Origin of the sequence: Bradyrhizobium ivorense, from assembly GCF_900696085.1 — a bacterium.
Classification (GTDB): domain Bacteria; phylum Pseudomonadota; class Alphaproteobacteria; order Rhizobiales; family Xanthobacteraceae; genus Bradyrhizobium; species Bradyrhizobium ivorense.
This window is the reverse complement of the sequence record NZ_CAADFC020000004.1, coordinates 1-57166: the sequence shown is the minus strand read 5'-3', so window position 1 is coordinate 57166 and position 57166 is coordinate 1. Positions and strand designations below refer to the sequence as shown.

The 57166-nt window shown below is 65.4% G+C and carries 51 protein-coding genes (1 of these 51 cut by a window edge); 16 read left to right on the top strand and 35 right to left on the bottom strand.

The genetic code is table 11. The features are described 5' to 3' along the window. Positions 1-803: the 3' portion of a LysR family transcriptional regulator gene (locus tag CI41S_RS01120; protein ID WP_139857056.1), read on the top strand. It extends 175 nt beyond the left edge of the window; the window shows 803 of its 978 coding nt (coding positions 176-978); the start codon falls outside the window, past its left edge; it ends in the stop codon at positions 801-803. A 5-nt stretch (positions 804-808) separates the two neighbouring features. Here CI41S_RS01120 and CI41S_RS01115 read toward each other — a convergent pair whose 3' ends face one another. After that, positions 809-1993, bottom strand: a complete 1185-nt coding sequence (locus CI41S_RS01115) for an ABC transporter substrate-binding protein (RefSeq protein WP_139857055.1) — start codon at positions 1991-1993, stop codon at positions 809-811. Positions 1994-2211: 218 nt separating this feature from the next. Between CI41S_RS01115 and CI41S_RS01110 the strand changes: the two genes are divergently transcribed. After that, positions 2212-2802 carry a MarR family winged helix-turn-helix transcriptional regulator gene (locus tag CI41S_RS01110; RefSeq protein ID WP_139857054.1) on the top strand — a complete coding sequence of 197 codons (591 nt, stop codon included), beginning with the start codon at positions 2212-2214 and terminating at the stop codon, positions 2800-2802. 8 nt (positions 2803-2810) lie between these two features. Here CI41S_RS01110 and CI41S_RS01105 read toward each other — a convergent pair whose 3' ends face one another. The 3 genes from CI41S_RS01105 to CI41S_RS01095 form a co-directional block, all read right to left on the bottom strand. Then, entirely contained in the window at positions 2811-4046 is a 1236-nt protein-coding gene (locus CI41S_RS01105; protein WP_139857053.1) for an NAD(P)/FAD-dependent oxidoreductase, read from the bottom strand. After that, complete coding sequence (locus CI41S_RS01100; protein WP_139857052.1) at positions 4043-4399, bottom strand: non-heme iron oxygenase ferredoxin subunit; 357 nt, start codon at positions 4397-4399, stop codon at positions 4043-4045. Before CI41S_RS01100 ends, CI41S_RS01105 begins: the two co-directional genes overlap by 4 nt. A 68-nt stretch (positions 4400-4467) precedes the next feature. Then, positions 4468-5691 carry a Rieske 2Fe-2S domain-containing protein gene (locus tag CI41S_RS01095; protein WP_139857051.1) on the bottom strand — a complete coding sequence of 408 codons (1224 nt, stop codon included), beginning with the start codon at positions 5689-5691 and terminating at the stop codon, positions 4468-4470. Positions 5692-5795: 104 nt separating this feature from the next. Between CI41S_RS01095 and CI41S_RS01090 the strand changes: the two genes are divergently transcribed. Then, positions 5796-6671 carry an SDR family NAD(P)-dependent oxidoreductase gene (locus CI41S_RS01090; RefSeq protein WP_139857050.1) on the top strand — a complete coding sequence of 292 codons (876 nt, stop codon included), beginning with the start codon at positions 5796-5798 and terminating at the stop codon, positions 6669-6671. Positions 6672-6698: 27 nt separating this feature from the next. Here CI41S_RS01090 and hutU read toward each other — a convergent pair whose 3' ends face one another. From hutU to hutI, 3 genes are read right to left on the bottom strand one after another with little or no spacing between them, the layout of a single operon-like run. After that, entirely contained in the window at positions 6699-8366 is a 1668-nt protein-coding gene (hutU, locus tag CI41S_RS01085) for a urocanate hydratase (RefSeq protein WP_139857049.1), read from the bottom strand. 18 nt (positions 8367-8384) lie between these two features. After that, positions 8385-9944 carry a histidine ammonia-lyase gene (hutH, locus tag CI41S_RS01080; protein WP_139857048.1) on the bottom strand — a complete coding sequence of 520 codons (1560 nt, stop codon included), beginning with the start codon at positions 9942-9944 and terminating at the stop codon, positions 8385-8387. Continuing rightward, complete coding sequence (hutI, locus tag CI41S_RS01075) at positions 9941-11155, bottom strand: imidazolonepropionase (RefSeq protein ID WP_139857047.1); 1215 nt, start codon at positions 11153-11155, stop codon at positions 9941-9943. Before hutI ends, hutH begins: the two co-directional genes overlap by 4 nt. 84 nt (positions 11156-11239) lie before the next feature. On the opposite strand from hutI, the gene CI41S_RS01070 reads away from it, so the two are divergent. The 5 genes from CI41S_RS01070 to CI41S_RS01050 all read left to right on the top strand — a co-directional run bounded on the left by CI41S_RS01070 (position 11240) and on the right by CI41S_RS01050 (position 16056). Further along, positions 11240-12598 (top strand): formimidoylglutamate deiminase, encoded by a 1359-nt coding sequence (locus CI41S_RS01070; protein WP_139857046.1) that lies wholly within the window; start codon positions 11240-11242, stop codon positions 12596-12598. Continuing rightward, positions 12595-13338: a histidine utilization transcriptional repressor HutC gene (gene hutC, locus CI41S_RS01065; RefSeq protein ID WP_139857045.1), complete on the top strand. Its 744-nt coding sequence runs from the start codon at positions 12595-12597 to the stop codon at positions 13336-13338. The genes CI41S_RS01070 and hutC overlap by 4 nt, the downstream gene beginning before the upstream one ends. Positions 13339-13477: 139 nt before the next feature. Then, positions 13478-14422 carry an ABC transporter substrate-binding protein gene (locus CI41S_RS01060; RefSeq protein ID WP_139857044.1) on the top strand — a complete coding sequence of 315 codons (945 nt, stop codon included), beginning with the start codon at positions 13478-13480 and terminating at the stop codon, positions 14420-14422. Positions 14423-14500: 78 nt separating this feature from the next. Then, entirely contained in the window at positions 14501-15274 is a 774-nt protein-coding gene (locus CI41S_RS01055; protein ID WP_139482562.1) for an ABC transporter permease, read from the top strand. Further along, positions 15271-16056 (top strand): ABC transporter ATP-binding protein, encoded by a 786-nt coding sequence (locus tag CI41S_RS01050; protein ID WP_172626856.1) that lies wholly within the window; start codon positions 15271-15273, stop codon positions 16054-16056. Before CI41S_RS01055 ends, CI41S_RS01050 begins: the two co-directional genes overlap by 4 nt. Before the next feature lie 20 nt (positions 16057-16076). Here the strand turns inward: CI41S_RS01050 and CI41S_RS01045 are convergent, their stop codons facing one another. The 22 genes from CI41S_RS01045 to CI41S_RS00940 form a co-directional block, all read right to left on the bottom strand. Continuing rightward, positions 16077-18377 (bottom strand): nitric oxide reductase activation protein NorD, encoded by a 2301-nt coding sequence (locus CI41S_RS01045; protein WP_139857043.1) that lies wholly within the window; start codon positions 18375-18377, stop codon positions 16077-16079. A gap of 16 nt (positions 18378-18393) precedes the next feature. After that, positions 18394-19206 (bottom strand): CbbQ/NirQ/NorQ/GpvN family protein, encoded by an 813-nt coding sequence (locus CI41S_RS01040; RefSeq protein ID WP_139857042.1) that lies wholly within the window; start codon positions 19204-19206, stop codon positions 18394-18396. 50 nt (positions 19207-19256) lie between these two features. Beyond that, positions 19257-20276 carry an alpha/beta fold hydrolase gene (locus CI41S_RS01035; RefSeq protein WP_139857041.1) on the bottom strand — a complete coding sequence of 340 codons (1020 nt, stop codon included), beginning with the start codon at positions 20274-20276 and terminating at the stop codon, positions 19257-19259. A 34-nt stretch (positions 20277-20310) separates the two neighbouring features. Beyond that, positions 20311-21645, bottom strand: a complete 1335-nt coding sequence (locus tag CI41S_RS01030) for a purine-cytosine permease family protein (RefSeq protein ID WP_139857040.1) — start codon at positions 21643-21645, stop codon at positions 20311-20313. A 91-nt stretch (positions 21646-21736) separates the two neighbouring features. After that, positions 21737-22774 (bottom strand): aliphatic amidase, encoded by a 1038-nt coding sequence (locus CI41S_RS01025; protein ID WP_139857039.1) that lies wholly within the window; start codon positions 22772-22774, stop codon positions 21737-21739. Positions 22775-22807: 33 nt separating this feature from the next. Next, positions 22808-23500, bottom strand: a complete 693-nt coding sequence (gene urtE / locus CI41S_RS01020; RefSeq protein ID WP_139482555.1) for an urea ABC transporter ATP-binding subunit UrtE — start codon at positions 23498-23500, stop codon at positions 22808-22810. Next, on the bottom strand, positions 23493-24245 hold the full coding sequence (gene urtD / locus CI41S_RS01015; protein WP_139857038.1) for an urea ABC transporter ATP-binding protein UrtD: 753 nt from the start codon (positions 24243-24245) through the stop codon (positions 23493-23495). The genes urtE and urtD overlap by 8 nt, the downstream gene beginning before the upstream one ends. Further along, a complete protein-coding gene (gene urtC, locus CI41S_RS01010) occupies positions 24242-25381 on the bottom strand; it encodes an urea ABC transporter permease subunit UrtC (protein WP_139857037.1) in 1140 nt (379 codons plus the stop codon). The genes urtD and urtC overlap by 4 nt, the downstream gene beginning before the upstream one ends. A gap of 12 nt (positions 25382-25393) precedes the next feature. After that, on the bottom strand, positions 25394-26263 hold the full coding sequence (gene urtB / locus CI41S_RS01005; protein WP_139482552.1) for an urea ABC transporter permease subunit UrtB: 870 nt from the start codon (positions 26261-26263) through the stop codon (positions 25394-25396). 130 nt (positions 26264-26393) lie between these two features. Next, positions 26394-27644 (bottom strand): transporter substrate-binding domain-containing protein, encoded by a 1251-nt coding sequence (locus tag CI41S_RS01000; RefSeq protein WP_139857036.1) that lies wholly within the window; start codon positions 27642-27644, stop codon positions 26394-26396. A gap of 127 nt (positions 27645-27771) precedes the next feature. After that, a complete protein-coding gene (locus tag CI41S_RS00995) occupies positions 27772-28413 on the bottom strand; it encodes an ANTAR domain-containing response regulator (RefSeq protein WP_139857035.1) in 642 nt (213 codons plus the stop codon). Next, positions 28410-29564 carry a transporter substrate-binding domain-containing protein gene (locus CI41S_RS00990; protein ID WP_210242619.1) on the bottom strand — a complete coding sequence of 385 codons (1155 nt, stop codon included), beginning with the start codon at positions 29562-29564 and terminating at the stop codon, positions 28410-28412. The genes CI41S_RS00995 and CI41S_RS00990 overlap by 4 nt, the downstream gene beginning before the upstream one ends. Before the next feature lie 312 nt (positions 29565-29876). Then, a complete protein-coding gene (locus CI41S_RS00985; protein ID WP_139857034.1) occupies positions 29877-31385 on the bottom strand; it encodes a glycerol-3-phosphate dehydrogenase in 1509 nt (502 codons plus the stop codon). Further along, positions 31382-32110, bottom strand: a complete 729-nt coding sequence (locus tag CI41S_RS00980) for a class II aldolase/adducin family protein (RefSeq protein ID WP_172627870.1) — start codon at positions 32108-32110, stop codon at positions 31382-31384. Before CI41S_RS00980 ends, CI41S_RS00985 begins: the two co-directional genes overlap by 4 nt. 18 nt (positions 32111-32128) lie before the next feature. Then, positions 32129-33169: a 2-hydroxyacid dehydrogenase gene (locus CI41S_RS00975; RefSeq protein ID WP_139857033.1), complete on the bottom strand. Its 1041-nt coding sequence runs from the start codon at positions 33167-33169 to the stop codon at positions 32129-32131. Continuing rightward, a complete protein-coding gene (locus CI41S_RS00970) occupies positions 33162-34736 on the bottom strand; it encodes an FGGY-family carbohydrate kinase (protein ID WP_139857032.1) in 1575 nt (524 codons plus the stop codon). Before CI41S_RS00970 ends, CI41S_RS00975 begins: the two co-directional genes overlap by 8 nt. 2 nt (positions 34737-34738) lie before the next feature. Next, entirely contained in the window at positions 34739-35854 is a 1116-nt protein-coding gene (locus CI41S_RS00965; RefSeq protein WP_430649984.1) for an ABC transporter ATP-binding protein, read from the bottom strand. 12 nt (positions 35855-35866) lie between these two features. Beyond that, a complete protein-coding gene (locus CI41S_RS00960; protein ID WP_139857031.1) occupies positions 35867-36964 on the bottom strand; it encodes an ABC transporter ATP-binding protein in 1098 nt (365 codons plus the stop codon). A gap of 4 nt (positions 36965-36968) precedes the next feature. Further along, on the bottom strand, positions 36969-37826 hold the full coding sequence (locus tag CI41S_RS00955) for a carbohydrate ABC transporter permease (RefSeq protein WP_139857030.1): 858 nt from the start codon (positions 37824-37826) through the stop codon (positions 36969-36971). Between the two features lie 14 nt (positions 37827-37840). Then, positions 37841-38770, bottom strand: a complete 930-nt coding sequence (locus tag CI41S_RS00950; RefSeq protein ID WP_172627953.1) for a carbohydrate ABC transporter permease — start codon at positions 38768-38770, stop codon at positions 37841-37843. Between the two features lie 128 nt (positions 38771-38898). Continuing rightward, positions 38899-40338, bottom strand: coding sequence for an extracellular solute-binding protein (locus tag CI41S_RS00945; RefSeq protein WP_139857028.1), 1440 nt, complete (start codon positions 40336-40338; stop codon positions 38899-38901). A 26-nt stretch (positions 40339-40364) separates the two neighbouring features. Further along, positions 40365-41381, bottom strand: coding sequence for a sugar-binding transcriptional regulator (locus tag CI41S_RS00940; protein WP_139857027.1), 1017 nt, complete (start codon positions 41379-41381; stop codon positions 40365-40367). A gap of 138 nt (positions 41382-41519) precedes the next feature. Between CI41S_RS00940 and CI41S_RS00935 the strand changes: the two genes are divergently transcribed. The 3 genes from CI41S_RS00935 to CI41S_RS00925 are packed head-to-tail and all read left to right on the top strand — an operon-like array spanning position 41520 to position 44701. Continuing rightward, on the top strand, positions 41520-42800 hold the full coding sequence (locus tag CI41S_RS00935; protein ID WP_139857026.1) for an FGGY-family carbohydrate kinase: 1281 nt from the start codon (positions 41520-41522) through the stop codon (positions 42798-42800). After that, positions 42797-43666 (top strand): TIGR01459 family HAD-type hydrolase, encoded by an 870-nt coding sequence (locus CI41S_RS00930; RefSeq protein WP_139857025.1) that lies wholly within the window; start codon positions 42797-42799, stop codon positions 43664-43666. Before CI41S_RS00935 ends, CI41S_RS00930 begins: the two co-directional genes overlap by 4 nt. 6 nt (positions 43667-43672) lie before the next feature. Continuing rightward, on the top strand, positions 43673-44701 hold the full coding sequence (locus CI41S_RS00925) for a class II aldolase/adducin family protein (protein WP_139857024.1): 1029 nt from the start codon (positions 43673-43675) through the stop codon (positions 44699-44701). A 21-nt stretch (positions 44702-44722) separates the two neighbouring features. Here CI41S_RS00925 and CI41S_RS00920 read toward each other — a convergent pair whose 3' ends face one another. The 4 genes from CI41S_RS00920 to CI41S_RS00905 all read right to left on the bottom strand — a co-directional run bounded on the left by CI41S_RS00920 (position 44723) and on the right by CI41S_RS00905 (position 49979). Next, positions 44723-45409 (bottom strand): LolA-like protein, encoded by a 687-nt coding sequence (locus CI41S_RS00920; protein ID WP_244626371.1) that lies wholly within the window; start codon positions 45407-45409, stop codon positions 44723-44725. Positions 45410-45512: 103 nt separating this feature from the next. Further along, the gene (locus CI41S_RS00915; RefSeq protein ID WP_139857023.1) at positions 45513-47567 is read right to left on the bottom strand and encodes a phospholipase C; all 2055 of its coding nucleotides are present in this window, start codon (positions 47565-47567) and stop codon (positions 45513-45515) included. A gap of 238 nt (positions 47568-47805) precedes the next feature. Further along, positions 47806-49182 carry a cytochrome c peroxidase gene (locus tag CI41S_RS00910; RefSeq protein ID WP_139857022.1) on the bottom strand — a complete coding sequence of 459 codons (1377 nt, stop codon included), beginning with the start codon at positions 49180-49182 and terminating at the stop codon, positions 47806-47808. Continuing rightward, complete coding sequence (locus CI41S_RS00905) at positions 49179-49979, bottom strand: EfeM/EfeO family lipoprotein (protein ID WP_244626370.1); 801 nt, start codon at positions 49977-49979, stop codon at positions 49179-49181. The genes CI41S_RS00910 and CI41S_RS00905 overlap by 4 nt, the downstream gene beginning before the upstream one ends. A gap of 228 nt (positions 49980-50207) precedes the next feature. Here CI41S_RS00905 and CI41S_RS00900 point away from each other — a divergent pair, with 228 nt between their 5' ends. Then, entirely contained in the window at positions 50208-50699 is a 492-nt protein-coding gene (locus CI41S_RS00900) for a prepilin peptidase (protein ID WP_139857021.1), read from the top strand. 389 nt (positions 50700-51088) lie between these two features. Next, positions 51089-51253: a hypothetical protein gene (locus CI41S_RS00895; protein WP_244622255.1), complete on the top strand. Its 165-nt coding sequence runs from the start codon at positions 51089-51091 to the stop codon at positions 51251-51253. Between the two features lie 218 nt (positions 51254-51471). Here CI41S_RS00895 and CI41S_RS00890 read toward each other — a convergent pair whose 3' ends face one another. Beyond that, positions 51472-52434 carry an AraC family transcriptional regulator gene (locus CI41S_RS00890; RefSeq protein ID WP_172627869.1) on the bottom strand — a complete coding sequence of 321 codons (963 nt, stop codon included), beginning with the start codon at positions 52432-52434 and terminating at the stop codon, positions 51472-51474. A gap of 215 nt (positions 52435-52649) precedes the next feature. On the opposite strand from CI41S_RS00890, the gene CI41S_RS00885 reads away from it, so the two are divergent. Further along, positions 52650-53432, top strand: a complete 783-nt coding sequence (locus CI41S_RS00885) for an alpha/beta hydrolase (RefSeq protein ID WP_139858514.1) — start codon at positions 52650-52652, stop codon at positions 53430-53432. Positions 53433-53538: 106 nt separating this feature from the next. Continuing rightward, the gene (locus CI41S_RS00880; protein WP_139857019.1) at positions 53539-54066 is read left to right on the top strand and encodes a hypothetical protein; all 528 of its coding nucleotides are present in this window, start codon (positions 53539-53541) and stop codon (positions 54064-54066) included. Between the two features lie 270 nt (positions 54067-54336). Here CI41S_RS00880 and CI41S_RS00875 read toward each other — a convergent pair whose 3' ends face one another. After that, positions 54337-56130 carry an adenylate/guanylate cyclase domain-containing protein gene (locus CI41S_RS00875; RefSeq protein ID WP_139857018.1) on the bottom strand — a complete coding sequence of 598 codons (1794 nt, stop codon included), beginning with the start codon at positions 56128-56130 and terminating at the stop codon, positions 54337-54339. A 357-nt stretch (positions 56131-56487) separates the two neighbouring features. On the opposite strand from CI41S_RS00875, the gene CI41S_RS00870 reads away from it, so the two are divergent. After that, positions 56488-57166: helix-turn-helix domain-containing protein (locus CI41S_RS00870; protein WP_172627868.1), on the top strand; the 679-nt coding region annotated here is incomplete at its 3' end.

The following is a 57166-nucleotide window of genomic DNA, read 5'->3' as shown; positions in this document are numbered from 1 at the left end:
CCACCGGCATGCAGCCGACCGCGCGCGCATTGACCATGGCCCCGCAGGTGCGAGCGGCGCTGCGCGCGCTCGAGGCGGCGGTCGAATTGCCGACCTTCTCTCCGGCGGCCTCCACCAAGCCGTTCACGCTGGCGGCCAACGATTTTACGACGATGGTGCTGGCGCCGCCGCTGCTGAAGATCCTGAGCCGGGAGGCGCCGGCGATCGACCTGACCATCAAGCCGGTGACGCGGATCGATCTTGCCGAGCAGATCGACCTCGGCCGCATCGATGTCGCGATCGGCGTGTTCTCGACGCCGCCGAGCCGCTTCCGCACCGCGCTGCTGTTCGAATATGACGACGTGCTGATCGTCGGCCGCAAGCGCAAGCTTGGCCGACTCGATAAGGCGAAGCTCGCCACCCTGCCGCTGGTCGTCGTCTCGTTCGGCGGCGAACAGGAGGGCGCGATCGGGGGCTTCATCTCCGAGCGTGGACTCGCCCGGCGCTCGGAGATGTATGATCGCGCGGCGCTGGAGCGGGCGCTGTCCGAGAGCGAGCGGCCACCGCGGATCGCGGTCTCGCTGCCGCATTTCCTGGCCCTGCCCGCGCTGCTGGTGGAGTCCGAGCTGGCGGCGATCGTCCCGCGGCCGCTGGCGCGCGCGCTGGAGCAGACGCATGCGATCACGACCTGCGAGCTGCCCTACACCACGACACCCGTCGAGGTCCGGCTGCTGTGGCACGAACGGGTCGCGGGCGAGCCGTCGCATGAATGGCTGCACGAGGTGCTGCGGCGCGCCACCGAAGAGCTCAGGCGCGGAGGCTGAGCCCTTTATCTCGCGGCCATCGTCCCCGATATCGGCACCCAGCGCTCGCCATCGAAGCGCTGCGGTCGGAGCGAGGTGATCAGGCGGTAATCGTCCGGGCTGGTGTTGACCGTGATGCCGGGAATCAAGCCGGGCAGCGCAACGTTCTTCAGCGCCGTGGCGTGCTTCATGATGTTCTGCCGCGAAACATCGTCGCCGCAGGCCTCGATCACCTTGGTCATCAGCACGGCGATGTTCCAGCCGGTGAAGTTGAGCTGATCCTCGATGTCGCCTTCCGGATAGTACTTCTTCATGAACGCCAGCCACTCCAGATACGCGGGATCGTTGGCCCATTCGGGGTCGCCCACCGTCTTGGTCGGCGTCGCCGAGATCGCGCCCCTGGCGTTCTCGAGCCCGGCCGGCTTCAGGATCGTCGGCACAAAATTGCTGCCGATCGGCAGCAGCTGCTGCGCACGCCAGCCGAGCTCGCCGGCCTTGCGGATCGCCTGCGAGGTGAACTTGCCCGTCGAGGCGTTGAGAAAGACGTTGGCGTTGCTGCTCGCCAGCGAGACCACCTGTGAATCGACGGTCGGCGACGTCACCTCGTAGGGCGCGGTGGCGACGATCTCGGCCTTGGGGTCGCGCCGCGCCAGTTCGGCCTTGAAGCTGCGGAGATATTCGCGGCCGTAATCGTCGTTCTGGTACAGCACGGCGACGCGTGATCCGGGCGTATGCTCGGCAACCAGCCGCGCGTAGATTTCGGCCTCGGTGCTGAACAGCGTCATTCCCGCGATGGTGTACGGGCTGGTCTTCGGATCGGCAAAACGATCGCTGGCCGCGAAGACGAACAGTTGCGGGATCTTCTTGCTGTTGAGATATTTCTGCACCGCCGCGTTCTGGGCCGTCCCCATGCTGCCGAAGATCGCCACCGCCTCGTCATTCTCGATCAGCCGGCGGGTCTGCTCCACTGCCTTCGGCGGACTATAGCCATCGTCGAGCGAGATCAGCCTGATCTTGCGGCCGTTGATGCCGCCGCGATCGTTGATCATCTGGAAATAGCGGGTCTGCACCTTGCCGACGGCACTGAGCGCTGACGCCGGGCCGCTATAGGGCATGGTCTGGCCGAGGATCAGTTCCGGCTCGGCCGCCATGGCCGAACCGGACGCAGCCAGTAAAGCTGCCAACAAAGCTACCGCGCGAAACCCTCGCATGCGTCCCTCTCCCGTGTTCTCTTACCTGGATTATTCTTCCTAGGAAGATAATTGTCAACCCCGAACGCTGGGCGACAAATGGCCGCTTGGTCGGCGCCTGCCACGGCAACTGGAGAGATACCAGAAACTTGCGGGGCGACACCTGAAATCGGCAGTGTTAGATTGCCCCGACGCATCATGCCGGCGCCGTTGGCACCGGGCGAAGGGGACGGGACGGAATGAAGAAGAGCAGCGCATCACGCCGCGCAGAACCTGCGATCAAGCAGCCGGCAGCGCCCGACAGTACGCTTTACGACGACATCGAGGCCGCCTGGCTGGAGCAGCGTCCCGATCTCGATCTCGCCGCCGCCTGCACCCTGCTGCGGCTGGAGCGCGTCAATCAGCTTCACGAGATGCGCCTGCAGGAGATCTCGAAGGCGGTCGGCCTGCAGACCGGCGAGCTCTATGTGCTGCTGGCGCTGCGGCGCTCGGGAAAGCCATACGAGCTGCGGCCGACCGACCTGTTCCGCGCCCTGCTCGTCACGTCGGGCGCCATGACCAAGCGGGTGGCGCGGCTGCAGGAAGGTGGCTTCGTGCTTCGCGTCTCAGCCAGCGATGACGGCCGCTCCGAGCTGGTCCGCCTCACGGCAAAAGGTCTTGCAACCGCCGATCGCGGCATTGCCGAGGTCGCGCGGGTCGTTGAAGGCGTCACCGAGGCGAGCGGCCTCACCAAGGCCGAGATCGCGATGCTCGATCGCTGCCTGCGCAAGCTGCTCGCCGTCAGAACCGTAAAGGCGAAGAGGTCGGGCCGGCTCGCGGCGGCAGATTAACGGCGACGTTACGCCACCGCCTTGGCCGATTTCAGCAGCGACCTGAGATCGAACGAGCTGTCTTCCACCTGCCCCGGCGTCGGCGAAATGCCCGCGGCGATCAGGCGCCGCGACACCATCTGATCGGCCGAATTATTGATGCTGTCGACCGCGACCAGCCTTTCTTGCCGGTAGCTGAACACGGAAAACCTGCCCGCTTCGATCGAGCCACGGATCACCGTTCGGCCACGGCGCCCGGCGTGCCCGACGATCTGCAGCTTGACGTCATGCTGGTCCGACCAGAACCGCCGCACGCTGTCGTAAGGCTCATGGCGATCCGCGATCGCAAGGCCTGCGGCCCTGCCTTGGTCCTCGGCATGCTGAACCGACTCCAGCCTGATCCAGCCCTCGGCAAACCGGCTGTAGTGATTGGCGCAGTCGCCGGCGGCATAGATGTCCGCGCGTGCAGTTCGACCGTGCTCGTCCACCACGATTCCATTGGTGCAAGTGAGCCCGGCAGCGCTCGCGAGTTCATCGTTTGCAATTCCGCCAATGCCGACGACGACAAGATCGGCGTCGAGGCGGATGCCGCTGTTCAGTTCGACTGCCGCAACGCGTCCACGGTCACCGATTATAGCGGAAATGGCTGCGCCAAGCCGAACTGTGACGCCCGCGCGGGCGTGCACATCGAGCAGGAAGCGCGAGATCCCCGGGGACACCGCCCGCTCCAGCAACCGGGGCGCGGCCTCGATCACCGTCACCTGCTTGCCGAGCTTCACCGCCGATGAAGCCACCTCGAGCCCGATGAAGCCACCGCCGATGATCACGATCTCGTTCGCTCGCCCGAGCCGCGCCTTGAGCTCGACGGCATCTGCGATCGATCGGAGATAGCAGACGCCGTCGAGCTCTGCCCCGCTGACACATATCCGCCGCGCCCGCGAGCCGGTGGCGATGACCAGCCTATCGAAGTCCAGCACCGAGCCGTCAGCTAGCGCCAGCCGTCCTGCATGGCGATCGATTGCGACGACGCGGTGCCCCAGCAGCAGCTCGATCCGCTTGCTCGCAAAGAAGGCCTCATCGCGCAGCACCAGGTTTTCTGCGCTGGCCTGATCAAGCAGAAATTCCTTCGACAGCGGCGGCCGCTGATATGGCAGCGACGTCTCATCAGCGACCACGGTCACCGGCTCGGCATAACCGGCATCGCGCGCCGCGAGCGCCGCCTGGATGCCGGCGTAGGATGCACCGATGACGACAAGGCCGCTCATGGCTTGAGATCTACCGCGCTGCCGCCGGCTGCTTCGAGCGCGGGGCCGCCGTCGAGCCGCACATAGACCTCGCCATCGCGGATCTCGACCGGAAATGTGGTGATGTCCTTATAGGTGCTTGACCGGCATTTGCCGCTGCGAACGTCGAACATCGCTCCATGCAGCGGGCACTCGATGACGTGGCCTTCGAGAAACCCCGACGACAGCAGGGCGAACGCGTGCGAGCAGACGTCGTCGGTTGCAAAGACCTCGTCGCCGACCTTGTAGAGCGCGACGCGCTGCTCGCCCAGCTTGAAGCCCAACGGCTCCCCCTCCTCCAGCTTCGCGGCGGCGCACAGATGCTTCCAGGTCATGGGCAATTCTCCTTGAGCCGAGGACATAGGCGCGGACACAACGTCCGCGCCCGGCGCTTGCGATCCGATCAGCGTGGAATCTGCCGCCAATCCTCGCTCGCTGAGGCCAGCCGCCCGCCGACCGCACGGATGTCCTTGTAGGACATGCTCTCACTCTGTCCGCTCCTCGGCGCCTTGCCGTTGATGAAACCGCGGACTTCGTCGAGCAGCTGGCGGCGCACCCTGACGATCGCCTGGTCCGCCGAACAGAGATATTCCTGCGAACGGTCGACGATCGGACCCATGCTGACCATCACCACGAAATCCTCGATGACGATTTCGTGGAAGCCGGTGCTGTTGCCGGCATCCATGATCTGCCGGTTCTGTCCCCAATTGTTGGCTGCATCGCCCGGCAGGCCGCCGGCCATCGGCCACTGGTTGGCGCGCTGCACCTTGCGCCAGGAGTCCACCGGTTTCTCGGGATTGTAGAAGATGTACCACTGGATCAGGTTTTCGTCGTCGATCGGCACCGCAATGATCGCGGTGCGATCCTGCTGCGGCCCGGAATAGATCGGCGCGATCAGCCCGTAATAGGGCATCACGAACTCTGTCACGCGCGCGAGGCACGATCCGTCCGGCGCGGTGCGCAGCGCCGCGGCGCGGAAGCCATAGGGCTTCTTCTCGAACTCATAGCCGACCTCGGTGTTGACGCGCGTCGCGCCGAAATCGGTCGCCGAGGTCGCGGTCGAGCTCTGGTGCAGCAGAGCGACGTGCGAGGAATCGATGGTGGCTTCGACGCCCTGCAGCCAGTTCGCGTTGAGCTCGATGCCGGCCGCGTAAACCTGCTCCGGCGGCAGATCCATCCATTCGAAATCGGGCGCCGGCGGCGCCGCGCCCTCGCCGAGCCAGACCCAGATCAGGCCTGCGCCTTCCCGCGTCGGATAGGCTTTCGCCTTCACGGTCTTGGCGAATTCCTTCGGGTTGTTCGGCTCGTTGGGGACATCGAGCACCGCGCCGTCGGTGCGGATCTTCCAGCCGTGGAACAGGCAGGTCAGCGAGCAGTCGTCGACCCGCGCCAGCGCCAGCGAGGCCCCGCGGTGCGGGCAGGCTTCGTCGAGGAATCCCACCGTGCCATCCCGGCCCCGGAACGCCACGAAATTGCGGCCGAACAGCTTGACCCGGACCGGCGCCTCACCCTTGCGCACGCGCACCGACAGCACCGCCGGCAACCAATAATGCTGCCGCAGCATCTTTCCCATCGGCGCATCGCCCGTGACGCGGCACAGCAACTCGTTCTCTTCCCTGGTGACCATCGCGAAACCTCCCTGATTGACGCCTCTGCCGTTCTGGACCTATTATCTTCCTAGGAAGATTATTGTCAAGTTATCTTCCATGGAAGCCAAATGGGAGATCGCACATGATTGGGGAACGCCTGAAGGACTGCATCGCGCTGGTGACGGGAGGCAGCCGCGGCGTCGGCAAGGGCGTGGCGATCGGCCTCGCCGAGGCCGGCGCGACCGTGATCGTCACCGCGCGCACACGCAGCAGCGGCGGATCGGAATGGCCCGGCTCGCTCGACGAGACCATCGCTGCGATCGACGCGGCCGGCGGCAAGGGCGTCGGCCTGCTGTGCGATCACGCCGACGATGCTTCAGTGCAAGAGGTCTTCGACCGCATCCGGCGCGACCATGGCCGCCTCGACGTTCTCGTCAACAACGTGTTTGCGGCGCCCAACGTGATGCCGGTCAACGTCCCGTTCTGGCAGGTCCCAACCTCGCTGTGGGACACCATGCATCGCGTCGGCCTGCGCTCGCATTTCGTCGCCGGCCAGTTCGCCGTCCCGCTGATGCTGCCGCAAAAGCGCGGCCTGATCGTCAACACGTCGTCCGGCGGCGGCGTCAGGTATACGTTCAACGTTCCGTTCGGCGTGCAGAAGTCGGGCGTCGACCGGATGGCGCGCGACATGGCGCACGAATTGAAGCCGTTCGGCATCGCCGCGGTTTCGATCTGGCCCGGCTATATCAAGAGCGAGAAGCTTGCGGCGCAGCCGGGTCGCGTGCCGCCCGCACTCGCAAAACTGATCGCCGAGCGCGGCGAGACGCCGGTGTTCGCCGGCCGCGCGGTGGCCGCGCTGGCGGCGGATCCGGACATGCTCGCCAAGACCGGCCAGATCCTGCTCGCCTCGGAGCTCGCGACCGAATACGGCTTCACCGATATCGACGGACGCGTGCCGCCGCCGCCGAGCCGCGATCCGGCGCCGCTCTCGGTGTTCGCGCCGGCCACCGCCCCTTGACCAAACAAGCGGCGCTGGTGCGCTCCGCTACTTAAGGCTCGGCAGGTCGAGGCCGTTGCTCCGCGCGCAGTCGATCGCGATCTCGTAGCCCGCATCGGCGTGACGCATCACGCCGGTGGCCGGGTCGTTCCACAGCACGCGCTCGAGCCGGCGCGCCGCCTCCGGCGTGCCGTCGGCGACGATCACCATGCCGGCGTGCTGCGAGTAGCCGATGCCGACGCCGCCGCCATGGTGCAGCGAGACCCAGGTGGCGCCGCTTGCGCAGTTGAGCAGGGCGTTGAGCAGCGGCCAGTCCGACACCGCATCCGAGCCGTCGCGCATCGCCTCGGTCTCGCGGTTCGGGCTTGCCACCGAGCCGCTGTCGAGATGATCGCGGCCGATCACGATCGGCGCCTTGAGCTCGCCGCGCGCCACCATCTCGTTGAAGGCAAGTCCGAGTCGATGGCGGTCGCCGAGACCGACCCAGCAGATCCGCGCCGGCAGGCCCTGAAACTTGATCCGCGCCTTGGCCATGTCGAGCCAGTTGTGCAAATGGCTGTCGTTGGGCATCAGCTCCTTGACCTTGGCGTCGGTCTTGAAGATGTCCTCGGGATCGCCCGACAGCGCCGCCCAGCGGAACGGCCCGACACCGCGGCAAAACAATGGCCGGATATAGGCCGGAACAAAGCCGGGAAAATCGAACGCCTGCTTCAGCCCCATGTCCTGCGCCATCTGGCGGATGTTGTTGCCGTAGTCGAGCGTCGGGATGCCCCGGGCATGAAAATCCAGCATCGCGCGGACGTGATCGACCATCGAGGTCTTGGCCGCGCGCTCGACCGCCTTCGGATCGGCCGCGCGCTTGGCTTCCCACTCGCCGAGCGTCCAGCCCTTCGGCAGATAGCCGTTGACCGGATCGTGCGCGCTGGTCTGGTCGGTGACGATGTCCGGCCGTACGCCGCGCCGCACCAGTTCGGGAAAGATCTCGGCCGCATTGCCGAGCAAGCCGATCGAGACAGGCTTCTTTGTCCCGGTCGCCTCGGCGATGATCGCGAGCGCTTCGTCGAGCGTTGAGGCCTGACGGTCGAGATATCCGGTGCGCAGCCGCATCTCGATCCGGCTCGGCTGGCATTCGACGGCGAGCATCGAGGCGCCGGCCATGGTCGCGGCGAGCGGCTGGGCGCCGCCCATGCCGCCGAGGCCCGCGGTAAGAATCCATTTGCCGGCCAGGCTGCCGCCATAGTGGCGGCGTCCGACCTCGACAAAGGTCTCGTAAGTGCCCTGCACGATGCCCTGGCTACCGATGTAGATCCAGGAGCCCGCCGTCATCTGGCCGAACATCATCAGGCCCCGGCGGTCGAGCTCGTTGAAATGATCGAGCGTCGCCCAATGCGGCACCAGGTTCGAGTTCGCGATCAGCACCCGCGGCGCGTCGGCATGGGTGCGAAAGATGCCGACGGGCTTGCCGGATTGCACCAGCAGCGTCTGGTCGCCCTCGAGCTTGCGCAAGGACGCCGCGATCCGGTCAAAGCTCTCCCAGTCGCGCGCCGCACGGCCGATGCCGCCATAGACCACGAGCTCGCTCGGACGCTCGGCGACGTCGGGATCCAGATTGTTCATCAGCATGCGCAGCGGCGCCTCGGTCAGCCAGCTCTTGGCGCTGATCTCGCTGCCGCGCGGGGCGCGAATGATGCGTTCGTTGTCCAATCGGCGATTCATGATGGATGCCCCTGTCGGCTAAGCTAGCTTTGGAAACGGATCGGTCGGCAGCGCCGCGAGCGCAGCGGCGGGCAGCGCGTCGGCCTCCACCAGCGCGGCCGCGCTGGCGAGATCGTCGGCCATGTAACGGTCCGCGGCGAGCGGCGGCACCTGCTCGCGCAATGCGGCGATCACCGCGGCGAGCGGCATGCTGGTCGTGTGCGGCGCGCGCAGCGAGATGCCCTGCGCGGCAACCAGGAGCTCGATGCCGAGGATGGCGGCGAGGTTGCCCGCCATGTCGGACAGCCGGCGCGCAGCATGCGCGGCCATCGAGACGTGATCCTCCTGGTTGGCGCTGGTCGGCGTGGAATCGATCGAGCACGGCAGCGCGCGCTGCTTGTTCTCGGCAAACAACGCGGCCGCCGTCACCTCGGCGATCATGAAGCCGGAATTGATGCCGGGATCGGGCGTCAGGAACGGCGGCAAGCCGAAATTCAGCGCGGGGTCGACCAGCGTCGCGATCCGCCGCTCGCTGATCGCGCCAAGCTCTGACAGCGCGAGCGCGATCTGGTCGGCGGCAAACGCCACCGGCTCGGCGTGGAAATTGCCGCCCGAGACGATCTCGCCGGTCTCGACCAGCACCAGCGGGTTGTCGGTCACCGCATTGGCCTCAACGGTCAGCGTCCGCGCGGCTTGCGCGAGCAGATCGAGCGCGGCGCCTGTGACTTGCGGTTGGCAGCGCAGGCAGTAAGGATCCTGCACGCGCTCATCGCCTTCGAGATGCGATTGCCTGATGTCGCTGCCGTCGAGCAGCGCGGTCAAGGTTGCCGCGGCCGCGATCTGCCCGCCATGCCCGCGCAGCGACTGGATCTCGGGGCGAAATGGCGCGGTCGAAGCCATCGCCGCATCGACCGACAGCGCGCCGGTCACCAGCGCGGCGCGCGCCAAACGCTGCGCGCGCAACAGGCCGTCGATCGCGTACGCCGTCGAGAATTGCGTGCCGTTGATCAGTGCGAGCCCTTCCTTGGGCCCGAGCGTCAGCGGTGTGAGCCCGGCGGCGGTAAGCGCATCGCGGCCCGGCACAATGGTGCCGTCACGCACCGCCTGCCCCTCGCCGATCATGACGGCCGTCATATGCGCCAGCGGCGCTAGATCGCCGGAGGCGCCGACCGAGCCCTGCTGCGGCACCAGCGGATATACGCCATTCGCCAGCATGTCCTGTAGTTGCGCGATGACCTCGGGGCGCACGCCGGACGCTCCGCGCCCGAGCGAGATGATCTTCAAGGCCATCATCAGCCGCACGATCGGCTCAGGCGTTGCCGGCCCCACCCCGCAGCAATGCGACAGGATCAGGTTGCGCTGGAGCAGCGCGGTCTGATCGGGCGCGATCCGCGTCGATGCCAGCTTGCCGAAGCCGGTGTTGATGCCGTAGACGGGCGCGGCGGCGTGCGCGGCCTTTGCCACGATCTGTGCCGCCGCTTCGACGCGCGGCCAGAACGACGGATCGAGCACGATGGCAGCGCCCGCCAGCACACGCGCGAGATCGTCGAGACCGACTGCGCCGGGCGTCACGACAATCGGCGGGGCCGGATCGTTCATTGGCCCCTCCAGACCCGGCGCTGCAGCGGATTGAAGCCGATCCGGTAGACCAGCTCGGCCGGCCGCTCGATGTCCCAGATCGCGAGGTCGCACCATTTGCCGGCCTCTAACGTGCCGGTTTCGGCAAGCAGGCCGAGCGCGCGGGCGCCCTCGCGCGTCACCCCGGTGAGGCATTCGGCGACCGTCATCCGGAACAGCGTCGCGCCCATGTTCATGGCGAGCAGCAGCGAGGTCAGCGGCGAGCTGCCGGGATTGCAGTCGGTCGCCAGCGCCATGCGCACGCCGTGCTTGCGGAACAGCTCGACCGGCGGCTTCTGCGTCTCGCGGATAAAATAGAACGCACCGGGCAGCAGCACCGCGACGGTCCCGGCTTTGGCCATCGCCACAGCGCCGGCTTCGTCGGTGTGCTCGAGATGATCGGCCGACAGCGCCGAGAATTTTGCTGCAAGCGCCGCGCCGCCGAGATTCGATAGCTGATCCGCATGCAGCTTGACGGGGACCCCCAGCGCGGTTGCCGCCTGGAACACGCGCGCGGTCTGCTCCGCGGAAAACGCGATGCCTTCCATGAAGGCGTCGACAGCATCGGCAAGCCCGGCCTTGGCCACCGCGGGCAGCATCTGCTTGCAGACGAGATCGATATAGCGATCCTTGTCGCCGCCGGCTTCAGGCGGCAGCGCGTGCGCGCCGAGAAACGAGGTGCGGATTGCCACCGGCCGCTGGCCGCCCAGGCTGCGCGCGGCCGCAAGCTGCCGCATCTCGGTCTCAGTGTCGAGGCCGTAGCCGGATTTGATCTCGATCGTGGTGACGCCCTCGCCGATCAGCGCATCGAACCGCGGCAGCGCGCCGGCCACGAGCTCGGCCTCGCTCGCCTTGCGGGTTGCGGCAACCGTCGAGACGATGCCGCCGCCGGCACGCGCGATCTCCTCATAGCTTGCGCCCTTCAGCCGCAGCTCGAACTCATGCGCGCGGTTGCCGCCATAAACCAGATGGGTGTGACAGTCGACCAGCCCCGGCGTGATCCAGCGGCCTGCGCAGTCGATCCGCTCGACGGCGTCGGCATCGGCGGAAAAATCCGACTGCGCGCCGGCATAAACGATGCGGCCGCCGCGCGCCGCGATCAGGCCATCCTCGATCTCGCCGAGGTCGGGGCGGTCGGCCCGCATCGTGGCGAGCCGGGCGTTATGCCAGATACGGTCGAAGCGTTCCGCCATGCGATCGTCCCCTCGGCTGGGATGCTTGACTTATATGTCTAGACATATAATCGTGGCGCGGTTCTGTCCAGCCGGCATGGAAAAATGACACGACTGCATTTCGCATCGGCGCTGCTGCCTTCGGGCTGGGCCAATGACGTGCAGCTTGTCCTCAGCGGCGATACGATTGTTTCAGTCGCCGCGGGCGTGGCTCCGGCTGCCGGCGACGAACGCCACCAGCTCGCGGTTCCGGGACTGGCAAGCCTGCACAGCCACGCCTTTCAGCGCGGCATGGCCGGGCTTGCCGAACTGCGCGGCAACACCACCGATACGTTCTGGACCTGGCGCGAGACGATGTATCGCTTTGCGCTGAACATGACGCCGGACGATGTCGCCGCCGTTGCTACGCTGCTCTATGTCGAGATGCTCGAGCAGGGCTTTACCCGCGTCGGCGAGTTTCATTATCTGCACCACGATCGCGACGGCTCGCTCTATGGCAACCCGGCCGAGATGGCCACGCGGATCGCCGAGGCTGCCACGGCATCCGGCATTGCCCTCACCCTGCTGCCGAGCTTCTATGCACACGGCACCTTCGGCGGCGCAGCGCCGCATGCCGGGCAACGTCGCTTCGTCTGCTCGGTCGATCAATTTGCTGCGCTGATGGCGGCCTCGCGCGACGCTATCCGAACCTTGCCGGGCGCAAACATCGGCATCGCGCCGCACAGCCTGCGCGCAGTGGCGCCGGACGAGCTCGCGGCGATCATCCCGCTCGCCGGGGGAGCGCCGATCCACGTCCACGCCGCGGAGCAGGTGCGCGAGGTGGAGGATTGCCTCGCCTGGTCCGGGCAGCGGCCGGTTGAATGGCTGCTCGCACATGCCCCCGTCGACCAGCGCTGGTGCCTGATTCACGCGACCCACATGACGGAGAGCGAGGTCGCGTCGCTCGCCGGCAGTGGCGCAGTCGCGGGCCTTTGCCCGGTGACCGAAGCAAGCCTCGGCGACGGCATCTTTGCCGCCCGCGAGTTCCTCGCCGCCGGCGGCCGGTTCGGCGTCGGCACGGACTCCAATGTCTTGATCGGCGTCGCCGACGAGCTGCGTCAGCTCGAATATGGCCAGCGCCTCAAGCATCGCGAGCGCAACGTGCTCTCGGGCCGACCCGGCGCATCCACCGGCCGCGCGCTGTTCGACCACGCGCTCGCAGGCGGCGCGCAGGCGCTGGCGCAGGCGACGGTTGGACTGCTGCCCGGCGCGCGCGCCGACATCGTCACGCTCGACACGACGCATCCGTCGTTGGCCGGGCGTCGCGGCGATGCTGTTATCGACGGCTGGATCTTTGCGGCCGGCGGCAGCGCGATCGACTGCGTCTGGGCCGGCGGCGACAAGGTGGTCGTGGGCGGGCAGCACAGGCTCCGCGCCAAGGCCCGCGAGCAGTTCAATGCAAGCGTCCGGAGGCTGGTGGCATGAGCCTCACCTCCGAACGGGGCAAAGCTGATGCTGCCGGCAAGCCAACGCTCTACAAGCGAATCCGGCTCGACATCGAGACCCGGATTCTGACCGGCGAATGGCCGCCGGGCCACCGCATTCCGTTCGAACATCAATTGATGACGCGCTATCGCTGCTCGCGCATGACGGTGAACAAGGCGCTGTCGGAGTTGGCGCAAGCCGACCTGATCGAACGGCGGCGGCGCGCCGGCTCATTCGTGCGACGCCCGCAGCATCTGTCGGCGGTGCTGAAAATATCGGACATTCGCGCCGAGATCACCGCGCTCGGCCGCAGCTACGGCTATCAGCTGCTGCATTGCCGGCGGCGCACCGCCACCGCCGCCGACCGCGCCCGGCTCGGGGTGACCAAGGCCGGCAAGGTGGTCGCGATCGCCTGCCGGCACAGCGCCGACAACGTGCCGTTCGCCGTCGAGGACCGGCTGATCGATCTCTCGACTGTGCCGGAAGCGGCTACAGCGGATTTCGCTAAGGAACCGCCGGGATCATGGCTGCTGCATCACGTCCCCTGGACGGAGGCGGAACACACGATCAGCGCCGTCGTTGCCGATGATGATACGGCGAAGGCGCTCGACATCGCCGTCGGCGCGCCCTGCCTCGTGATCGACCGCTACACCTGGCGCAGCGCGCGCACGCTGACCGCGGTGCGGCTGCATTATCCGGGCGACACCCACCGCCTGGTGGCGCGCTTCACCGGAGGCTGACAAGATGTCCCGTGCGGCACAATTCATGCAATGCAGCGTGGACCATCGTCCGCGAAACATGTTCTCATGCGGCAATCCGCCGCGACTGACGTGACGAGATCAACAGGGTTCAATCCAACTTTTGGCAGAGGGTTCGACAATGCGTTCATTCAAGCTATTTCCGGTCATCGCCGCATTGCTGGCGTCCAGCGCCGCGTTCGCCGATGACGTCAAGGTCGGCGTCGGCATCTCGGGCTGGACCGGCTTCGCGCCGCTGACGCTCGCCAAGGAAGCCGGCATCTTCAAGAAGAACGGCCTCGACGTGACGCTGAAGAAGATCCCGCAAAAGGATCGCCATCTCGCGATCGCCTCGGGCGACATCCAGTGCGCCGCCACGACGGTCGAGACCTGGATCTCCTGGAACGCCAACGGCGTTGCGACCAAGCAGATCTTCCAGCTCGACAAGAGTTTTGGCGCCGACGGCATGGCGGTGCGCAACGACGTCGCCGCGATCAAGGATTTGAAGGGCAAGACGGTGGCGGCGTCGGCGCCGGGCACCTCGCCCTACTTCGCGCTGGCTTGGATGCTGAAGAAGAACGGCCTTTCGGTGAAGGACGTCACCGTCGTGAACCTGGAGCCGGCCGCCGCCGCGCAGGCGTTCGTCTCCGGCCAGAACGATGCCGCGATGACTTACGAGCCTTATCTGTCGACGGTGCGCAATGCGCCCGACAAGGGCAAGATCATCGCCACCACGCTCGACTATCCGATGGTGATGGATACGTTCGGCTGCACGCCAAAATTCCTGACCGACAATCCGAAGGCGGCCCAGGCGCTGGCCAATAGCTATTTCGAGGCGCTCGACATGATCGCCAAGGACCACGCCAAGGCCTACGAGATCATGGGCGCCGACGTAAAACAGTCCGGCGAGCAGTTCGGCAACTCGGCAAAGTATCTGCGCTGGCAGGACAAGGCCGCGAACCAGAAATTCTTCGCCAGCGAGTTCCTCACCTTCAACAAGGAGGCCGCGGAGCTGCTGCTCGAGGTCGGCATCATCAAGGCGGCGCCGAAGATCGACGACATCTACGACGCCAGCTTCATCAAGTAACGCCGCCCTCCGTTGCAGCCGGTCCCGCCTCCTTGCAGGCCGGGACCGGCGCATGAATACGCCTGGACAGATATTGTGATGCGTCCGCTTGATCCCGTGACATCGAAGCAGCGCGCAGCCTATGGCTTCGCGTTCTTCGTGCTGTTCGTCGCCCTCTGGTCGTGGGCGACGTTCGGCGGCCATGTCTCGAAGACCTTCCTCGCCAATCCCCTGACCATGGTGCAGGAAGGCTATGACCTGCTCGCCAAGCACGGCTTTCTGTACGACATCGGGATGACGATCTGGCGCGTCGTCGGCGGCTTTGCGCTGGCCGCCGTGATCGCGGTGCCTCTCGGCGTGCTGATGGGCGCCTACAAGCCGATCGAGGCGTTTCTCGAACCGTTCGTGTCCTTTGCCCGCTATCTGCCGGCATCCGCCTTCATCCCGCTGCTGATCCTGTGGGCGGGCATCGGCGAGATGCAGAAGCTGCTGGTGATCTTCATCGGCGCGGTGTTCCAGATCATCCTGATGATCGCGGTGACCGTCGGCGCCACAAGGCGCGATCTGGTCGAGGCGGCCTACACGCTCGGCGCCAGCGACCGCGGCATCATCCGCCGCGTGCTGCTGCCCTCCGCAGCCCCGGAGATTGCCGAGATCCTCCGCCTGGTGCTCGGCTGGGCCTGGACCTATGTGATCGTCGCCGAGCTGATCGGCTCGTCGTCGGGCATCGGGCACATGATCACCGACAGCCAGGCGCTGCTCAACACCGGCCAGATCATCTTCGGCATCATCGTGATCGGGCTGATCGGGCTGATCTCGGATTTCCTGTTCAAGGCGTTCAACGCCTGGCTGTTTCCGTGGAAGCTCGCATGACCGCGCTCAGGATCGACCAGGTATCGCGCACCTTCCCGGCCCGCGCCGGCCACGCGCCGACCAGGGCACTGGAGCCGACGACCCTCGATGTCGGCGACAACGACTTCGTCACCATTCTCGGCCCCTCCGGCTGCGGAAAATCCACCCTGCTCCGCATCGTCGCCGGGCTCGACCGGCCGACCAGCGGCCGCGTCACGCTCGACGGGCGCGAGGTGAAGGGTCCCGGCGCCGATCGCGGCATGGTGTTTCAGTCCTATACGCTGTTTCCCTGGCTCACCGTGCGGGAGAACATCGCCTTCGGCCTGCGTGAGCGCGGCGTTGCGCAAGCCGAGCGCAACAACATCGCCGACGCCCTCATTCGCCAGGTCGGACTATCGGGCTTCGAAAATCACTGGCCCAAGCAGCTGTCGGGCGGCATGCAGCAGCGCACGGCGATTGCGCGCGCGTTGGCCAATGATCCAAAGATCCTGCTGCTCGACGAGCCCTTCGGCGCGCTCGATAACCAGACCCGGGCGCTGATGCAGGAGATGCTGCTCGGCATCTGGGAGCGCGACCAGAAGACCGTGCTGTTCGTCACCCACGACATCGAGGAGGCGATCTTCCTCGGCAGCCGGGTGATCGTGATGAGCGCCCGTCCCGGCCGGATCAAGGCCGAGATCGTCGTCGATCTCCCGCATCCGCGCTCCTACAAGATCAAGACGACGCCCGAATTCGTGCAGCTGAAGGAGCGGCTGGTCGAGGAAATTCGCACCGAGGCGCTGAAGGTCGCCGAGCAGGCGTAACCGAGCGCGCAGCGGGCGGCCTATTTCTTCAGTTCCGTGTAGAGTTGCATCACCCGCTGCGGCAGCACGTCGATGCGCGGCACGCGAAGCGCGTAGCGTTCGCCGAAGATGCGGCCGAGCTGCGGATAGTGGCCGCCGCCGATGCCGAACGCGAAGATGTCCATGCCACGGCGCCGCAGCTGCTGGGCGGCGCGCCGCGCGTCCTCGGTGAGATATTGCGGGTCCGGCACGTCGATATCCGACGGCTCGCCGTCGGTCAGCACCAGCAGCACCTTGCGGAACGCACGGCGCTGCACGAGATAGCTGCCGGCGTGGCGCAACGCGGCGCCGAGCCGCGTCGAATGGCTGCTGCCGAGCCCGGCAAGCCGCGAGCGCACCACGGCGTCCATCGGCTCGTCAAAGCCCTTGATGCGCAGATAGCGCACGCGCTCGCGGCCGTCGGAATTGAAGCCGTGCACGGCGATCGCGTCCCTGGCGGTCTCGACCGCCGCCGCCATGATCGCCGCCGCCTTGCGCTCGACATCGAGCACGGTTCGCCCCGCGCGGTCGCGATCGGCGGTCGAGTGCGACAGATCCAGCAGCAGCAGAAACGCGAGGTCGCGCGGCCCCGGCGCATCGCGCTGGTAGACCCTGGGCTCGCTGACATGACCGGCACGCCGCTCGATCGTGCGCGCGACCGCAGCATCGATATCGAGCGCATCACCCTCACGCTGGCCCTTTTGACGGAGGCGACGGCCAATCGACGCATCGCGGGTCAGCCGCGTGATGCTGCGCAGCGCCTCGCTCTCGGCCGGCAGCTCGAGCGGCTTTGCCGATGCCACGGCATCGGCCTCCAGAATGGTAGTCCAGTCTATCCGCTCGGTGTTCGCGGCATAGTCCCATTCCGGATAGGTCGCGACCGGTATCCCGTCCAGCAATGTCGTTACGCTGGCCCGCGCGCGCAGTGTCTCGTCCGGCCTCGCGGTCTCATCCGTCGAGCGACCGCCCGCCTCCTCGCGCCGCTCGATCCGCACCGAATCGACCGCGAGCTCGATCGTCTCCGTCGGCGCGTCCGGCGCGTCCGGCGCGTCGCCGAAATCCCACAGCGCGAGATTGTCGTCGCGGTAGGCGGGCTCGACGACATAGCTCTTGGCGTTGAACTGCAGCCGCATCTGCCCGATGTCGTTGCCGAGCAGGCCGCCGATCTCGCGGCTGATCGCGGGATCGGTCCAGCGCTCGGAGGCGGCCGCAAACAGCGTCCGTCCCTTGGCCACCCAGGCGTCGCCATCCTGATAGTCGGGATCGATCAGTGCCCGCGCCAGCCGCGTCATCAGCCCCGCCGCGGTCGCCTGGCCGGACGGCACCGCGGTGTGAAATGGCAGCCACAGCCAGCGCAGGCCGGGCATCTCGCGCAGCGCCAGCGTCTCGACCCTGGCGTCCTCGATCAGCGACACCAGCGCGAGCTGCAGCGCCTTCAGCCGGCCGACTGGAAAGCGGACGGTCGAATGCACGAGATGCGCGCCGGCGTGCGCAACCGCCGCGAGGTAGATTGCATCCGCCCGCGCGCCCTCGAAGCCGGGAAACGTCTCGGGCAAGCCGATCAGGCCGACCGCGAGCGAGGTCCGGCGCGGCACCGACGTCGGCGCAATCGCAAGCTTGCGGAAGCGCGGCTTCCTGTTCCACAGCGCGACCATCGTTGCCGCGAGGCGCTTCTCCAGCCGCGCAAAATCATCACCGGTGCGGCCCAACGCCAACAGGCGTGCCGAGAGCGCGTCGTCGAGCCCGAAATAGGCCCGTCGCTGCGCCGCGCGGCCGCCGCTCGCCCGCAAACCGGCCGACACCCAGGCTGAAAAGCCTTCAGCGCCGGCGTGCCCCAACAGCTGCTCGAGCCGGTTGATCGCAAGACCCACGGATTCCGGCCCCATATCTGCGAGCTGGCAAAGTGCGGCGAGGACGGTCGTCACCTCATTTGCGCCCGCGAGCCGAGGCAGCACCTTTGACAATTCGGTCAGCGCCGCATGGGCGATGCGGCTTCCGGCGCTGCGGCCGATGTCGGTGACGGCGCGTCCGATGGCGAGCAGATCGTGGGCCGAACGCTGCGCCGGCCAGTGCTCCGACAACCGCAGAAAGCTCAGGACCACGGCCTCGCCGAGATTGGCTTCGAACAGCCCGCGCACGGCGACGTCCCAGATCGCGATCCGGCTGGCGAACTCGGGGCGGCGCTCCAGGGCCGCGCGCGTCGTCTGCGCGGCCGAGCCGATATCATCGTGTCCGCGCAGCAGCTCCGCCAGCCGGCGGCTGGAACGGAAGTTTTCCAGTGAGCTGACATGCGCGACCGCCACCCGCCCTACCTCCGTATTAGGCGCAGGCCGAGATCACGTCGCGCAACGTGTTCCTGGTGTCCGCATCATCGGTCAGGGGAACTACGATCGTGGTCTCGCAGGCCTTGTCGAGGCTGATGCCGTATCCGATCAGCCGGCCGGCATTGACCAGCATGCGGGTCGACGCGCCCTCGTCGAGGCCCTGGCCCTTCAAATTGCGGCTGTGCGAGGCGATCTTCACCAAGAGATCGGCGATCTCGGGTTCGATGCCGGCCTCGCGCGAGACCACCTCCACTTCCGCCGAGCGGTCGGGATAATCGAAGTCGAGCGCCGCAAAACGCTGCTTGGTGGATTCCTTGAGGTCCTTGATCGCGCTCTGGTAGCCGGGATTGTAGGAGATCACGAGCTGGAAGTCGGAATGGGCGTGGATCAGCTCGCCGCGCTTTTCCAGTGGCAGGACGCGACGGTCGTCGGTCAGCGGATGGATCACGACGGTGGTGTCCTGGCGCGCCTCGACGATCTCGTCCAGATAGCAGATCGCGCCGAGCCGCACCGCCGTCGTGAGCGGCCCGTCGCTCCACACCGTACCCTCAGCGTCGAGCAGCCAGCGTCCGACCAGATCGGCCGCCGTCATGTCCTCGTGGCACGCCACCGTGATGAGCGGGCGGCCGAGCCGCCACGCCATGTATTCGATGAACCGGGTCTTGCCGCAGCCGGTCGGCCCCTTCAGCATCACCGGCATGCGGCTGGCATAGGCGGCGCCGAACAGTTCGACCTCGTCCCTGAGTGGCCGATAGTATGGCTCGTCCAGGATGCGATACTGATCGAGCAGAAGTGCGGGATTGGTCAAAGCTCACGCCTCCCGTGATCGCGCAGCCGGCCATTCGCAATCGGTCGACATCACGATGCGAGCAGCTCCTTGAGCCTGGAATCGATGAAGGCGACGTCGACCGGATTGGTGCCGGGACCGCCGGCGAAATGCCCCCAGATCGACGGCACCGGCACCAACTTGGCGTTCGGCATGTTCGCGACCTCGAACTCGCTGTCCTCCGGTGGGAAATACAGATCGGTCTGTCCCGGCATGACATATGTCTTGGCCTTGATGGCGCCGAGCGCGGCCTTGAAATCGCGCTTGTAGATCTCGTTGTCGCTGATATCGCCGTTCTGCCAGGTCCACAGCATGGTGAGCAGGTTGTTCGGATCCTTCGGCAGGAAGAAGCCTTCCCAGAACGCCACCAGAAAATCCTCCAGCGACGAAAAGCCGAGCGTCTTGATGTCGAGCTGCTCGCGATAGAAGGCCTGCGAAAAGCCCCAGCCGGCATAGACGCGCGCGGCGGCGCGCAGACCGCGGGCCGGCTTGTCGGTGTACCAGCCCTCTTTCCATGCGGCGTCCGCGGTCAGCGCCGCCTTGACACCTTCGAGGAACACAAAGTTGTGCCGCGAGCATTTGGCCGAGCCGCAGAACGGCGCCAGCAGGTCCATCATGTCAGGATAGAGCGCGCCCCAGTGGAAGGTCTGCAAGGCCCCCATCGACCATCCGACCACCAGGCGAATCTGCTTGATGGCGAACTTCTCGGTCAGCAGCCGATGCTGGGCGCGCACATTGTCGTAGGCCGTCACCTGCGGAAAGCGCGGCCCGTTATAGGGCTCCGGCGTGTTGCTCGGCGACGACGACAGGCCGTTGCCGAACATGTTGGGGATGATGATGAAGTATTTTGCGGGATCGAGCGCCATGCCCGCGCCGATCAGCCACTCATTGTCGTAGTGCTGGCCGGAATACCAGGTCGGATAGACGATCACGTTGTCCTTGGCCGCATTGAGCTGCCCGAAGGTCTTGTAGGCGAGCTTGCAGTCGCGGATGGTCGCGCCGCGCTGCAAGACGACGTTGCCGAGCTCGTGGATCTGATAGTCGACACTCATTGGTGCACCCTTCTTGTCTGATCGAGATCGTCGCTTATGCGGGACGGGCTACCTTCTCCGTGGCGGACTCCACGCGTGCGATCGCCCCGTACACGATGCCGGCGACCACGGCCGCGGAGATCGCGGTGGACAAGCCCGGCATCAGGTTTTCAACGGCAAAGGCGCACAGCGACCCGATGCCCCAGGCGATGAACGGCTTCGCCCGCCAGTCCGCCTCCGCGCGCGCCTCGGCCCGCAACACATATTGATCGACCAGTATGATGGCACCGATCGGCGGCACGAGGATGCCGAGCAGCGACAGCCACTGGATGAAGAACGCCCAGACGTTCCCCGCGGCGACCACGATGCCGATCGCGCCGAGCACCACCGCCATCAGCCGCATGTTGGTTCCGAGGATGCGCGACCAGCCGGTGGCCGCATTGTACAGACAGTGCGAGCAGACCGAGCCGAGATTGGCATAGAGGAAGATGAACGCCAGAATACTGAGCCATGTGAGCTGCTTGCCGTTCATGTAACCGAACATGTTGTCGACGCCGAACGGGTTGGCGTTCGGCACGGCGAGCGCCGCCGTCATCACGCCGCCAACCAGCATCGCCACCAGATTGGCAAACGGAAACGCGTTGAACGTAGCGAACAGCGAGGCCCGCGCGCCCCGCGCCCAGCGGTTGAAGTCCGCGGTCACCGTGCCGGCGTCGATGAACAGCGCCAGCACCACCGTGAGACCGACCCCCATCGACATGCTGGCGACGCCATTATTGCCGGCATAGCCGAAGATCGCCGCGGCCGTCGTGGTGGACGCCGCATCAGCAGCGACCCAGACGCCGAGCAGGACGAACAGCGGCACCGACGCCAGCCCGATATAGTGCAATCCCTTCACCCCGACGAAGGTGATCCCGATATAGAGCACGCCGGCGACGATGGTCATCGCCACATAGTTGAGGCCGTAGGTCGAGGAGATCAACGCGCCCGTGATGCCGGTCTGCACCGCATACCAGCCGAGCAACAGCGTCGACAGCAGGCCCGACGCCAGCACATAGCCCTTTTTTCCGAACACGATGCTCGCGATCAGTGCGAAGTTCATGCCGCGCCGCGTGCCGATCAGGCCGAGCGCGCCGACATAGGCGAACATGATCAAATTGCCGACGATCATCGCAACCAGCGCATTCTTGAATCCCATGCCGAGCACCAGGATCGATCCGGTCATCGCGCCGGTGATGATCATCGGAAAGCCCAGCCACACCATCGTCACCGAGAAGGCGCTGCGCCGGGCGCTCATCGGCACCGGCTCGTGCTCGAATTCATGGCCGAGAAGATCGTCGATCTGTCCCTCGGCCTGGTGAACCAGCCCGCTATTCGATTGACCGCTCATGAAATCCCCCTGTTTCCTCCGCGAGGAAGTGTCCGCCGCATCGAACCACGCCGGCGCGAAACGTCGCGCCGGCGCCGATCGTCGATGTCGCCTAGCGATGGGCGACCTTCTGGTTCGGGATGCCCTCGATCGGGCATTCATCCGTCCCGACGGTCGGACGCGTCATGGCCTCGACCATTTCCCGCGTTCCTTCGGGATCGGTGATCCAGTTCTTGTAGAACGTGTAAGGACAGACCGCGTGGCCGCGATCGCCGTCGCCGGAGTTGATCAGGCCGGTATAGCCGCGGTGCATCAGCTTGAAGAGATGGTTCTGCGACTGCATGGTGCGGCGGGCATCGCGGATCAGCGACACCGACATCTGCGCATACTGGATGCCGTTCTCCTCGGTGCCGCATTCGCCGAGGGTGCGGCCGTCGAAGCCGATCAGCGCCGAATGGCCGAAGTAGGAATAGACGCCGTCGAAGCCGGAGGCGTTGGCGACCGCGACATAGCAGTTGTTGGCCCAGGCCATCGACTTCGAGATCTGGATCTGCTGCTCCTTGGCCGGGTACATGTAGCCCTGGCAGCGAATGATCAGCTCGGCGCCGCGCATCGCGCAGTCGCGCCAGATCTCCGGATAGTTGCCGTCGTCGCAGATGATCAGGCTGATCTTCAGCCCCTTCGGCCCGTCCGAGACATAGGTGCAATCGCCGGGATACCAGCCTTCGATCGGCACCCAGGGCATGATCTTGCGATACTTCTGCACGATCTCGCCCTTGTCGTTCATCAGGATCAGCGTGTTGTACGGCGCCTTGTTGGGGTGCTCCTCGTGGCGCTCGCCGGTCAGCGAGAACACGCCCCAGACCCGCGCCTTGCGGCAGGCGTCCGCGAAGATCCGCGTCTCCTCGCCCGGCACCGACGACGCCGTCTCGTACATCTCCTTGGAGTCGTACATGATGCCGTGGGTCGAATATTCCGGGAAAATCACGAGGTCCATGCCCGGCAGGCCGAGCTTCATGCCCTCGATCATCTTGGCGATGTTGCGCGCATTATCCAGCACCTCGGCCTTGGTGTGCAGACGCGGCATCTTGTAATTGACCACGGCAACGCCGACCGTGTCCTTGCTGCTCGATATGTCTCCATGCAACATGTTTCGTCTCCCTTTCGTGAACGATAAAGCCGGCTACACCGCCATGTGCAGCTGGATCAGATCATCGGTGAGCTCACCGATTTCGCCCTTGGCGACGACGCGCCCCTTCTCCAGCAGCGCGAAGCGGTGCGACGCACGCCGCGCGAAGGCGACATTCTGCTCGACGAGGATCACGGTGATCTTGTGCTCGCGATTGAGTTTCACGATCACGTCCTCGATCTGCTCGACGATGTTCGGCTGGATGCCTTCGGTCGGCTCGTCCAGCAGGATGACCTTGGGCTGGGCGAGCAGCGCCCGCGCGATCGCAAGCTGCTGCTGCTGGCCGCCGGACAGGTTGCCGCCGTAGCGGTTGAGAAACTCCTTGAGCACCGGAAACAGCTCCAGCACCCAATCCTCGATGCCGTTGGCCTGGCGCGCGGCGAAGGTGCCGAGCGTGAGATTCTCACGCACCGTGAAGCGCGGCAGGATACCGCGGCCCTGCGGCACATAGGCGATGCCCGCCTTGGCGCGCTGGTAGGTGCGCAAGGCCGAGATGTCGGCGCCGTCGAGCGACAGCCGGCCGGTGACCCGGTCCATCAGGCCGAGAATGCTGCGCATCAACGTGGTCTTGCCGACGCCGTTGCGGCCGAGCACCGCGAGGAATTCGCCGCCGCCGACCATCAGATTGATGCCCTGCAGGGCGCGGCTGTTGCCATAGAAGGCGTCGATGTCGGTGAGCTCAAGCATGGCTGATGCCTCCCGACCCGAGATAGGCGCGGCGCACCTCGGGATGCGCCTCGACTTCGGCCGCGGTGCCTTCGGCCAGCATCTGGCCCATATGCATCACCGAGATGATGTCGCCGATCGCCTTGACGAAGCCCATGTCGTGCTCGACCACGATCAGCGTGTGCTTGCCCTTCAGCCGCGCGAACAGCTCGGCGGTCTTGCGGGTTTCCTGCGCGGTCATGCCGGCTGTGGGCTCGTCCATCAGGATCAGCTCGGCGTCCTGGGCGACCAGCATTCCGATCTCCAGCCACTGGGTCTGGCCGTGCGAGAGATAGGCGGCGGGACGGTCGAGCTGCTCGGTGAGTCCGACCAGCTCGGCGAGCCGTTCGATATGTTCGCGCCCGGAATTTCTGACGTCCCAGCGCAGATTGCCGATCACGCTGGTGCGCCGCGCCCGCGCCACTTCGAGATTCTCGTTGACGGTGAGCTCGCGAAACACGCTCGGCACCTGGAACTTGCGGCCGACGCCGGTGCGCGCGATCTCGTATTCCTCGAGATCCTGCAGCGCCGTGCCGGCAAACGTGACCGTGCCGGCGCTCGGCTTGACCTTGCCGCAGATGATGTCGAGCGCCGTGGTCTTGCCGGCGCCGTTGGGGCCGATCAGGCAGCGCAGCTCGCCCTTGCGCACGCTCATCTTGAGGCCGTTGAGCGCCTTGAAGCCGTTGAAGCTGACCGAGATGTCCTGCAGATCGAGGTGGGCGGTCATGTGCTGCCCTCCGTCTGGCCGACGCCTTGCGCAACGCCCCCGCCGGCAGCGTGCCTGCGCTGCACGATCCAGCGCCAGACCACCTGCGCGAGACCGGCGAGTCCCTTCGGGAGGAACAGCACCACGAGCACGAACAGCGCGCCCATCACCAGCGTCCAGGTTTCCAGGAACGCCGCGGACTCCGACAGCGCGCCCTGCATGCCCGCCACCAGCACGGCGCCGAGGAACGCGCCGACCAGGCTCTGCCGTCCCCCGACCGCGCACCACACCACGACCGACAGCGACAGCTGCACGCCGAGGAAGGTCGGCGAGGCGAACTCCATCACCACCGTGTAGAGCATGCCGGCGAGCCCGGCGATCGCCGCCGACAGCGCGAACACGAAGATCTGGTACAGCGCGACGTCGTAGCCGAAATAGCGCACCCGGCTCTCGTGATCGCGGATCGCCTGCACGATCAGGCCGGCCCGGCTCCTGGTGAAAGCAAAGGCGACCAGCAGGCTGAGCGCGACACATCCGGCCACCAGGTAATAGGTGGCGCGGCCATAGGCATCGAAGGCGACGCCGAGGATTTCGAGCTGGGCGAGATCGGTGATGCCGTTGAAGCCGCCGGTGTAGCTCTGCTGGTCGATGATCACGAGATTGATCACCACCATCGTAGCGAGCGTGATGATCGAGACATAGACGCCGGTGACGCGGCCGCGGAACATGAACCAGCCGAGCGCCGCCGCAACCAGCGCCGGCACGATCATGCCCGCGGCGATCGCAAAGCTCAGCGAGCGGAACGGCACCCAGAACCAGGGCAGCGCCTGCACGTTGTTCCAGACCATGAAGTCCGGCAGGCCGCTCGCGCCGGTATGCACCGGGATGGTCTTGAGCTTCAGCGCCATCGCCATCGCGTAGGAGCCGAGCCCGAAGCTCATGGCCTGGCCGAGGTTGAGGATGCCGCCGAATCCCCAGGACAGGCCGAGCGAGATGGTGAGGATGCCGAGCACCAGATAGCGCGCGACCTTGTTGAGCAGGAAATCATTATTGAGCAGCACCGGCAGCAAAAACACCAGCACGCAGACGATGAGCAGCGGTGCGAGCTGCGCCGTGAGACGCTGCAATCCGTTGGAGGTGGACACGTTCAATGACATTGACTGGCGATCTCAGGCACGCACGCGCGCGGTAAAGAGCCCCTCGGGGCGGAAGCGGATCAGCACGATGATGGCGAGCAGCACCAGCGCCTTGGCCACCGTGTCGTTCTGCAGGAAGGCGATGCCGCCGGAGAGCTCGCCGAGGATGAAGGCACTCGCCACCGTGCCGGCGAGGCTCTGCACGCCGCCGAGCACGACCACCATGAAGGCGTCGACCACATAGCCGGTGCCCATGTCCGGCGACACGCTCTTGAGCGGCGACACCAGCGCGCCGGCGAGACCTGCGAGCCCGGCGCCATACGCAAAGGTCAGCGCATAGACCCGCTTGGCGTTGACGCCGAACGAGGCCGCGACCGAGCGATCCTGGATGATAGCGCGCAGCTTCATGCCGACGGTGGTGCGGTTCATCAGCAGCCAGGTCGCGCCGAACAGCGCGATCGACACCAGGAACAGGAACACCCGATACGACGACACCGACAGGCCGAACACCTCCATGCTGCCGGACAGCGCCGGCGGCAGTTGCACGTAGCGCAGCTCGCTGCCGACCATCAGTCGCACCGCCTGTTGCAGCATGATGCCGACGCCCCAAGTCGCGAGGATCGTGTCGAGCGGCCGGTTGTTGAGCAGGCTGAGGACGAAGCGTTCGATCACCCAGCCGAACGCCGCCACCACGAGAAAGATCGGCACCAGGCTCGCGAGCAGGCCGAGCCCGAGATAGGTGTGAAACACCCAGGCCGCGTAAGCGCCGAGCATCACGAACTCGCCATGGGCGAGATTGATGATGCCCATCGAGCCGTAGATGATCGAGAGCCCCAGCGCCACCAGCAGCAGGATCGATCCGATGCTGAGGCCGGTGATGATCTGTTCGATGAATTGATCCACGCCGGAATCCGTTCTTCAGAGTGAGTCTCGCCGTGCTCGCCCTTGCAGGTGCAGCAAGGAGCAAGGCAGTCAGTGTCGCCAGATGCCGGCCGCCGGCGCCGCACGCCGACGGCCGTAGTTGCCCCCGTCGTCAGCTCTTCTCGACCAGGCCCTTCTCGGTGCAGGACTGCCCGGGATAGGCCGCGTACGGTACCGGCTTCAGCCACTCCTTGGCCTCGACGAGGATTTCGAACTGGCCGTTCGACTTGGCTTGCGCGATCTTCGGCCACAGCCAGGTGTGCAGATTCTCGGGCTCGAGCCGGACCTTGCCTTGCGGCGCGATGGTCTCCTGTCCCTTCACGGCGTCGCGGATGTTCGGCGGCGTGAGGTCGCTGGTCGCGAGCTTCTCGACCGCCTGCTTGAACAGATAGGTCTGGAAGTAGCAGGCCTCCGACACGAAATGCGTCACCTTGTCGGCGCCCCAGCGCTTCTTGTAGGCCTCGACGAACTTCTGGTTCTCCGGCGATTTGTGAACCATGAAATACGGCGCCGAGGTGAAGTGGCCGGCGGCGGCCTCGCCGCCCATCGCCGCGACCTCGTTCTCCGAGGTGGTCAGGCTCGCCATCGGCATCTTCTCGGGATCGAGACCGGCGGCGCGATACTGCCGATGCAGCGCGACCACGGAGTCACCGACCACGGTGGAGAAGATCACGTTCGGCTGCGTCGAACGCATCTTGTTGATGACCGAGGAGAATTCGGAATGGCCGAGCGGCACGTACTCCTCGGCGACGACCTCTCCGCCGTACTTCTCCAGGAGCTTCTTGCAGTAGTTGTTCTCTTCCTTCGGATAGATGTAGTTGGAGCCGATCAAATAGAACTTCTTGCCGAACTTCTTGATCAGCCAGGGCACGAACTCGTCCTGCTGCTGGTTCGGCACCGCGCCGGTGTAGATCACGTTCTTCGAGCACTCGCGGCCCTCGTAGAGCGTCGGATACCAATAGAGATTGTTCTGCCGCTCGAACACCGGCAGCACCGCCTTGCGGCTCGCCGAAGTGTAGGAGCCGAACACGCTGACGCATTTGTCGCCGACCACGAGCTTGCGCGCCTTTTCGGAGAAGGTGGCCGGATCGGAGGCGGGATCCTCCACGATCGGCACGATCTTGCTGCCTTTGATGCCGCCCGCGGCGTTGATTTCCTCGATCGCCAGCAGCGTCGCCTTGTTGAGCGATTCCTCGATGATCGCGGTGGTGCCGGTCAGCGAGAACAGCACGCCGACCTTGATCTCGCCGCCGGCGGCGTAAGCAAGATCGGCATTCTTGATCCAGATGTGCGGAAAGCCCGCGCCCGCCAACGCACCAAACGCCGCCGTATTTCTTAGTAACCTCCGCCTCGTAATGCTCATCCCTGGCTCCCTTCAGGACTGAAAAAACAAAAAGCCCTCCCGATGCGCGCTTACGCGAGCATTGGGAGGGCTTTGTTGCCGGTTGTGTCGATGGCGGCGCTGTCGCCGCCGGCCCCGCTATTGGGGCTTACTGTTGATGATCGTAGCCAAGCAGTTCGAACGAGTCAACAATCGCCGCGGCGACCGCGCTCGCCGACACGCGGCGATCCATCGCCTGCCGCCGGATGAAACCATAGGCTTCGGTTTCCGGCATCTGCCGCGTCGCCATCAGGATCGCCTTGGCGCGTTCCACCGTGCGCATCGAGCGCAGATTGTCGTCGAGCTTCTCGATCTTGCTGCGCAGCCGCCGCTCATAGCCATATTGGCTGCGCGCCAGCACGAGGCTCGACAGCACCGCATTCGGCGTGAACGGCCGCGGCAGGATCGCGTTCGGCGTCGCATGACACAGCGCGTCGGCGTGAATGGCCTCCGTCACCGGCAGGATGACGACCAGCGCCGAACGCGCATCGCCGGGAATCCACGGCAAGCGGCGCGCGAGATCCGGCGAATATTCGCAATACACCACGTCGGCATCGGCCGGCACGCTTTCCGGCATCGGCCAGACCTGGCGGACGCGCATCCGGAAGCGCTGCAATTCACGCAGCAACATGCCGATCTGATCATCCACCGGAGCGACCACCACGGCCGACAAGTCGGCAAGCTCCTGCACCATGGTCTTCCGACCGGACATCTCCCGGCTGGCGGACGGCTTGCGCGACATCTCGTTCATTGGACGCTTCCTGTTTGCGTTGCGCGACCATATCCGATCAGGAACGGATCCGCATGCACCGGCTCCTTCGACTGACGGACGACGTCGAACTGGCCATGATGGTTGGCACGCCCGATCCGGGTCCACAAGTCGGTATGGCCCGACATCGGGTTGACGGTGACCGCGCCCTGCGGCGCCTCGAAGCTCGAGCCGAACACCATCGAGCGCAGCACTTCGGTGTCGAGCGTGTTGACCTGCTCCAGCGCTTTGGCAAACAGCCGCAGCTGAAAATACGAGGCCTCGGCGCACATGTTGGTCGAGACGCTGTCGCCGAACCGCTTCTTGAAGCGCTGCACGAACGCCTGGTTGGCGCTGCCCTCGACACCCTGGAAGTAGGAGGCAGCCGTGATGTGCCCCTCGCCGACGTCGAATCCCATTGCCGCGATTTCGGCCTCCGTCGTGGTCAGGCTCGCGATCGGCATCTGCTTCGGATCGAGCCCGACATTGGCGTAGGCCTGGTAGAGGAAGACGGTGCCCTCCCCGACCACGGTGGAGAAGATCACGTCGGGCCGGACACGCTTGATGTCCTGGATGATCGGCAAAAAGTCCTGCCAGCGCGCGTAGACATTGACATAACGCTCGCCGACCACCGAGCCGCCATTGGCCTTGAGCAATTCGCGCATCACGCGGTTGGACTCGCGCGGATAGATGTAATCCGAGCCGACGAAATAGAACCGCGTCCCGAACGTATCCATCAAGTAACGGCAAAGCGCGAGACTGTTCTGGTTCGGCGAGGCCCCGGTGTAGATCACGTTCGGCGACGCCTCGAAGCCCTCGTAGAGCGTCGGATACCAGAGCAGGCCATTCAGTCGTTCGACCACCGGCAGCACCGCCTTGCGGCTCGACGAGGTGTAGCAGCCGAAAATGGTGTTGACCTGATCCTCGATCATCAGCCGCTTGGCGTAATGGCCATAGGCCGACGAATCCGAACCCGGGTCATAGGCGACAGGAACAAGTTCACGTCCGCAGACCCCGCCGGCTTCATTGACCTCCTCGATCGCGAGTTGCGTCCCCTGATACTGGGTCTCCTCGATGACCGACATGAAGCCGGTTCGCGAGAACAGCACCCCGATCCGCCATGGCGCGGACGTCGTTTGGTTAAGGTTCGACATGATCAAGCCCTCGACAGAGCTGGAGGGACGAGAGCGATTATTGTTGTTCTGGCTCTCGACAGGATTGCCGGCCGCGGAGAATTGCACGCCGCCTGCCGTCAGACAAGGACCGAACGATGGGCATTCATGGCGAAATCGGCGGCAGAGGAGGCGCTGGCGGTGGAAGACGATGGCTGCGGCGGTTTCCCGGGAGTAACCGAGACTGTCTTTAGATTAACGCGTGTATTGCGCGGAAACGAGCACAGCTCGCATGGAATGCGCGCGCTTGAGTTGCAAATGACTCTTCAAGCAGCCATCCGGCGCCGTCTGTTCTCAGACATAGTTTTCGAACGCCGCCCGCTCCTCCGGCGTCAGATGCAGGCCATGCTTGGTGCGGCGCTCGAGAAAGTCTGCCGGCCTCGTTGCCCATTCGGTCTCGCGGAGATAGATCGCCTCGCGCTCATAGAAGGCGCCGCCGAAATGACGTCCGAGATCGACGGAGGCGCCGGGCGGCCCCAGCAGCTGGCGCGCACGCGTACCGTAGAGGCGCGCATAATGCTGGATCAGCTTGAGCGGAAGCGCGGGATAGTCGCGCGTCAGTCCGCTGACAAAATCACCAAACGTGCCGCCGACATCGCCACCCGGCAGTGGACGCCTTGCGGTCCAGGCCGAGGCCATCGCCGGAAACCACGGCCCGAGGCGCTGCAACGCCTGCTCCGCCAGGCGGCGATAGGTCGTGATCTTGCCGCCGAAGATCGAGAGCAGCGGCGGCGTGTCCTGCGCGCCGTGCACCTCGAACACATAGTCGCGGGTCACCGCAGAGGGATTATCGGCATTGTCGTCGTAGAGCGGCCGAACGCCCGAGAACGCATGAATGATCTCGTTCGCCTGCGGCGGCGTTCGAAAATAGCGGCGCAACACCTCTAGCAGATAGGTGGTCTCGTCCTCGTCGATCGTGACGTCCTCGGCCCGTCCGTCATAGGGAATGTCTGTGGTGCCGATCAGTGCGAGGTCGTCTTCATAGGGATTGACGAAGATGACGCGCCGATCGCTGTTCTGCAGCAGATAGGCCTGCGGCCCGGTCCAGAATTTCGGCACTACGATGTGGCTGCCCTTGACCAGCCGTACGCTCTGCGCGGAGTTTTGTCCGGCCACGCCCTGCACGACATCCTGAACCCAGGGCCCCGCGGCATTGACCAGAGCGCGCGCCCGCACCATCTGCGTCCGGCCATCTTCACCCTGCAACTCGAGCAACCACACGGCGCCGTCGCGGCGCGCGCGCACCGCCCGGGTACGCGGGAGGATGCTGGCGCCGCGCTGTGCGGCATCGATCAGGTTGAGGATCACGAGCCTCGCATCATCGACCCAGCAGTCCGAATATTCGAAGCCACGGCGGAATTCCGGATGCAGCGGCGCGCCTTCCGGGGCGCGCGCCAAATCGAGGCTGCGGCTTGCGGGCAGTTGCTTGCGGCCGCCGAGATGGTCGTAGAGTAGCAGCCCGGTGCGGAGCAGCCAGGCCGGCCGCTGCTCCGGCGAATGCGGCAGCACGAAGCGCATCGGCCAGATGATGTGCGGCGCGGACGCCAGCAGGACCTCGCGCTCGATCAACGCCTCGCGCACCAGGCGAAACTCGTAATACTCGAGATAGCGCAGGCCGCCATGGATAAGCTTGCCCGAGCGCGACGAGGTGCCCTCGGCAAAGTCGTCCTTCTCGCACAGCAGAACCTTCAGCCCGCGGCCGGCGGCATCGCGGGCGATGCCGGCCCCGTTGATGCCGCCACCGATGACCGCGATATCGACCAGCCCGTGATCACCGCCGGCGGCCGGCGCAGAACCCGTCATCGCCTGCCGCTGCGCCGTTTCTCGGCGCGGCGCGGCGCCGCCTTTGCCGTCGCGCGGGACTTGGCCGGCTTCGGCGTCTGCAGGCCGTAGGTCGAAAACCCCTTCGCCGTCTCGGCGATCTCGTCGTCGGTCAGGATGACGCGCGAGTCGAGCGCCAGCGAGAGATAATACTGGCGTGCGATGGTCTCGAGCTCGACGGCAAGCCACATCGCCTTGTCGAGGTTGGCGCCGAGCGCGATCATGCCGTGATTGGCGAGCAGGCAGCCGTTGCGGCCTTCGAGGGCGGCGATGGCATGGTCGGACAATTCCTTGGTGCCGAAGCGCGCGTAGCCGGCGCAGCGGATATCGGTGCCGCCGAACGCCGCCATCATGTAGTGGCAGGCCGGGATCGGCTTGCGCGCGATCGCAAGCACAGTCGCGTAAGTCGAATGGGTGTGGACGATGGCGCCGACATCGGGCCGGGCCCGCGTGATGTCGAGATGAAAGCGCCATTCGGTCGACGGCTGCAGCGGCCCGTCCCACTCGCCATAGTCGCGTTCCAGCGGCATCGACGCGATCATCTCCGGCTTCATTGAGTCATAGGGCGTCGCAGACGGCGTGATCAGCATCCGGTCCTTGTAGCGGGCGGAGATGTTGCCTGATGTCCCCTGGTTGAGACCCGACGCGTTCATCCATCGGCACTTGGCAATGATCGCCTCGCGCAATTGTCGTTCCTCTCGGGTCATACGGCCTGCCTTTCCTCTTCAGCACGGATTGAGTGGCGGCTCGCCGGCCAGGAAGCGGCGAACCTCTTCGGCCGCCTGCTCGGCGGCGACGGTGACGGTGCGCACGGAGGCGCCGGCGATGTGCGGCGTCAGCGTGACGTTGGGAAGCCGCAACAGCGGCCAGTCGGGCGGCACCGGCTCCACCGCGAACGTATCGAGCATGGCGCCGCCGAGGTGACCGCTCACGAGCGCATCGTGCAGCGCCTCGTAATCGACCAGCGGGCCGCGCGCGGTATTGATCAGGAAGGCCCCTCGCTTGATCCGCGCCAGCTCGTCGCGTCCGATGAAGCGGGTGGTCTCCGGCGTGACCCGCGCGTGCAGCGTGACGACGTCGGCGCGGCCGAGCAATTCGCCGAGCGCGACATGCTCGACACCGTCGTTGCGGTCCTGGGTGCTGATCTGGACATAGGGATCGGCGACGAGAATCTTGCAGCCGAACGCCTTGAGCAGCTTCACCACGCGGCTGCCGATCGCGCCGTAGCCGACGATCCCGACCGTCATCTCACCGAGCTCACGGCCGGTGCGGTCGGCGCGATAGAGATCGCCGCGCCACTCGCCCGCGCGCAATGCCTCGTGGCCGCTGCGGATCAGGCGGGTCTCGGCGAGGATGGCGCCGATGGTGAACTCCGCCACCGCGCTGGCGTTGCGGCCCGGCGTGTTGACCACCAGCACGTTATGATCGCGCGCCGCCTGCATGTCGATGTTGACGGGGCCTCCGCGCGACACCGCGATGAATTTCAGCCTCGGCAGCCGCTCCAGCATCGACCGCGAGATCGGCGCGAGGTGGGTGACCAGCAGTTCGGCATCGCCGATGAAGGCCGCGATCTCGTCCGGCTGTCCCATGAATTCCTTGAGGCCGTCGAGCTTGCTGCCGGCGTAGCCGTGCTCCATCGGCTCGTCCGGCCAGGGTTGCTCGAGCACTCGAATGTCGACGCCGTTGCCGCAGGCCTCGGTGATGTGCTCGGCGAACACCGACGGCAGCATGAAACGGTCGCCGACGATGGCGATGGACTTAGACATGATCGCCTCCGGCACGCAACGCGGCGAGTTGCTTCCAGACCGGCCGCGACGCCAGCCTTGCATCGAGATAGGTCGGGAACATGCGCTCGTAGCGTTCCGCCAGCGCAGCATCGGACTGCTGCGGCGCGCTGAGATGCGGCGCGACCCAGTGCTCGGCGCATGCGGTCATATCCGGATAGACGCCGGTCGCCACCGCCGCGATCATCGCAGCTCCCGCAGCGCCCGCCTCGCCGCGGCTGCAGAGCCGGACATCGCAATTCAGCGCTGCGCCAAGGATGGCACCGAGCGCGCGGCTGCGTGCCGCACCGCCGGTGATGCGCACATCACGCGGCAACGCGCCCATCGCGGCGTAGCAATCACGCGCGGCGAACGCGAGCCCCTCCATCACGCCACGCATCAGATCGCCATAGCGATGGCGCGAGCGCAGCCCGAGAAACTGCGCGCACGCCTCGTGCGAGACGAACGGGCCGCGCTCGCCGGCGTCGGAAATGAACGGGTGGAACAGCACCTCGCCCGGCCTCGCCTGCAGCACCTGGTCGTCGAGCCGGCGGATCAAATCGGCTCGCGCGCGCGTGACGCCCTCGGTCGCCAGCACGTCGAGCGCCAGATCGAGCAGCCAGTCGATGTTCAGCGTCGCCGCCATGTTGGACTGCATCTGGGCGTAATGGCCCGCGACCGGGAACGGCATCGTGTAGCCGGTCGCCTCGGGATTGAGCGTCACCTCATCCGCGCTGCGGACCAGCCGCATATGCATGCCGGTCGACCCGATGATGCTGCAGCCGACGTCCGGTGCCGGGTCGTACAGGCCGGCACCAAGCGCGGTGCAGATCACGTCGACATAGCCGAGACAGACCGGCACGCCCTCGGGCAGTCCGGTCTCCAGCGCCGCTGCCGCCGTCAGCGGATGCGTCGCCACCGCGCCGTCGACCACTTGCGGGAACAACCGCATCAGGTCGGCGATACCGATCAGCCGCGCGGTCTCGGCGTCGAAATTGCGCTCGCGGAAATTGCCGCTGGTGAAGGTCGCTTCCGACGGGTCGGTGGCGCGCTCGCCGGTCAGCAGGAAATAGAGCCAGTCCTTGCAATGAAAGGCGGTGGTCGCGCGCGCGATCGTGTCCGGCACGTGCGCCTGCAGCCAGGCCAGCTGCGGCCCCTGCTGGCAGGCATTGAGCCCGGAGCCGGTGCGGCGATAGAGCGCCGCGTTGCGGTCGCCGGCGCGGACCTCCTCGACCAGGCGACCGGCGCGGGAATCGAGCCACAGCAACGCCGGCGCGACCGGCCGGCCGTCATCATCGATCAACCAGGTGCCGTCGCCCTGCCCGGTCACCGCGATCGCCGCGAGGCGCGCCGACAATTCAGGCACAGCATTCGCGAGGCCGCGGATGACCGCGACGGTATCGCGCCAGGTCCGCGCCATATCCTGCTCGACATGGCCGCCGGACAAGGTGGTGTAGGCATTCGGCAGCGAGACGTCGGCCAACTGCCGGCCGTCCAGCGTGAACGCCACCGCCTTGATCAGCGATGTGCCGGCATCGATGCCGATGATGACGTCACGGGCGGCAGCCATGGTCAGGACACCTCCGCATGGCGGATGCAGACGCCGTCGGGCCCGAAGATATGGAGGTGACGCGGCTCCAGCGCGAACGGCACGATCCCGCCCGGCCGCGCCGCGACACGGCCCGGCGTCACCGCGATCAGCATGCGACCGCCGCAGTCGCCGGCGATATGCGACTGATCGCCGAGCCACTGGTTGGAGATGACCTTGACCCTGACATCGCCGGTCCCGACGGTGATCTTCTGCGGCCGGATCCCGATCCGCACTTGCGGCGTTGCGCTAAGCACCTGCTCCACCGCGCGGTCGAGCCCGGTGCCGCCGATCGTAAAACTCATGTCGGAGCTGACCGACAGGCGGAAGCCGCCGTCCGATCGCGTCACCTCGACGTCGAGCAGGTTCATCGGCGGCTCGCCGATGAAGCTCGCGACGAACAGGTTCGCGGGTCGGCTCTTCAACTCCTTCTCGCTGGCGAATTGCTGCAGCACGCCGCCTTCCATCACCGCGATGCGGTCGGCCAGCGCGCTGGCCTCGGTCTGGTCATGGGTGACGAAGATCGCCGTCATGCCGCGCTCGGCGAGCAGGCTCTTGATTCGGCCGCGCAGCACCGCGCGCAATTGCGGCTCGAGCTGCCCCATCGGCTCATCGAGCAGATAAAGATCGGCATCGCGCACCAGCGCCCGCGCCAGCGACACGCGCTGCTGCTGGCCGCCGGAGATCGCACGCGGGTAGCTGTCGAGGATGTCCTCGATCTCGACCAGGCGTGCGATCGCGTCGACGCGGCGCGTGACCTCGCCGCGCGGCAGCTGCGCGGATTTCAGCGCGAACGCAATGTTCTCGCGAACCGTGAGCGGCGGATAGAGCGAGTAGCCCTCGAAAGCCATCGCGACCTTGCGACGCGCCGGCGGCAATTCGTGGATGCGCCGACCGCCCAGCGCGATCGATCCGGCCGAGACGTCCTCGAATCCCGCGATCATCCGCAGCGTCGAGGTCTTGCCGCAGCCGGACGAGCCCAGCAGCGCGACGATCTCGCCCTTCTCGACCATCATGTCGAGCGCGCGCACCGCATGCACCGGCGGCTTGCCGCGGCTGCGATAGACCTTGTCGATGCCTCGAAGCTCAAGCATGTCCATGGTCATCCGCTCCTACGCCGCCTTGAGCCGATGTGACGGCCCGATCCGCAGGCCGGTCGCGCGATCGAACAGCATCGCGGCCTCCGGCGCGAAGCGGACGAACACCGCGTCGTCCGCCGCGCCGAGCGGCGCATCCGGCGGCAGTGCCGCCAGCCACTCCGTTCCGTCGGAAAGGCGGAGCAGCAGCACCGCCTTCTCGTGCATCGGCGTGATGGCGAGAATGCGCGCCGGGATGGCGTCCTCGCCGGAGACGGACGAAATCGCGAGGTCTTCCGGCCGAACGCCGAGCCAGCACGGACCCGGTGCCGCGCCATCGCCCGCTCCAAGCCGCATCTTGGCGCCCGCAATCACCGCCGAGAGCGCGCCATGCTCGGCAACCGGCGTGACCTCGGCCAGGTTGATGGTGGGATCGCCGAACAGCCGCGCGACCGCGACCGATGCCGGCTGCGCATAGATGTCCGCAGGGGTCGCGACCTGGGCGAGCCGGCCGTCGATCAGCACCGCAATGCGGTCCGCGATCGCCATCGCCTCGCGATAGTCCTGCGTCACATAGAGCACGGCGGCGGCGCCGCGGCGCAGCAGGTTCGGCAGTTCGAGCCGCATCTCGTAGCGCAGCTTGGCGTCGACATTGCGCAGCGGATCGTCCAGCAGCAGCACGTCCGGATTGCCGACCAGCGCGCGCGCCAACGCGGTGCGCTGCTTCTGTCCGTTCGACAATTCGCGCGGCGCGTGGCCGAGCACGTGCTCGATCTTGAGCAGCCTGCTGATCGCGGCGACGCGGCCGGCGACGTCGCTGCCGCCCTTGGCGCGCAGGCCGCTCGCGATGTTGTCGCGGGCAGTCATGTGCGGGAACAGGGCAAAATTCTGGAACGCCATGCCGATGCCGCGCCGCTCCGGCGGGGCACCGATGACCGAACGGCCGCCGACCAGGATGTCGCCGTCGTCGGGCTCGAACATGCCCGCGATCATCCGCAGCAGCACGGTCTTGCCGCTGCCCGACGGCCCGAACACGGCGACGATCTCGCCGGGCTCGACCGCCAGCGACAATCCGTCGGCGGGCCGCGCCGCGCCGAATGTCTTGCTCACCGATTTGATCTCGAGACGCGCCATTGGATCAGCCCTTCACCGCGCCGAGCGAGAGACCCTCGACCAGATAGCGTTGCGCATAGAGCGCGAGCAGCAAGGTCGGCGTCACCGACAACACGATCGCCGCCGCGATCTGGCCATACTGGATACCGGACGCCGTGACGAAGGCGAGCGCGCCCACCGTCACCGGCTGCTTGTCGGCCGACGCCAGAATCAGGGCGAACACGAAGTTGTTCCAGCAGAAGATGAACGACAGCAGCCCCGCCGCGGCGATGCCCGGCCCGGCCAGCGGCACCGCGATGTGCGTGAAGGCCTCGCGCCAGGAATGCCCGGCCAGCCGGTAGGCGTGCTCGATGTCGGGACTGATGTCCTCGAAATAACCGCGCACGATCCACAGGATCAGCGGCAGCGCGATCAACTGATAGACCCAGACGATGCCGAAGTAAGTGTCGTTGAGACCGAGCTCCTGGTAGTAGAGCGACAGCGGCAGCAGCACGAGCAGCGGCGGCGCGAAGCGGAACGACAGCAGCGTGAACGCGATGGTTTCGCCAAGCTTGAACTTGAAGCGGGCGAAGGCATAGGCCGCCGGCACGCCGAGCAGCAGCGCCAGCAACACCGCCGCACTCGACAGCACGACGCTGTTGAACAGATTGCGCATGAAGGAGATCTGCAGATTGCCGGCCGCGGTGCGCAGCTGGCCGGAGATCAGCGCCTCGTAATTCGAAAGCGTCGGCTCGAACAGGATGCGCGGCGGGATCCGCAGGATCTGCTCATTGGTCTGGAACGACATCAGGAAGATCCAGACGATCGGAAACATGAAGAAGAGCAGGATCAGCGTGAGCGCTGCGCCCCGGAAGATGCGGCCGGCAAGGCTGGAATGTTCCATCGCGGTCCTCTCCGTCAGGCGTGGCCGTGCGCGCGGGCGCGCAAGCGGAGCCAGTTCTTGATGAAGATGTTCGACAGGATGTTGGTGATCAGCCAGAGGATCATCAACAGCGCCGCCGACCTGCCAACATTGGTGTATTGGAAGAACTCCAGATAGGCCTGCACCTGGAACACCATCAGCCGGTCGCCTGGCCCGCCCTGCGTCATCGCGTAGATGATGTCGAACTGCTGGATCGAATCGAGCAGGCGGAACAGCGAGGCGGTGATGATGTAGGGCGCCAGCATCGGCAGCGTGATGCGGAAAAACACGAAGCTCGCCGGCACGCCGTCGAGCGCCGCCGCCTCGAACGGCTGGCGCGGCAGCGAGCGCAGGCCCGCGAGCAGCAGGATCATGATGAACGGCGTGTAGACCCAGACGTCGACCAGCACCACCGTGAACAGCGCGCTCGACGGATCGGACGCCCATTTGAAGTCGGTGACGCCGAACAGGCTGACCAGATAGGACAGGATGCCGAAGCTCGGATTGGTCATCAGCTTCCACATCAGCGCCGCGATCGCCGGCGCCGTCATCAGCGGCAGCAGCAGCGCGATCGAGACCGCGTTGTGAAAGCGGGTCGGCCGGCGCAGCAGCAGCGCGATGCCGAGCCCGAGCAAGAGCTCGAGCACGACCGTCAGCGCGGTATAGGTGATCGAGATCCGGAACGTGTTCCAGAACGCCGGATCCGACAGGAAGTCGATGTAGTTGCCGGCGCCGATGAAGCCGCGCAGATAAGGCAGGTTCAGCCGGTAACGCTGCAGCGAATAGACCGCCGCGGTCACGAACGGCACCAGGATCGCGACGCAAACCAGCAGCGCCGGCAGGCTCAGCAGATAGGGCAGCAGGCGGATGCGCGGCCTTGGCTTGGCCGGGGTCGCCGGCGCGTTCGTCTGGAGAAGTTGGACCATGCTCATGATGATAAGAGATCGCGTTCGGCTGGCAAATGCCGCCGGCTCGGACCGGGGCTAGGGAATCCGAGCCGGCGGATGAGCGTGGTGCGGAGGAGGATCAGGGGCACCACGCGAGTTCGCCCGGCTCAGCCGAGGCCGGCCTGCTTGAGCTGGCGGTTGATGCTGTCGGCGAGCTTGTCCAGCCCCTCGTCGACGCTGACCTCCTTGGCCACCATCTTCTGCAGCGAAGCGGCCCACTCGGTCGTCAGGTCGAAGAACAGCGGCTGCGCCGTGAAATAGATCTTGGCGCCGGGCGACGACATGTCGTGCTGCTCGAGATAGCCGGGATAGGACTTTGCGATGCGGTCACGGAACTCGTTGTCCTTCCACACCGATGCGCGCACCGGGTTGACGAAGTCCATCTTGCGCGCGCCGAACAGATCGTGCTCGACGGAAGCCGCCCACTGCATGAACAGCCACGCCGCGTCCTTCTGCTTGGAGAAGCTCGACAGTGCGAGCGACCAGATCCAGACGTTCGGCGTCGGCGCCTTGGCGGCCGGGTTGGCGGCGAACGGCGCGTAGCCGAGATGCCCCCGCTCCTTGTTCTCGCCGCCGTTCATGAAGTAGCCGAGAATGTCGGCGTCGAAGATCATGCCGGACGCGCCGGCGCCGAGATCGGTGCCGACCTGGTACCAGGTGTAGGTCGACCAATTCTTCGGGCCCGAGGTCTGGATCATCTTGACCCACTTGTCGTGGAAGTCCTTCGACGCCTTGGTGTTCATCGCGGCCTTCAGCTTGCCGCCTTCCATCACAAAATCCTTCTGGCCGAAGTTGGAATAGGCCGACAGGAAGCCGGGATGGATGGTCGCCCAGGAGCGCGAGCCGCGCACGCCGACGCCGTAGGGACCGCCGGCGTCCTTGGTGATCTTGGCCGCGACCTCGAGCATCTCGTCGAGGTTCTTCGGCGGCTTGACGCCGACCTTGTCGAAGACGTTGCGGTTGTAGGTGATGTTGTTGAGCTCGTAGCCCCAGGGAATGCACCACTGCTTGGCCTTGCCCGAGCCGAGCTCGGAGCCGGCGACGCCGTCCCATGCCGTCGAGGCGCGCAGGCCGGGCAGCACGTCGTCCCAGGCAAAGGCCGGGTTGGTCTTGGCGGGATCCTTGATGTAGGTGTTGAGGTCCTCGATCCAGCCCGCCGGACCGTAGGTCCAGGTCATGTAGGCGCCGGTCATGAAGGCGTCGTACTGGTCCGACTTCGACGACAGCGCCGCCGTCACCTTGTCGAAATAGACGTCCTCCGGGAAGATGTCGTAGCTGACGTTCATGCCGGTCAGCGTCTTGAACGCCTCGATGTCTCCGATCATGGCGTCGACATAGGGGTGCTTGTTCAAGAGCAGCTTGACCGTCTTGCCGCTCTGGGCTTTCCAGTTGAAATCCGCGGCCATCGTCCTCGACATCGACGAGGCAAAGGCGGCGTTCGCGGCAATGCCCGCGATGCCGAGCCTGGCGGCGCCGTCGAGGAGCTCGCGGCGGCTGATGCGTTTGGCGGCGTAGGAGTCGAACAGATTCTTCTCGCGATCGAACATGTATTTCCTCTCCTTGTTGACGCTCTTTATGTGTCCTTCCGGGTCTTGCTTCTTGATTTGCCGGATGTGGTCTCCGGCTTGGAGATGGCGAGTGCCTTTGCGGTCACCTCGTCGATGATCAGGCCGTGCAGGATGCCGCTGCGCAGCACGCCGCGCAGCGCGGTGACCTTGGCCGGTCCGCCGGCGATGGCGACGATGCGGTGCTTGCGCAGATCTGCCGCGCTCATCGAGGTCGCGCGGGCCGAGAGGTCGGTGTCCAGCACGGTTCCGTCGGCGCTGAAGAAATGCCCGAGCAGATCGGCGCAGGCGCCGACCCGCTTCAGCTCGGCGACCTCGTCGGGCCTGATCATGCCGCTCGACACCAGAAAGCCGTCGCGGCTGACCTGGCCGATGCCGACGAACAGCAGCGAGGCCTTGCGCGCCAGCGCGAACACGTCGGCGATGCCGTATTGCTGCATCAGCACGGCGCGGTCGGCGACCGAATTGGCGAACACCGGCACCGGCAACAGATAGGCTTCCGCGCCGGTGCGCTCGGACAGCCGGTGAATCACGTCGAACGGATTGGCGGCGAATTTCCGCGTCAGCCCGCCGAGCAGCGAGACGAACTGCACGTCGCGCGCCGGCGTCTGCGGCAGCTGCTCGACCACCGCGGCGAGCGTGCGGCCGTGGCCGACGCCGATCACCGTGTCGTCGCCGCGCTCGAGGATCTGGCGCAGGAAGCTCGCGCCCTCCAGCGCCAGCGCCTTCAGCGGAAGCTCGCCCTCGCCGAGATCGGGCGCGACGCGGCAGAACGACAGCCGGAAGCGCTGCGCCAGCTCGTTCTCCAGCGCGACGCATTCGGCGACCGGGCCTTCGACGAACACGCGGATCATGCCCTCGCGGCTGGCGCGCGCGATCAGGCGGTGCGCCTTGGTGCTCTGGATGTTGAGCCGGTCGGCGACTTCCGACTGCGTCAACCCGGCCGCGAAATACAGCCACGCCGCGCGCGTCGCGAGCGATGCTTCGCCGTCGATCAACGGCAGCCGGTCGGAAGGTGCGGCCATGTCCGGAAAAGTCCGCTTGCAAATTTCTTCACGCCTTGCAAAAAATTGCAGAGGCCGGACGGGGCGTCAATCCCCAAAACGTGCTGCAGCGCAACCGACGCTTTGCCGGGGCGCGGCACAAAATCACGGTGGACTCGCATGGGAGGCTTGTTTCTCGGCATCGACGTTGGAACCGGAGGCGTCCGCGCCTGCGCCATCGATGCGCAGGCCGGAATCCGCGGCTTCGCGTCGGCCGCGCTGCCCGCACCGCGGGTCGACGGCAACGCGATCGATCAGACGCCGCAGCTCTGGTGGCAGGCGACGGTCACTGCGATCATCAAGCTCGGCGAGGCGGTCGATCTCGGCGGCGTCACGCGCGCCGTCGTCGACGGCACATCCGGCACGTTGCTGCTGGTCGATGCGGCCGGCCGGCCCTGCTCGCCGGGCCTGATGTACAACGATGCGCGCGCCAGCCATGAGGCGACACGCGTGGCCGCGGTGGCGCCGTTGGAAAGCGGCGCGCACGGCGCGAGCAGCGCGCTCGCCAAGCTGCTTTATCTGCAAACCCACGGCTACATCGGAGACGCGCGTCACGCGATGCACCAGGCGGACTGGATCGCCGGCCGCCTCACCGGCCATTATGGCGTCAGCGACGAGAACAATGCGCTGAAGCTCGGCTACGACCCGGTCGCACGCCAATGGCCGCGCTGGCTTGATCGGCTCGGCGTGCGAACCGATCTGCTCCCGAAGGTGCTGGTCCCGGGAACGCCGTTCGCGGAGATCGATCCGGCGATCGCGCGGGCGCTCGGACTGCCGCCTGCGGTGCAGGTCGCGGCCGGCACCACCGACGGCGTTGCGGCGTTCATCGCGACGCGAGCGAACCAGCCCGGCGATGCCGTCACCTCGCTCGGCACCACGCTGGTGGTGAAGCAGCTTGCCACGCAGCCGATCTTCGCCGCCGATCAGGGCGTCTATTCGCACCGGCTCGGCGAGCGCTGGCTGGCCGGCGGCGCATCCAATTCCGGCGGCGCCGCGCTGTTGATGCATTTCAGCGCCGACGACATGGCGCGGCTGACGCCGCAGGTGAAGCCGGAGGAGCCGACCGGGCTCGACTATTATCCGCTGCCAAAACCCGGCGAGCGCTTTCCGATTGCCGATCCGGGACTCACCGCGCGGATCACGCCGCGCCCGGCGGAAGATCACCGCTTCTTCCAGGGCCTTCTCGAGGGCATCGCCGCGGTCGAAGCCCTCGCCTACCGGCAGCTGGCGCGGCTCGGCGCGCCGCGCCTGCGCCGCGTCATCGGGATCGGCGGCGGCGCGAAGAATGATGCGTGGACCCGGATCAGGCACCGCATTCTCGGCGTTCCCGTCTCGGTCGCCGAGCAGACCGAGGCAAGCTACGGCGCGGCGCTGCTCGCGTTGAACGGCGGTCCACCGTGAAGGCCAATGCTTCCGCAATCTCCGGCCTTGGCGCCATCGCCGACCGGTTCGATCACGTGCTGCTCGATCAATGGGGCACGCTGCACGAGGGCATGGCGGTGTTCCCTGCCGCGCTGGACTGCGTGGCGAGGCTGCGCGAGGCCGGCAAGCGCATCCTGATCCTCTCCAACTCCGGCAAGCGCGCGAGCAGCAATCAGCGCCGGCTCGCGGCGCTCGGCCTTGCACCGGAGGCGTATGACGGCGTGCTGTCCTCGGGCGAAGTCACGTGGCGCGGCCTGCATTCGCGCGGGCAGGCGCCGTTCGCAGGTCTCGGAACGGCCTGCTTCCTGATCTCGCGCGACGGCGACCACTCGATTGTCGACGGCACCGACCTCGCGGTGGTGTCTAACATGCGCGACGCCGATTTCATCCTGCTCGGCGGGCTCGACGATGACGCCGCCGAGCCCGAACATTGGCGCGAACGGCTGACGTTAGCGGCTTCGCGCCGCCTGCCGATGCTGTGCGCCAATCCGGATCTCGTGATGTTCGGCGTCGCCGGCCTGATCCCGGCGCCCGGCGCCCTCGCCGCGTTCTACCAATCGCTCGGCGGCACCGTGTTCTTCGTCGGCAAGCCGTATCCGCCGATGTTTGCGGCCGCGCTCGCGCAATTGGGCCATCCAGCCGCACAGCGGATCCTCGTCGTCGGCGACTCCCTCGATCACGACATCGCCGGAGGACGCGCCGCGGGCATGCTGACCCTGCTGATCGGCTCCGGCGCCCACCGCGCGACGCTGGCCCATGCGCGCGACCTGCCGCAGGCGATCAGGACCGCAGCCGGCACCGCGGCGCGGATGCCGCACTGGACCATGGACCATTTGACCTGGTGAGCGCGAATGCAACAGCCCAAGATCCTCGATGAACTTCGCCGCATGTCGGCACGCGTCGGCAGGAACATTTTGCTGGTGCAGGGCGCGGGCGGCAATTCGTCCATCAAGCATGGCGACGTGCTGTGGGTGAAGGCGTCGGGCACCTGGCTGGCCGATGCCGAAGACAAGGATATCTTTGTCCCGGTCGCGCTATCCGCAGCGCGCGCGGCGCTCGCGCAAGGCGACGAGCGGGTGCCGCTCGCACCGCACGCCACGACGACATTGCGGCCCTCGATCGAGACCTCGCTGCACGCCTTGATGCCGCATCCCGTCGTGTTGCACGTCCATTCGGTCAACACCATCGCGTGGGCGGTGCGATCAGACGCGCGCGATGAGTTTGCCGAGCGCCTGCACGGACTGGCCTGGCGCTATCTCGACTATCATCATCCCGGATTGCCGCTGGCGCGCGCGGTCGGCGAGATCATCGCGCAGGACACGGTCGATGTCCTGATCCTGGGCAATCACGGCCTCGTGGTCGGCGCAGCCGACGCGGACGCCGCGGAAGCGCTGGTCCACGACGTCGAAAGCCGCCTCGCACTGCCGCCGCGCGAGATGCGGCCGGCGGATCACGAGGCGCTCGACCGACTATGCACAGCGACCGACTATCAGTTGCCGGCAGATCCGCTGTGTCACGGCATCGCCACCGACCGCGCCAGTTGCGCGATCGCGACGCGCGGCTCGCTCTATCCGGACCATGTGGTGTTTCTCGGTCCCGCCATGCCGCTGGTGGGGCGAGGCGACGGTCTCGCGGCCATGCTATCGCGCGCGCGCGCCAATCAAGTTCCCCTGCCCGTTGCGATCCTCGTGGCTGATATCGGTGCCGTCATTCGCAAGGATGCCAGCCCCGGGGCGCAGGCCATGTTGAGTTGCCTCGCGCTTGTCACCGGTCGTGTGCCGTCGACTGCCGCGGTCAGATATCTGTCGGCAGAGAATGAGCAAGCGTTGTTGAATTGGGACGCCGAACACTATCGGCGGCAGTTGAGCGGCAGTCGCTGACGTCATCGCAGCCCGTCCAGATCATTCCGAGTCCGGCGGCGCGACCCAAACATCGCTCTGCTGAATCCGGCGGATCAGCGCCTGCGGATCGAATTTGCGCAGGCCCGCAGCAAGTTCGAACGCTTGCGCCGCCTGCGGCTCGTCGCGGATGTGATCGGCGGCGATCACCGTCCCGTCCGCGGTCTTGACCTGCAGGGGAAATCCGCGCGCGCGGTCGACCCAGCCGACGAAACCGAAGCCGGACGCATCGCTGACGCGATAGACATCGGTCCGACGCCCCGCGATGGTCTCCTCCCCGTCGCGCTCGCAATGCCAAATTGCCGAATCGTTCGGCGCCGCGAGTTGCGCCATCGCCTGCCATTGCCGGCACGGCTGATCGGGGTCGACCGGCACGAACATCCGGGTGAGCTGGCTCGATTGCCTCGCGTCCATGAAGACGCGCGCTGCGGGGCGGACGAAAAGCGCCGCGGGCTTGGCCGAATCGATCAGGAAAAATCCATCCGGAAAGGCCGCCGCTTCGATCCGCGCCTTCTGCTCCGAGACACGCAGGGTGCCCACCGCGGTCGTCGTTCCGTCCTTCCTCGCCACGAGATCGGCAGAAAACTGCTGCGCCTCGGCCGATATCGCCGTGGCCGCCGGCTGGACCGCGGCAAGCAGGCATGCTGCGACGATCCTGATGCCCGGCGATATTCTCTCGTTGCGTTTCATCGCAAATCCTCAATCGATACAGGCAGACACGACGGCGCCGACCGAACCATCGGTTCGATCGGCGCCGGCCTTGGATGAGATCAGGTCCTCGACGAGGATCCGATCACTCGGTGTAGGACAGCGTGACCGGCTTGCTGAAGTCGAACGCGTCGAACAGGTCAGAGAGCGCCGGGCTGTTGGTCGGAACGTACTCGTTGTTCTTCGAGTAGGTCGGGTTCGGCAGGTTGTCGCGGCTGCGGTTCGTCAGCGGCTCGAGACCCCAGTTGCGTTCGATGAACTTCAGCAGCGACACGTGGTCGGCGTAATTGTGGTTGACCTTGCCGCCCGTCGAATAGGGCGAGAGGATCAGGGTCGGAATCCGCGGTCCGTCGCCGAAAAAGTCGATGGACTGCTGGTAGCCGGAGTCCCAGTAGCCGCCGGCCTCGTCCCAGGTGATGAACACCGCGGTCTCGGCCTTCAGCTCCGGATTGTTGTCCAGCGCGTTGAGCACGTTGAGGACGTAGGCTTCGAACAGATCGACCTTCGAGCTCTGCGGATGACCGTCGAGCAGGCCGTCCGGCTTGCCGAACGATACCGCAGGCAGCGTGTTGCCCTGGATCGCCGTGATCAGATCGGCCGTGTCCTTCATGTGCGCCTGACGCACGGCCGGGTTGGCCATGATCGAGGTCGCATACTGGAACGGATTGCAGATCTGGCAGTAGGCAACACCGAGCGCGTGGGCCGGATCGGCCAACGCCGCGGCGTTGAGGTCAGGCTTCGCCGCGTTGGCGGCAACCGCGGCGTTCGAAAGCGCCACGGCGTCGTTGAACGCACCGCCATAGAACGCCCAGGAGATGTTCTTCTCCATCAGCGCATCGCCGATCGTGCGGACCGACGACGGCGGGACGTTGTTGCCGCCCGACAGCGCGCCGTTCGGCAGGTAGCCCGGGTTGACGTTGTTGAGCATGTAGTAGTGGTTGGGCTTGCAGTTCGGCTCGGCCGCGTACGGCAGATTGTTGAGATAGGTCACGATCGGCTTGACGCCGGGGTGGGACACGTCAGAGCAATCGCTCCAATTGCCGTCGACGGTGTAGCGGTTGACCGTGCCCGCCACCGGGTTCGGGTTGGCGATCAGGTTGGCCGGCGGCGTCACCGCGTTGCCCTTGCCGTCGCTCCAGAACGCCGCATCGCCGGTGCCGAGCATGAAGTGGTTCGCACCGGTGCCGCCATGGAACGACTGGTGGAAGTTGTCGCTCAGGGTGAAGCGGTCCGCCAGCATCTTCAGGACCGGAGCCTGACCCTGCTGGGCGTTGTAGAAGCCCATCGAGTTGGCCATGCTCTTGTTGGTCGCCGAATAGGTCGCCATCACGAACGGGAACAGGTCGTTCAGGCAGCCCGAATTGTTCTTCTTGGTGGCGCTGGCGGCGCTGCAGTCTTCCTGCTGCCAGTCCTGATAGAAGCGGTGCGTCGAGTCGCCGGTGTAGTCGTCGTCGCTGATCTGGTCGCCCTGCAGCGGGAACGGTCCGTTCAGATTGCCGGCGCCGGGAACGCGGGTGTCGAGCACGTTGCTCGCCAGGCCGCTGAAGCCGGTGGTGAGGATATCGAGATCGGCCGAATCCATGTCCTTCTCGACGCTGGCCTCTGCGATGGTCTTGAACGGCGGAGAGGTATCGCTCTGCGCGCTCGGCGTGCCCGCGGTGTTCGGCTGCGGCATCTTGTTGGTCGCATTGTAGGGCGACTTCGCGATCTCCGGCGCGCCGATGTAGAACGACTGCTGGCCCGCGACCGAGAACTGCTGCGCCTGCGCGAAGTTCGGACCCGGCGTTCCGTCCTCGTTGACGATGCCCTTGGACAACAGGTTGGAGATGGTCTGTCCCTTGCCCTTCGGCTTGTAGATACCGAAGGTGTGATCCAGGCCGCGGTTTTCGCCGATCAGGATGATGACGTGCTTGATCGGGGACGCGGTCTTCACCTTGTCGCCGTGATCGTTGTCGCCGTGATGCTCGTTCTTGGCGCGATCGCCATCGTTGTGAGCATTGTGATTGTGATGCGAACGCTTGTCCCAATCGCTGCGGCCACCGGGATAGTGAGCGGCGTAGGCAGCGGTTGCGATGAGTACCGTTGATGCGACGCAGAGGGCGGTAGTGGCCCGCCAGTGCTTTTTGTAATTGAACGTCATTGTCGACCTCAGGGTGTTTGCGGTTAGCAAGACACTGCTTAGTGCGACAAAATGACGCATGCATTTCACTTCCGTGAAACCGCAAAAGAAGTTTCGAAACGTTCAAAGATCTTCTGCGCGGACATCCGCAGCGCATGACTGCATCTCTGCGATTCCAACGATTCAATTGGTGATCGAAAATTCTTCAGGCGGTCTACGTCGCAACGAAGAACCGCTAATGCGCTTCAACGTAGCTTAATCAATGCAAAACGTGCTTCGACTGCATCACCTGGCGAAGCGCGGCGTAGTGCCGATCATGCACGTCCTGATTGAACAGCGACCATGGCTCGGCGCTGGCCAGCACCGCGGGAACCGCGGCCGCCATCAGATAGCGGTAATTCCTGAACTCGGCCGCAGCGTCGGCAGTGCGTCCGGCTGCGACGGCCATCTCGATCCGCCGCAGCGTGAGAACGAGTTCCTTGAGGCTGTTGCGCGCAAGCACGCGCTGCTGCTCGCCACCGGATACGCTGGTGTTCTTGCGATCGGGATATTGCTCGGTCAATTCGCGCAGCTCGCGGCCGATCGTATCGACCGCCAGCGCAACGATGTCCTTGTCGCCGGACGGAATCGCCGTCGCTAGCACCGTGGAGAAGTCGTTGATCTCCTTCAGTGTCGCGCCGGCGCCGTCGCGCTCATAGGGCTGCATGCCGTCACCCACGGCGGTGAGGTAAGCGACCAGATCGCCCTTGTCCTGCGCCGAGAGGCCGAGTTGGAAGGTGCGGTCGAAATAATCGACGACCTGGCCAAAGTCGTCGAAGCGGCCGTCGTGGAAATACGGCGCGTTGAAATCGGCACTGCGCAAGGTCGGCGTCTTGAACAGGCCGCCGCTACCGACGTCATGCTGCTGATGATCGACGAAGCCGGATGACGGAACATGGCAGCCCGCGCAGCTCAGCGCAGGATCGTGCGGAAACGGCTTTGCGAACAACGCCTCGCCGCGGCGTTCCGATTCGCTGACCTTGCCGGCCAGCCGCCCGGCGGGACCAAGGCTCGGATTGGGCAGGAAGTCGATGTCCTGAATATAGGCCACGATCGCATCGAGCGTCGCCGGCGACGGCTCGGGCCCGGCGAACTCGTTGGTGATGACGTTGTGGACGAAATCGCGCAGCGAGGCGAACCGGCCATCGGCGCCGTAGGGCGCAAGATACTTGGCACCGCGCAGGCTCGGAATCCGCACCGGATCGAGCACCAGATTGTTGGCCTTCGGATTGAACAGCGGGCCTGACGTGTCGAACGTGCCGGGCCGGCTCGACATCTTCGGCATGAAGAATTTTGGATTGTTGGCGCCGTTGACGTGGCAGGTGCCGCAGCTGACGCCGGCCTGCCGCGCCACCTCACCGAGCAGCCCCGGTGAATTGAAGGCGAGATCGCCGAGATTGACGAGATATGACTTGCTGCCGGCGCGCTCGGACTGAAACACCTCGCGCGGCTTATCCAGGGCGTCTTCATTCAGCTCGGTGGTCGCGGGCAACACAGTCTTGTTCCCATCGACCGGAAACGCCACCGCGCGCTCCAGCGCGACAAGCGCGATCAGGCCCGAGAGCAGCGCGGCCAACCCCAACCGAAGCATTTTCATCTGACCTGCGCCTCCAGGGTCGGCCGCTGCAGCCCGAGCTTTGCCGACGCGCTCTGCAGTGCGACGACCAGCTCCTCGCTGGTCTGGCGCAGATCGGCAATGTTGACATGCGGCAGATCTGATGTGGCGACAATCGCCTTGAGCTGCCCGATTCTGTCAGTCACCATCTCGTCGAGCTTGCCGTCCACCGTGTTCAGCGCGCCCGCGAAAATCGTGTGGTAGGCGAAATCGATGCCGGCGATATTGTTGCGCATGTCGTCGAGCGAGGTGCCGCTGATGCGCGACTCGCCGCCGTCCGCCTTGCTCTCTCCGACCTCGTAGGCAAGCCGCACCGTGCCGTCGAGCAGCCCCTGCGGCGTGAGCTTGATATCCCCAAGCTTGCCGCGCAGATCATTCAGATGCTCGACCAGCGCCGCGGCGTCGGCGCGGACGTCGGTGTTTCCTGCGCCGAACAATTTCGCCTCGATCGCGTGGAACCCGCTGTCCGCGTTGGGCCAGGCATCGATCTCTGCGTCGAGCTCGGGGACGAATCCTGCGGTGAACACTTCCGAGCGCTCCCAGCCGGCACGTGCCGAAAGCCAGGCCTTCTTGGCGCCGGCAAGATCGGCGGCATCAGCACGCTCGCGCAGCGCACGTGCGCCCGCCAGCGCGCTTCCGATTCCCTCGATCAAGTACGGCCGATAGCGTTCGGCGCCCTCCTCCAGCGCGCCGGCGTTCGCCGCGCGCGCGCCAGCCAACGCTGCCAGCAAAGCAAGGCACGTCGCCAACAGCATCTTGTGCATTGTCAACCCACTCATCCGCCACGATGGCTCGTGGCACGCAGCGAGGCGAACTATTGTCGGTGTCCTATGCGGATTTGTGACAGGCGCGCTGCTTTGTCGCATCTTTTCTGTCTCAACGTTGTCATCGACGATCACATTCGCGCAAGCGCGTCACGCGTATCGCGGGCCGATTGAAAAATCAGCTGTTCAACACGAGCAAGTTGTTGCAACAACCGTTGCGCCCACCTCTCTCGTCCCGCCACGATGCATATCGACAGCGAAGCTGCTTATCTCATTGGATTCTACGGCACGCTATGCGTGCTCTGTGCTGCCGTCGCACTGATCGATCTTCGCCATGGCATTATTCCCGATTGGCTCAATCTTGCGATCGCCGTGCTCGGCCTCGTCAACGTCGTCGTCACGGAAGACGCAAGCGCCGCCTTCACGGCAATGGCGATGGCCGGCCTCGTCGGCTTGCTGTTCTGGCTATTCCAGCGTCTTTACTTCAGGTTGCGCCATGTCGAGGGTCTCGGACTTGGCGACGTCAAGTTTCTCGCCGCCGCCACGATCTGGGTCGGCCTTGCCGGAGTTCCAACGTTGCTGCTTGTTGCTGCACTCGCGGCGCTTGGCGTCGCCGGCGCGCTGCACCTCGCGGGACACGAGATGCAGCGTCAGACCTCGATCCCGTTCGGACCCTTCCTCGCGCTCGGGCTCTTGCTGACGCCGGCATTGCAGCGCTGGCTCGGCCTGAGCTGACCCGAACTTCTTTGACCGGTAGCGGGACTCCAGCAAGTAGCCCACATGAGCGAAGAGATGTGCGGGACAGCCTGAAACCCGCATGTCGCTTCGCTCATGCGGGCTACGCTTGCTCATCGCCTGCCCGAGGTGGCACCTGCTACTTGCGGCCGCGGCAAATCGTAAGCCTGCCCTTCAGCTTGTCATCGTCCCCGGGATCGACCGATTGCGGCCTGATACGATCTGCTTCTTGACTAGTGGGCGGCTTTGCCCGGCGCGACCTGACGGGTCGCGTCGTACCGCTTGACGCCTCATCGTCGTCGACGGTGCCGACGCTATAGCCATCATAATCGGCGGCCGGCTTGGCCGATGGCGGCGGAACGTCATCGGTCGCCCGTGACGAACCAACATTGCTCTTGGCCGATGGCGCGGGACTTACGGCAGCCGCCCGCGGCGGCGGCGCGCTGGTTGCCGTCGTCGGCGGCGGAACGCTGTCGGTCGTGGCCGGAGACGCCGCGCCCTCATTCAACGGAGCCGGCGGCGCAAGCGAAAGCGGCGCGGACCGCGACGTCTGAGATCTCGCGCTGTCGTGTGACCAAACTCCCGCCGCCAATAAACCAAGGGCAAACAGTGCTGCGTTTTTCATTGCCGTCCTGCAAATCACTTGAACAAAAACTTGATCGCGCGGTTCCCGTAGCCGCGCTTCGGCGAAAATTTCCAAATCTGACATGGCGGTCAAAATTGACGGAAGTGGGGTGTCGGCAAGTAGCCCTCGTCTTCAACCTGGCGAAGGTCAATCGGCACCTTCTGCTTCCAGAACGTCCCCTTGCCTCCAGCCGCCGTCGGATCGTCGAGCTGCGCGGTACCGGCCAGGCGATAGGCCGTGATGCCGGTGAAACAGCTTTGAAAATGCCGCCGCTGTCTCGTAACCGACCCGGCTCGCAATTCGTGCGATCGGCTCGTCGCTGGTTTCGAGCAGGAACGCCGCTTCCGCCATCCGGCGTTCGATGACATAGCGATGCATGGACTGGCCGACGAGCCTGGTGAAGCGGGCCGAAAATGCCGAGCGGCCGAGCCCCACGCGTTGGCCGAGGTCGCTCAGGGCCCAAGGCCGCTCCGGGTTTTCGTGGATCAGCTTGAGCGCGGGGCCGATATGCGGGTCCGATATCGCCCCGAGCCACCCGCCTTCTCCGGGCTTGAGAGATGCGATCCAGCTTCGGAGCGCTTCGACAAAGAGCACTTCCGTCAGCCGTGAAAGCGCGACGCGTTGGCCGGGACGCTCGAGTGCGGACTCGCTGACCATGCGGCGCAGGATCGCTTCCAGCCACCCACCGTCCGCCGTTGGCTTCAGCAGCAGCATGGGCGGAAGCAGCTCCAGCACACTACCGAACAGCGGCCGTGAGACGGTGAAATTGCCGCAGATCATGGTCGAGAGCGGCTTTGCGCGGCCGCCGTGACGAAGAACGCCAAGGCGCGGTGACGATCGATCGATATCGATAATCTGCAAAGGCTTGGCGCGGCGGTCCGAATATAGCGTATGCGGCTCGCCGCGCGTGATCACGACAAAATCGCCCTCGGTCATCTGGATTTCTTGTCCCTGTCCGAGCGCGAGGGTCGCCGAGCCCCGGCTGAGATAGTGAAATAGGGCGTAGGGGCGCGCCGGCAACTCCAGATTCCAGGGATGGCCGAGCTCGAAGTGAAAGAGCAGCGTCCCGCCGAGACGAACGCGATCGAGCACTTGGGCGAGGATGTCCATGCTGCCGAAATTAGACCAGCGGACGATCGGACACAACATCCGGACGATTGATCCCTATCGTCCGAAAGGTCCTCGGAATAGGTCACGTCGCGGCGGGCCGACGTCACGTACGGCAACCATTTCGCCAATGGCGGATGGATGAACCGCGACCCTGCTGGAAACGCCTGTCCAGTCCGCCGGACGGTGTTCGTCCGACATGCCAACAGGAACAATCAATGCGTAATATTCTCCTCTCAGCCGCCACCATACTCCTGGCCGGAACGACATTGGTCGGCTCCGCCCATTCCGCCGAACTGCCCAAGGAACTGCCCAAGGGAGCAGCCCACAACATCGTGCTCGTGCACGGCGCTTTCGTGGACCAGACGAGCTGGCAGCCCGTCGCCGAGATTCTCATGAAGAAGGGCTACAACGTCACGCTCGTCGAAAATCCGCTCACCTCGCTTGCCGCTGACGTCGATGCCACCAAACAGGCGCTGGCGAAGCAGGACGGCAAGACCGTTCTGGTCGGCCATTCCTGGGGCGGCGTGGTCATCACGCAGGCCGGCAACGATCCGAAGGTCTCGGCGCTCGTTTACGTCTCCGCATTCGCGCCTGACGTCGGACAATCCCTGGCGGCCCTCGCCAAGAGCGGTCCGGCAACCGAAGGTGCGGCGGCGATTCATCCTGACGACAAAGGCGACCTCTACATCGATCCCAAGGTGTTTCCTTCAGCGGTCGCGGCTGACCTTCCCCCGCAGATCGCCGAAAGCCTGGCGAACCATCAGCTTCCGTTGAATCACACGGCGTTCGAAGCACCGGTCGAAACCGCCGCCTGGCGCGACAAGCCGACGTTCTACGTGATCAGCACCAAGGACAAGGTGATCGCGCCCGAGGCCCAGAAGTTCTTCGCCGACCGGATGAAGGCACAGGCGACGGATGTCGCCGGCAGCCATGCTTCGCTCGTCGTTCATGCGAAGGAAGTCGCCGCAGTCATCGAAAAGGCCTCGCTTGCGAAGTGACAAGACTGCTCCCGGCACTCGGTGCCGGGAGCGCGCACGCCTACCCACAACAATATTGCACGCATCGTTGTGATGACGCGAACAAGACGCTGGAAGGGAATTTCGCATGTACAAGACACTCCTTGTCACTCTCGCCGGCTGGGCTCTTTCAACCGGGGCTGGAGCAGCTGCTTCCGCCGCAAGGCAAGAGCCGATCGATCATGCAACCGTTGATAAAATCAAAGCGAAGTTCGGCAGGCTGATGGAATTGGCCAACAAGCACGATTTCAAGGCTCTTCATGGAATGTTCTGGCAATCGCCCTCAACCCTGTTGGTGGCGAAGAGCGCGATCCAGTCCGAGGGCAACTGGGCCGGCTATTGGGGCAACGAGGCAATTGACCGAAAGCTGCATGATATCGGTAGCTCCGGTCCGGTCGTGCTCGAGCCGGATTATTCGAAGCTCAAGGTCGTCGGCCTGACGCGCGACGTCGCGGAGTCCTACGTGCCGATGAACATCACCGTGTCATATGCGGGGCAGGACGGAACCGCCAAGCCGTTCCTGATGATCATCAATTGGCTTCGCGTCGGAAATGACTGGAAGGTGGCTTCCGAAATCATTCTGCCGGTACCGCCCGCCCCCGCCGCGAAGGGCTAGGCGCGATGAGATTAGGTTGAACTGGCGCGGCAGCGGAAGTTCACCTCTCCCTTGGGAGAGGTCGCGCCGAAGGCGCGGGTGAGGGGTTACGGTCTCTCGTTGGAGCCGCGGCCCCTCACCCGATTTGCTGGCGCAAATCGACCTCTCCCCGTCGGGGAGAGGTGGACCGAACCTGCGGTCAAACCGATTCAACCTAACTTCATCGCGCTTTAGGCGCGCCAGTGCCGGGTAGGCCTGCGCCAAGCCCACGGGGATGATGCCGGCGCCCGGTCATTCGGGAAGCCCTGCTTGCCGCAATCCATCTTCATATCGCGCGACGTCCTCAGCACGTCGATAAGGACCAAGCATGTCTTTGAGATTGGAAAGACGCAGCGTGGGGCTCAGTTCTCGCAACCGAGCCATTGCCTTGTGTGCTTGCTCCGGCCGACCGGCCATTGCATTGCTCGCGGCGGCTATACGTAATCCAGGTCCATAGTCCGGACTGCACTGCAACGCCATGGCCGCCCATGATGCCGCTTCGTCATGGCGGTCCAAAAAGAAATGCGCATACGCGGTCCCGGCCCGCATTGCCATCAGCCACGGATCAAGTGGGCTCAGGCGAAGGGCACGCGCGAAGCGCTCGATCGCCGCTTCCGGCTCGCCGAGCCAGATCTTGACCCAGCCGCCGAAATTCCATGCCTCGGCCAAATTGGAATTGAGCGCGAGCGCGCGATCGACCAGGCCGGCGCCCACCCCGACATCCCCAACAACAAACGCCAACGCGTTCCCGCTAGCGGAGAGCGCGATCGCGTCATCCTTACCCAACTCGATTGCCCGTTGGGTGAGCTTCTTCACTTCTGCAATCGCGTTCGCGGTGTCGGGAATCCAGCCGTTGACCTTGGCAATCAGATAGCAAAAGGCTGCACGACCGTAGGCTGAGGCAAATTCCGGGTCGAACTCGATCGCGCTGTTGAACAGGCGCAACGCCTCGCCGTTCGCTTGCCGGTTACCAAACTGATGAAGCCGGGCCAGACCGCGCAAATAGAGGGCATAGGCGTCGAGACTGGTGGTCGGCTTGCGCTTGGCGCGCTCGATCTCGGCTTTTTGCACTGCCGGCGCGATCGCGCCGACGACGCTCTCAGTCACGTAATCCTGCAAATCGAAGATGTCGCCGAGTTCGCCATCATACCGGTCGGCCCAAATATGTGCTCCGGTAGCGGTATCGACGAGTTGTCCCGTAATGCGCACTCGGTTTGCCGCCTTGCGAACGCTCCCTTCCAACACGTAGCGCACGCCAAGTTCGCGCCCCACCTGCTTCACGTCAACGGCGTGCGCCTTGTAGGTGAAACTGGAGTTTCGAGCGATGACCAAGGGCGCGTTGAAACGCGACAGCGCCGTGATGATGTCCTCGGCCATTCCGTCGGCAAAGTATTCCTGCTCCGGATCGCCGCTCATGTTCTGAAACGCGAGCACGGCGATGGACGGCCTATCGGAGGGAGGGAAGACCTGAGATTGGCCTATATCCAGACCTGATATTTCCGCGGAAGCGGCTTGATCGGTCAGCCGTACCCGCCACGCTTGCATCGGCTCGGCGATATTCTTGAGGGACTGCTGTCCGATATCATCACAGGCGATCTCGACCTTGCCTCGCACCTGCCGATAGGCATCATCGGACATGCAGACCCCGCCCGGTTCGGCAATGCCTTCAAGGCGGGCAGCAATATTGACGCCGTCGCCGAAAATATCGTCGTCATCAAAAATGATGTCGCCGACATGAATGCCGATGCGATATTCGATCCTTTGATCCTGCGGCACGGCGGCATTTTGCTCGGCCAGGCTGCGTTGGATTTCAACTGCACAGCGCACCGCATCGACGGCGCTGGCAAACTCGATCAGCATTCCGTCGCCCGTCGTCTTGACGATATTACCGCGATGCGTCGCAACGGCGGGGTCGACAAGCGCTGTTCTGATCGACTTTAACTGGGCCAGCGTACCTTCTTCGTTGGCACCCATCAGCCGACTGTATCCCGCGATGTCTGCCGCAAGAATAGCCGCCAGTCGCCGTTCTACGCGCTCTTCGCCCAAGACGCACCTCGGCCAGGAAAATGACTTTTCAGCAGAAAATTAAGCGATGTCCGATTGCCAAACGTCCGTGACGGGTCACAACACGCTATTGCTGGGGTTGGATTGCGTATCCACTTCGCCCCCGAACGCGGAAATCCTAGATCTACTAGTAGGCACCCGAGTGCTGGCGACGGGGCACAATTTCGGAATATTGGAAGAATACCCCTGACTTGCCCGACGTGTCAAGTGGCGGTGTCGACGCTGTCAGTAGCTCGTGATCTGTCGCCTGTTTGTAGCTCGTGAAGTGTCGTGTTTTTGGTGCCCCGGGACAAAGGGGGCACGATGGGCACGGCATCCATTCACGAGGGGGTACGACGGATGCGGTTTTCAGATTTGCTGGAACGGACGGAGGCGAGGGAACTGACGCAGGAGGGCGCTGCGGAGCTTCTCGGGGTCAGTGTTCGGACCTTCCAACGCTGGGCGGAGCGTTACGAGGCGGAGGGCGATGACGGGCTGGTCGACCGACGCATGGGACGGCGATCGCCACGGCGGGCGCCGGAGGAAGAGCTGGAGCGGATGCTGGGACTGTTCCGCGACAAATACGCGGACTTCACGGTGAAGCACTTCCACGAGCAGCTGCAAAAGCGGCATGACTATGTGCTGGGCTATACGGTGACGAAGCTCGCCCTGCAGGCGGCGGGCCTGGTACGGAAGGCGCCGAAGCGTTCGGCGCACCGTAAGAAGCGCCCACGCCGGCCGCTGCCGGGGATGCTGCTGCACCAGGACGGGTCGCGCCACGTCTGGATCGAGGATCTGCCGGCGATGGACCTGATCGTGACGATGGACGATGCGACCAGCGAGGTCTACTCGATGCTGCTGGTCGAGGAAGAAGGCACGGCCTCGACGTTCCTGGCCTTACGCGAGGTGATTGGCGAGCGCGGCTTGTTCTGTGCGCTCTACACCGATCGCGGCAGCCATTATTTCCTTACCCCGAAGGCTGGCGAGAAGGTCTCGAAGACGCAACAAACCCAGGTGGGACGGGCTTTGTCGCATCTTG

Bases quoted from the DNA above. Each gene is read 5' to 3' on its own strand.
- CI41S_RS01115 (WP_139857055.1), bottom strand. From the start codon at position 1,993: ATGCGAGGGTTTCGCGCGGTAGCTTTGTTGGCAGCTTTACTGGCTGCG.
- CI41S_RS01110 (WP_139857054.1), top strand. From the start codon at position 2,212: ATGAAGAAGAGCAGCGCATCACGCCGCGCAGAACCTGCGATCAAGCAG.
- CI41S_RS01105 (WP_139857053.1), bottom strand. From the start codon at position 4,046: ATGAGCGGCCTTGTCGTCATCGGTGCATCCTACGCCGGCATCCAGGCG.
- CI41S_RS01100 (WP_139857052.1), bottom strand. From the start codon at position 4,399: ATGACCTGGAAGCATCTGTGCGCCGCCGCGAAGCTGGAGGAGGGGGAG.
- CI41S_RS01095 (WP_139857051.1), bottom strand. From the start codon at position 5,691: ATGGTCACCAGGGAAGAGAACGAGTTGCTGTGCCGCGTCACGGGCGAT.
- CI41S_RS01090 (WP_139857050.1), top strand. From the start codon at position 5,796: ATGATTGGGGAACGCCTGAAGGACTGCATCGCGCTGGTGACGGGAGGC.
- hutU (WP_139857049.1), bottom strand. From the start codon at position 8,366: ATGAATCGCCGATTGGACAACGAACGCATCATTCGCGCCCCGCGCGGC.
- hutH (WP_139857048.1), bottom strand. From the start codon at position 9,944: ATGAACGATCCGGCCCCGCCGATTGTCGTGACGCCCGGCGCAGTCGGT.
- hutI (WP_139857047.1), bottom strand. From the start codon at position 11,155: ATGGCGGAACGCTTCGACCGTATCTGGCATAACGCCCGGCTCGCCACG.
- CI41S_RS01070 (WP_139857046.1), top strand. From the start codon at position 11,240: ATGACACGACTGCATTTCGCATCGGCGCTGCTGCCTTCGGGCTGGGCC.
- hutC (WP_139857045.1), top strand. From the start codon at position 12,595: ATGAGCCTCACCTCCGAACGGGGCAAAGCTGATGCTGCCGGCAAGCCA.
- CI41S_RS01060 (WP_139857044.1), top strand. From the start codon at position 13,478: ATGCGTTCATTCAAGCTATTTCCGGTCATCGCCGCATTGCTGGCGTCC.
- CI41S_RS01055 (WP_139482562.1), top strand. From the start codon at position 14,501: ATGCGTCCGCTTGATCCCGTGACATCGAAGCAGCGCGCAGCCTATGGC.
- CI41S_RS01050 (WP_172626856.1), top strand. From the start codon at position 15,271: ATGACCGCGCTCAGGATCGACCAGGTATCGCGCACCTTCCCGGCCCGC.
- CI41S_RS01035 (WP_139857041.1), bottom strand. From the start codon at position 20,276: ATGAGTGTCGACTATCAGATCCACGAGCTCGGCAACGTCGTCTTGCAG.
- CI41S_RS01030 (WP_139857040.1), bottom strand. From the start codon at position 21,645: ATGAGCGGTCAATCGAATAGCGGGCTGGTTCACCAGGCCGAGGGACAG.
- CI41S_RS01025 (WP_139857039.1), bottom strand. From the start codon at position 22,774: ATGTTGCATGGAGACATATCGAGCAGCAAGGACACGGTCGGCGTTGCC.
- urtE (WP_139482555.1), bottom strand. From the start codon at position 23,500: ATGCTTGAGCTCACCGACATCGACGCCTTCTATGGCAACAGCCGCGCC.
- urtD (WP_139857038.1), bottom strand. From the start codon at position 24,245: ATGACCGCCCACCTCGATCTGCAGGACATCTCGGTCAGCTTCAACGGC.
- urtC (WP_139857037.1), bottom strand. From the start codon at position 25,381: ATGTCATTGAACGTGTCCACCTCCAACGGATTGCAGCGTCTCACGGCG.
- CI41S_RS01000 (WP_139857036.1), bottom strand. From the start codon at position 27,644: ATGAGCATTACGAGGCGGAGGTTACTAAGAAATACGGCGGCGTTTGGT.
- CI41S_RS00995 (WP_139857035.1), bottom strand. From the start codon at position 28,413: ATGAACGAGATGTCGCGCAAGCCGTCCGCCAGCCGGGAGATGTCCGGT.
- CI41S_RS00990 (WP_210242619.1), bottom strand. From the start codon at position 29,564: ATGTCGAACCTTAACCAAACGACGTCCGCGCCATGGCGGATCGGGGTG.
- CI41S_RS00985 (WP_139857034.1), bottom strand. From the start codon at position 31,385: ATGACGGGTTCTGCGCCGGCCGCCGGCGGTGATCACGGGCTGGTCGAT.
- CI41S_RS00980 (WP_172627870.1), bottom strand. From the start codon at position 32,110: ATGACCCGAGAGGAACGACAATTGCGCGAGGCGATCATTGCCAAGTGC.
- CI41S_RS00975 (WP_139857033.1), bottom strand. From the start codon at position 33,169: ATGTCTAAGTCCATCGCCATCGTCGGCGACCGTTTCATGCTGCCGTCG.
- CI41S_RS00970 (WP_139857032.1), bottom strand. From the start codon at position 34,736: ATGGCTGCCGCCCGTGACGTCATCATCGGCATCGATGCCGGCACATCG.
- CI41S_RS00965 (WP_430649984.1), bottom strand. From the start codon at position 35,854: ATGGACATGCTTGAGCTTCGAGGCATCGACAAGGTCTATCGCAGCCGC.
- CI41S_RS00960 (WP_139857031.1), bottom strand. From the start codon at position 36,964: ATGGCGCGTCTCGAGATCAAATCGGTGAGCAAGACATTCGGCGCGGCG.
- CI41S_RS00955 (WP_139857030.1), bottom strand. From the start codon at position 37,826: ATGGAACATTCCAGCCTTGCCGGCCGCATCTTCCGGGGCGCAGCGCTC.
- CI41S_RS00950 (WP_172627953.1), bottom strand. From the start codon at position 38,770: ATGGTCCAACTTCTCCAGACGAACGCGCCGGCGACCCCGGCCAAGCCA.
- CI41S_RS00945 (WP_139857028.1), bottom strand. From the start codon at position 40,338: ATGTTCGATCGCGAGAAGAATCTGTTCGACTCCTACGCCGCCAAACGC.
- CI41S_RS00940 (WP_139857027.1), bottom strand. From the start codon at position 41,381: ATGGCCGCACCTTCCGACCGGCTGCCGTTGATCGACGGCGAAGCATCG.
- CI41S_RS00935 (WP_139857026.1), top strand. From the start codon at position 41,520: ATGGGAGGCTTGTTTCTCGGCATCGACGTTGGAACCGGAGGCGTCCGC.
- CI41S_RS00925 (WP_139857024.1), top strand. From the start codon at position 43,673: ATGCAACAGCCCAAGATCCTCGATGAACTTCGCCGCATGTCGGCACGC.
- CI41S_RS00920 (WP_244626371.1), bottom strand. From the start codon at position 45,409: ATGAAACGCAACGAGAGAATATCGCCGGGCATCAGGATCGTCGCAGCA.
- CI41S_RS00915 (WP_139857023.1), bottom strand. From the start codon at position 47,567: ATGACGTTCAATTACAAAAAGCACTGGCGGGCCACTACCGCCCTCTGC.
- CI41S_RS00910 (WP_139857022.1), bottom strand. From the start codon at position 49,182: ATGAAAATGCTTCGGTTGGGGTTGGCCGCGCTGCTCTCGGGCCTGATC.
- CI41S_RS00905 (WP_244626370.1), bottom strand. From the start codon at position 49,979: ATGAGTGGGTTGACAATGCACAAGATGCTGTTGGCGACGTGCCTTGCT.
- CI41S_RS00900 (WP_139857021.1), top strand. From the start codon at position 50,208: ATGCATATCGACAGCGAAGCTGCTTATCTCATTGGATTCTACGGCACG.
- CI41S_RS00890 (WP_172627869.1), bottom strand. From the start codon at position 52,434: ATGGACATCCTCGCCCAAGTGCTCGATCGCGTTCGTCTCGGCGGGACG.
- CI41S_RS00885 (WP_139858514.1), top strand. From the start codon at position 52,650: ATGCGTAATATTCTCCTCTCAGCCGCCACCATACTCCTGGCCGGAACG.
- CI41S_RS00880 (WP_139857019.1), top strand. From the start codon at position 53,539: ATGTACAAGACACTCCTTGTCACTCTCGCCGGCTGGGCTCTTTCAACC.